Annotated in this window: 59 protein-coding genes and 3 tRNA genes (2 of these 62 cut by a window edge); 17 read left to right on the top strand and 45 right to left on the bottom strand. The window is 74.1% G+C overall.

Annotated features, from left to right (window positions below):
- The 19 genes from O2W53_RS03235 to O2W53_RS03145 all read right to left on the bottom strand — a co-directional run.
- Positions 1-1150 carry the 5' portion of a polysaccharide biosynthesis tyrosine autokinase gene (locus O2W53_RS03235; RefSeq protein WP_269161595.1) on the bottom strand. Its footprint begins 218 nt before the window's first position, so 1150 of the gene's 1368 nt are visible here — the first part of the coding sequence; it begins with the start codon at positions 1148-1150; its stop codon lies off the left edge, out of view.
- A gap of 268 nt (positions 1151-1418) precedes the next feature.
- The gene (locus tag O2W53_RS03230) at positions 1419-2789 is read right to left on the bottom strand and encodes a hypothetical protein (RefSeq protein WP_269161594.1); all 1371 of its coding nucleotides are present in this window, start codon (positions 2787-2789) and stop codon (positions 1419-1421) included.
- Between the two features lie 67 nt (positions 2790-2856).
- Positions 2857-3975 (bottom strand): glycosyltransferase, encoded by a 1119-nt coding sequence (locus O2W53_RS03225; protein WP_269161593.1) that lies wholly within the window; start codon positions 3973-3975, stop codon positions 2857-2859.
- 13 nt (positions 3976-3988) lie between these two features.
- Positions 3989-4831, bottom strand: a complete 843-nt coding sequence (locus tag O2W53_RS03220; protein ID WP_269161592.1) for a WecB/TagA/CpsF family glycosyltransferase — start codon at positions 4829-4831, stop codon at positions 3989-3991.
- Positions 4828-5373 (bottom strand): serine O-acetyltransferase, encoded by a 546-nt coding sequence (locus tag O2W53_RS03215; RefSeq protein ID WP_269161591.1) that lies wholly within the window; start codon positions 5371-5373, stop codon positions 4828-4830. Before O2W53_RS03215 ends, O2W53_RS03220 begins: the two co-directional genes overlap by 4 nt.
- Positions 5374-5702: 329 nt before the next feature.
- A complete protein-coding gene (locus O2W53_RS03210) occupies positions 5703-7739 on the bottom strand; it encodes a DUF7402 domain-containing protein (RefSeq protein WP_269161590.1) in 2037 nt (678 codons plus the stop codon).
- A gap of 127 nt (positions 7740-7866) precedes the next feature.
- Positions 7867-9342 carry a sugar transferase gene (locus O2W53_RS03205; RefSeq protein WP_269161589.1) on the bottom strand — a complete coding sequence of 492 codons (1476 nt, stop codon included), beginning with the start codon at positions 9340-9342 and terminating at the stop codon, positions 7867-7869.
- Positions 9343-9586: 244 nt separating this feature from the next.
- Positions 9587-10174, bottom strand: a complete 588-nt coding sequence (gene pth / locus O2W53_RS03200; RefSeq protein ID WP_269161588.1) for an aminoacyl-tRNA hydrolase — start codon at positions 10172-10174, stop codon at positions 9587-9589.
- An 89-nt stretch (positions 10175-10263) separates the two neighbouring features.
- The gene (locus O2W53_RS03195) at positions 10264-10959 is read right to left on the bottom strand and encodes a 50S ribosomal protein L25/general stress protein Ctc (protein WP_269161587.1); all 696 of its coding nucleotides are present in this window, start codon (positions 10957-10959) and stop codon (positions 10264-10266) included.
- Between the two features lie 400 nt (positions 10960-11359).
- The gene (locus O2W53_RS03190) at positions 11360-12340 is read right to left on the bottom strand and encodes a ribose-phosphate diphosphokinase (RefSeq protein WP_269161586.1); all 981 of its coding nucleotides are present in this window, start codon (positions 12338-12340) and stop codon (positions 11360-11362) included.
- On the bottom strand, positions 12337-13872 hold the full coding sequence (gene glmU / locus O2W53_RS03185) for a bifunctional UDP-N-acetylglucosamine diphosphorylase/glucosamine-1-phosphate N-acetyltransferase GlmU (protein WP_269161585.1): 1536 nt from the start codon (positions 13870-13872) through the stop codon (positions 12337-12339). The genes O2W53_RS03190 and glmU overlap by 4 nt, the downstream gene beginning before the upstream one ends.
- Before the next feature lie 51 nt (positions 13873-13923).
- Positions 13924-13999, bottom strand: a tRNA-Gln gene (locus O2W53_RS03180).
- Between the two features lie 127 nt (positions 14000-14126).
- Positions 14127-15095 (bottom strand): 4-(cytidine 5'-diphospho)-2-C-methyl-D-erythritol kinase, encoded by a 969-nt coding sequence (locus O2W53_RS03175; RefSeq protein ID WP_269161584.1) that lies wholly within the window; start codon positions 15093-15095, stop codon positions 14127-14129.
- A gap of 67 nt (positions 15096-15162) precedes the next feature.
- Positions 15163-16155 (bottom strand): 16S rRNA (adenine(1518)-N(6)/adenine(1519)-N(6))-dimethyltransferase RsmA, encoded by a 993-nt coding sequence (gene rsmA, locus O2W53_RS03170; RefSeq protein WP_269161583.1) that lies wholly within the window; start codon positions 16153-16155, stop codon positions 15163-15165.
- Positions 16046-17146: a resuscitation-promoting factor gene (locus O2W53_RS03165; RefSeq protein ID WP_269161582.1), complete on the bottom strand. Its 1101-nt coding sequence runs from the start codon at positions 17144-17146 to the stop codon at positions 16046-16048. The genes rsmA and O2W53_RS03165 overlap by 110 nt, the downstream gene beginning before the upstream one ends.
- A gap of 346 nt (positions 17147-17492) precedes the next feature.
- Complete coding sequence (locus tag O2W53_RS03160; protein ID WP_269161581.1) at positions 17493-18326, bottom strand: hypothetical protein; 834 nt, start codon at positions 18324-18326, stop codon at positions 17493-17495.
- 48 nt (positions 18327-18374) lie between these two features.
- On the bottom strand, positions 18375-19247 hold the full coding sequence (locus tag O2W53_RS03155; RefSeq protein WP_269161580.1) for a TatD family hydrolase: 873 nt from the start codon (positions 19245-19247) through the stop codon (positions 18375-18377).
- Between the two features lie 37 nt (positions 19248-19284).
- Positions 19285-21105 carry a methionine--tRNA ligase gene (metG, locus tag O2W53_RS03150; protein WP_269161579.1) on the bottom strand — a complete coding sequence of 607 codons (1821 nt, stop codon included), beginning with the start codon at positions 21103-21105 and terminating at the stop codon, positions 19285-19287.
- Between the two features lie 46 nt (positions 21106-21151).
- Entirely contained in the window at positions 21152-21808 is a 657-nt protein-coding gene (locus O2W53_RS03145) for a hypothetical protein (RefSeq protein ID WP_269161578.1), read from the bottom strand.
- Positions 21809-21962: 154 nt separating this feature from the next.
- Here O2W53_RS03145 and O2W53_RS03140 point away from each other — a divergent pair, with 154 nt between their 5' ends.
- A complete protein-coding gene (locus O2W53_RS03140) occupies positions 21963-23072 on the top strand; it encodes a magnesium and cobalt transport protein CorA (protein WP_269161577.1) in 1110 nt (369 codons plus the stop codon).
- Positions 23073-23199: 127 nt separating this feature from the next.
- Positions 23200-24072, top strand: a complete 873-nt coding sequence (locus tag O2W53_RS03135) for an endonuclease domain-containing protein (RefSeq protein WP_269161576.1) — start codon at positions 23200-23202, stop codon at positions 24070-24072.
- A gap of 52 nt (positions 24073-24124) precedes the next feature.
- On the opposite strand, the gene rsmI is transcribed toward O2W53_RS03135, so the two are convergent.
- Positions 24125-24964 (bottom strand): 16S rRNA (cytidine(1402)-2'-O)-methyltransferase, encoded by an 840-nt coding sequence (rsmI, locus tag O2W53_RS03130; RefSeq protein WP_269161575.1) that lies wholly within the window; start codon positions 24962-24964, stop codon positions 24125-24127.
- 54 nt (positions 24965-25018) lie between these two features.
- Here rsmI and O2W53_RS03125 point away from each other — a divergent pair, with 54 nt between their 5' ends.
- Positions 25019-26542 (top strand): dolichyl-phosphate-mannose--protein mannosyltransferase, encoded by a 1524-nt coding sequence (locus O2W53_RS03125; protein WP_269161574.1) that lies wholly within the window; start codon positions 25019-25021, stop codon positions 26540-26542.
- Between the two features lie 185 nt (positions 26543-26727).
- Here O2W53_RS03125 and O2W53_RS03120 read toward each other — a convergent pair.
- The 5 genes from O2W53_RS03120 to O2W53_RS03100 all read right to left on the bottom strand — a co-directional run bounded on the left by O2W53_RS03120 (position 26728) and on the right by O2W53_RS03100 (position 30901).
- Positions 26728-26801 (bottom strand) — tRNA-Ala (locus O2W53_RS03120).
- 65 nt (positions 26802-26866) lie between these two features.
- Positions 26867-27565 (bottom strand): divisome protein SepX/GlpR, encoded by a 699-nt coding sequence (gene sepX / locus O2W53_RS03115; protein ID WP_269161701.1) that lies wholly within the window; start codon positions 27563-27565, stop codon positions 26867-26869.
- A 177-nt stretch (positions 27566-27742) separates the two neighbouring features.
- A complete protein-coding gene (locus O2W53_RS03110) occupies positions 27743-28294 on the bottom strand; it encodes a GNAT family N-acetyltransferase (RefSeq protein WP_269161700.1) in 552 nt (183 codons plus the stop codon).
- 67 nt (positions 28295-28361) lie between these two features.
- The gene (gene glp, locus O2W53_RS03105) at positions 28362-29849 is read right to left on the bottom strand and encodes a molybdotransferase-like divisome protein Glp (RefSeq protein ID WP_269161573.1); all 1488 of its coding nucleotides are present in this window, start codon (positions 29847-29849) and stop codon (positions 28362-28364) included.
- A gap of 107 nt (positions 29850-29956) precedes the next feature.
- Complete coding sequence (locus tag O2W53_RS03100; protein ID WP_269161572.1) at positions 29957-30901, bottom strand: UTP--glucose-1-phosphate uridylyltransferase; 945 nt, start codon at positions 30899-30901, stop codon at positions 29957-29959.
- Positions 30902-30928: 27 nt separating this feature from the next.
- Here O2W53_RS03100 and O2W53_RS03095 point away from each other — a divergent pair, with 27 nt between their 5' ends.
- The 5 genes from O2W53_RS03095 to O2W53_RS03075 all read left to right on the top strand — a co-directional run bounded on the left by O2W53_RS03095 (position 30929) and on the right by O2W53_RS03075 (position 35883).
- Positions 30929-31504 (top strand): 5-formyltetrahydrofolate cyclo-ligase, encoded by a 576-nt coding sequence (locus O2W53_RS03095; protein ID WP_269161571.1) that lies wholly within the window; start codon positions 30929-30931, stop codon positions 31502-31504.
- Between the two features lie 67 nt (positions 31505-31571).
- Positions 31572-32813, top strand: a complete 1242-nt coding sequence (locus O2W53_RS03090) for a CaiB/BaiF CoA transferase family protein (protein ID WP_269161570.1) — start codon at positions 31572-31574, stop codon at positions 32811-32813.
- Positions 32810-34327, top strand: a complete 1518-nt coding sequence (locus O2W53_RS03085; RefSeq protein ID WP_269161569.1) for a carboxyl transferase domain-containing protein — start codon at positions 32810-32812, stop codon at positions 34325-34327. The genes O2W53_RS03090 and O2W53_RS03085 overlap by 4 nt, the downstream gene beginning before the upstream one ends.
- Before the next feature lie 133 nt (positions 34328-34460).
- Entirely contained in the window at positions 34461-35183 is a 723-nt protein-coding gene (locus O2W53_RS03080) for an AAA family ATPase (protein ID WP_269161568.1), read from the top strand.
- Positions 35184-35298: 115 nt separating this feature from the next.
- On the top strand, positions 35299-35883 hold the full coding sequence (locus O2W53_RS03075) for a hypothetical protein (protein ID WP_269161567.1): 585 nt from the start codon (positions 35299-35301) through the stop codon (positions 35881-35883).
- A 43-nt stretch (positions 35884-35926) separates the two neighbouring features.
- Here the strand turns inward: O2W53_RS03075 and O2W53_RS03070 are convergent, their stop codons facing one another.
- A complete protein-coding gene (locus O2W53_RS03070) occupies positions 35927-36955 on the bottom strand; it encodes an LLM class flavin-dependent oxidoreductase (RefSeq protein WP_269161566.1) in 1029 nt (342 codons plus the stop codon).
- 42 nt (positions 36956-36997) lie between these two features.
- Positions 36998-37480, bottom strand: coding sequence for a MarR family winged helix-turn-helix transcriptional regulator (locus tag O2W53_RS03065; RefSeq protein WP_269161565.1), 483 nt, complete (start codon positions 37478-37480; stop codon positions 36998-37000).
- Positions 37481-37657: 177 nt separating this feature from the next.
- Between O2W53_RS03065 and O2W53_RS03060 the strand changes: the two genes are divergently transcribed.
- From O2W53_RS03060 to mscL, 3 genes are all read left to right on the top strand, one after another.
- Positions 37658-38047, top strand: a complete 390-nt coding sequence (locus O2W53_RS03060) for an FmdB family zinc ribbon protein (protein WP_269161564.1) — start codon at positions 37658-37660, stop codon at positions 38045-38047.
- 110 nt (positions 38048-38157) lie between these two features.
- Positions 38158-38814, top strand: coding sequence for a Flp pilus assembly protein CpaB (gene cpaB / locus O2W53_RS03055; protein ID WP_269161563.1), 657 nt, complete (start codon positions 38158-38160; stop codon positions 38812-38814).
- A 46-nt stretch (positions 38815-38860) separates the two neighbouring features.
- Entirely contained in the window at positions 38861-39280 is a 420-nt protein-coding gene (mscL, locus tag O2W53_RS03050; protein WP_269161562.1) for a large conductance mechanosensitive channel protein MscL, read from the top strand.
- Positions 39281-39361: 81 nt separating this feature from the next.
- Here mscL and O2W53_RS03045 read toward each other — a convergent pair whose 3' ends face one another.
- Together O2W53_RS03045 and O2W53_RS03040 are read right to left on the bottom strand one after the other, a co-directional pair.
- Positions 39362-39511 carry a hypothetical protein gene (locus tag O2W53_RS03045; protein ID WP_269161561.1) on the bottom strand — a complete coding sequence of 50 codons (150 nt, stop codon included), beginning with the start codon at positions 39509-39511 and terminating at the stop codon, positions 39362-39364.
- A 20-nt stretch (positions 39512-39531) separates the two neighbouring features.
- Complete coding sequence (locus O2W53_RS03040; RefSeq protein ID WP_269161560.1) at positions 39532-40089, bottom strand: YbaK/EbsC family protein; 558 nt, start codon at positions 40087-40089, stop codon at positions 39532-39534.
- Between the two features lie 99 nt (positions 40090-40188).
- On the opposite strand from O2W53_RS03040, the gene O2W53_RS03035 reads away from it, so the two are divergent.
- The 3 genes from O2W53_RS03035 to O2W53_RS03025 are packed head-to-tail and all read left to right on the top strand — an operon-like array spanning position 40189 to position 41815.
- Complete coding sequence (locus O2W53_RS03035) at positions 40189-40548, top strand: VOC family protein (RefSeq protein ID WP_269161559.1); 360 nt, start codon at positions 40189-40191, stop codon at positions 40546-40548.
- On the top strand, positions 40545-40946 hold the full coding sequence (locus O2W53_RS03030; protein WP_269161558.1) for a PaaI family thioesterase: 402 nt from the start codon (positions 40545-40547) through the stop codon (positions 40944-40946). Before O2W53_RS03035 ends, O2W53_RS03030 begins: the two co-directional genes overlap by 4 nt.
- Complete coding sequence (locus O2W53_RS03025) at positions 40943-41815, top strand: phosphotransferase (RefSeq protein ID WP_269161557.1); 873 nt, start codon at positions 40943-40945, stop codon at positions 41813-41815. The genes O2W53_RS03030 and O2W53_RS03025 overlap by 4 nt, the downstream gene beginning before the upstream one ends.
- A 32-nt stretch (positions 41816-41847) precedes the next feature.
- On the opposite strand, the gene O2W53_RS03020 is transcribed toward O2W53_RS03025, so the two are convergent.
- From O2W53_RS03020 to O2W53_RS03010, 3 genes are all read right to left on the bottom strand, one after another.
- Positions 41848-42762: an MSMEG_6728 family protein gene (locus tag O2W53_RS03020; RefSeq protein WP_269161556.1), complete on the bottom strand. Its 915-nt coding sequence runs from the start codon at positions 42760-42762 to the stop codon at positions 41848-41850.
- Between the two features lie 77 nt (positions 42763-42839).
- Positions 42840-43139, bottom strand: coding sequence for a biopolymer transporter Tol (locus O2W53_RS03015; RefSeq protein WP_269161555.1), 300 nt, complete (start codon positions 43137-43139; stop codon positions 42840-42842).
- Positions 43136-43981 carry an NAD-dependent protein deacetylase gene (locus tag O2W53_RS03010; RefSeq protein ID WP_269161554.1) on the bottom strand — a complete coding sequence of 282 codons (846 nt, stop codon included), beginning with the start codon at positions 43979-43981 and terminating at the stop codon, positions 43136-43138. Before O2W53_RS03010 ends, O2W53_RS03015 begins: the two co-directional genes overlap by 4 nt.
- A gap of 178 nt (positions 43982-44159) precedes the next feature.
- Here O2W53_RS03010 and O2W53_RS03005 point away from each other — a divergent pair, with 178 nt between their 5' ends.
- Positions 44160-45164: an ion channel gene (locus O2W53_RS03005; protein WP_269161553.1), complete on the top strand. Its 1005-nt coding sequence runs from the start codon at positions 44160-44162 to the stop codon at positions 45162-45164.
- A 12-nt stretch (positions 45165-45176) separates the two neighbouring features.
- Here the strand turns inward: O2W53_RS03005 and O2W53_RS03000 are convergent, their stop codons facing one another.
- From O2W53_RS03000 to O2W53_RS02955, 10 genes are all read right to left on the bottom strand, one after another.
- Complete coding sequence (locus O2W53_RS03000) at positions 45177-45623, bottom strand: SRPBCC family protein (protein ID WP_036336227.1); 447 nt, start codon at positions 45621-45623, stop codon at positions 45177-45179.
- Between the two features lie 28 nt (positions 45624-45651).
- Entirely contained in the window at positions 45652-46026 is a 375-nt protein-coding gene (locus O2W53_RS02995) for a hypothetical protein (protein WP_269161552.1), read from the bottom strand.
- Between the two features lie 51 nt (positions 46027-46077).
- Positions 46078-46788 carry a response regulator transcription factor gene (locus O2W53_RS02990; RefSeq protein ID WP_269161551.1) on the bottom strand — a complete coding sequence of 237 codons (711 nt, stop codon included), beginning with the start codon at positions 46786-46788 and terminating at the stop codon, positions 46078-46080.
- A 110-nt stretch (positions 46789-46898) separates the two neighbouring features.
- A complete protein-coding gene (locus O2W53_RS02985) occupies positions 46899-47714 on the bottom strand; it encodes an ABC transporter ATP-binding protein (protein WP_269161550.1) in 816 nt (271 codons plus the stop codon).
- A complete protein-coding gene (locus tag O2W53_RS02980; RefSeq protein ID WP_269161549.1) occupies positions 47711-48778 on the bottom strand; it encodes a FecCD family ABC transporter permease in 1068 nt (355 codons plus the stop codon). The genes O2W53_RS02985 and O2W53_RS02980 overlap by 4 nt, the downstream gene beginning before the upstream one ends.
- Before the next feature lie 5 nt (positions 48779-48783).
- Positions 48784-49824 carry an ABC transporter substrate-binding protein gene (locus O2W53_RS02975; protein WP_269161548.1) on the bottom strand — a complete coding sequence of 347 codons (1041 nt, stop codon included), beginning with the start codon at positions 49822-49824 and terminating at the stop codon, positions 48784-48786.
- Positions 49825-49958: 134 nt separating this feature from the next.
- A complete protein-coding gene (locus O2W53_RS02970) occupies positions 49959-50432 on the bottom strand; it encodes an SRPBCC family protein (RefSeq protein WP_269161547.1) in 474 nt (157 codons plus the stop codon).
- Entirely contained in the window at positions 50429-50767 is a 339-nt protein-coding gene (locus O2W53_RS02965; protein WP_269161546.1) for an ArsR/SmtB family transcription factor, read from the bottom strand. Before O2W53_RS02965 ends, O2W53_RS02970 begins: the two co-directional genes overlap by 4 nt.
- 48 nt (positions 50768-50815) lie before the next feature.
- Positions 50816-51109 carry a hypothetical protein gene (locus tag O2W53_RS02960; RefSeq protein ID WP_269161545.1) on the bottom strand — a complete coding sequence of 98 codons (294 nt, stop codon included), beginning with the start codon at positions 51107-51109 and terminating at the stop codon, positions 50816-50818.
- Between the two features lie 29 nt (positions 51110-51138).
- Positions 51139-51582 (bottom strand): hypothetical protein, encoded by a 444-nt coding sequence (locus O2W53_RS02955; protein ID WP_269161544.1) that lies wholly within the window; start codon positions 51580-51582, stop codon positions 51139-51141.
- Between the two features lie 141 nt (positions 51583-51723).
- On the opposite strand from O2W53_RS02955, the gene O2W53_RS02950 reads away from it, so the two are divergent.
- Together O2W53_RS02950 and O2W53_RS02945 are read left to right on the top strand one after the other, a co-directional pair.
- Positions 51724-53094: a TrkH family potassium uptake protein gene (locus O2W53_RS02950; protein WP_269161543.1), complete on the top strand. Its 1371-nt coding sequence runs from the start codon at positions 51724-51726 to the stop codon at positions 53092-53094.
- Positions 53087-53749 carry a potassium channel family protein gene (locus tag O2W53_RS02945; protein ID WP_269161542.1) on the top strand — a complete coding sequence of 221 codons (663 nt, stop codon included), beginning with the start codon at positions 53087-53089 and terminating at the stop codon, positions 53747-53749. Before O2W53_RS02950 ends, O2W53_RS02945 begins: the two co-directional genes overlap by 8 nt.
- Positions 53750-53754: 5 nt before the next feature.
- Here the strand turns inward: O2W53_RS02945 and O2W53_RS02940 are convergent.
- The 3 genes from O2W53_RS02940 to O2W53_RS02930 all read right to left on the bottom strand — a co-directional run.
- A tRNA-Arg gene (locus O2W53_RS02940) sits at positions 53755-53830 on the bottom strand.
- Between the two features lie 151 nt (positions 53831-53981).
- Positions 53982-54908 carry a glycine betaine ABC transporter substrate-binding protein gene (locus O2W53_RS02935; protein WP_269161541.1) on the bottom strand — a complete coding sequence of 309 codons (927 nt, stop codon included), beginning with the start codon at positions 54906-54908 and terminating at the stop codon, positions 53982-53984.
- A 99-nt stretch (positions 54909-55007) separates the two neighbouring features.
- Positions 55008-55726 carry the 3' portion of an ABC transporter permease gene (locus tag O2W53_RS02930; RefSeq protein WP_269161540.1) on the bottom strand. It continues 280 nt past the right edge of the window, so 719 of the gene's 999 nt are visible here — the last part of the coding sequence; its start codon lies beyond the right edge, outside the window — the gene reads right to left on this strand; the stop codon is at positions 55008-55010.

The raw sequence follows: 55726 nt of genomic DNA, 5'->3' as shown, positions 1-55726 counted from the left end.
CTCCCAGCGTGGTGGCCCCGACGCCGCCCAGCGCCGCCACGGCCTCGCGCAGCTGGTCCTTGGTCGTGCTGCCGTGCCGGATCGACAGCAGCACGCCGTCCACGGATGCGGCCAGCGCTCGTGAGTCGGCGACGGGCAGCAGGGGGGCGGCATCCACCAGCACGTAGTCGTTGTCGCTGCGGAGCTTCGCCAGCAGCGCGGCCATCTGGCTCGACCCCAGCAGCCGGCTCGGGTTCGGCGGGGTCGGGCCGGCGGCGATGACGCGCAGCTGCCCCTCCCCGACCAGCTGGACGACGTCCTCCACGTCGGCCGTGCCGGTGAGCACGTTGGTGACACCCGCACCGCTCACCAGCCCCAGGTACTCGGTGACCTTCGGCCGCCGGAGGTCTGCCTCCACCACCGTCACCCGGTGGCCGGCCTCGGCCAGCGCGAGGGCCAGGTTGACCACCATCGTGGTCTTGCCCTCGCTGGGCACCGAGCTCGACACCATGATCACGGTGGGCGGTGCGTCCACGTTGAGGTACTGCAGGCTGGTCGCCAGCTGTCGGTACTGCTCGGCCGTCCGTGGGGCCACTCCGTCGAGAGTGTGGCCGGCGTGCAGCGCGTCGTCATGGAAGACGACCCCGGTGACCGGGGCACCGGCGATGTCCTCGGCGAGCTCCTGATCGGTGACCGTCCGGTCCAGCAGCACGCGGGCGATCGCCGCAGCACCACCCAGGACGAGGCCGAGGAGGACGCCGACCAGGGTGTTCTCCACGGCGAGCGGCGGGGATGGTTCGACCGCGACGTCCGGCCGGTCGGTGAGCTCGACGTTGACCGGCGCGTCGGCTTCATCGCCGCCGCTCTCCAGATCGGCCACCAGGGCCGGGAACGCCTGGCTCAGCGCGGCGGCGATCTCGTCGGCTCGTGCCGCCGAGGAGGAGGTCACCGTGACGTCGATCAGGACGGTCCCGGGGACGGTGGTCGCATCGATGCTCTCGGCCACCTCAGCGGCCGTGATGTCGGAGCCCAGTTCGCGGACGACCCGGGCGGCCAGCTCGTTGCCGGTCAGGAAGCCGGTGTAGGAGGCGACACGCTGCTGGGCGAACTGCCCGCCCTGGAAGGCGTCGGACGTCGTCCCGCTGCCCGCGGTGGAGACGAAGAACTGCATGCTGGTGGCGTAGCTCGGGCCCGCCAGAGCACTCAGCCCGAATCCCACGAGTCCGCCAAAAACCATTCCGGCCACAGTCCATCGCCAGCGAGTCCGCAATGCAGACCACACAGCCCTTGGTTCCACAGGGACCTCAATTCACACGAGTCAGGACCGCCCGAGAACGGGCGGGTACACCATTACGAATGGTGTCACGATCGGTACGGGAGAACTGTGTTCGTCCGACTGGTCCCCCTTCGAACGGGTGACGTCGTCACGAGGAGTCCGCTCAGCGCGGGGCGCCCTTCCGGGCACCGTCCACCTGGGGGTCGACCGGAAGCGTGCCGACTGCGGGCGTGATGCCTGCGGAAGCGACGCCAGCAGGGGTGACGCCTCCGGGGGTGACGCCTCCGGGGGTGACGCCTCCGGGGGTGACGCCTCCGGGGGTGACGCCGTCAGGAGCAACGACTGCCGGAGTGACCTCCCCGCGAAGCACGCGCCGCACGACGGGCAGCTGCACGAGGAGGGTGGAGAGCTGCGCCGACGCCACTGCGAGCGCGCCGCCCAGCGCGCCCAAGGCGTGCGGCAGCACGCTGACCCCGACGATGACCACCACCCCGCCCACGGCCGTGCCGCGGAGGATGAGCCGGGTCAGCCCCACCGGGGCCAGCACCGTGAAGTTGATCGACGAGGTCAGGGCGTAAAGGGCCAGGGCCAGTCCGAAGCAGCTGCTCACCCCGAACCCAATGCTGATCTCTCCGGCGAAGAGCACACCGTCCACCATCGGCAGGCCGACGGCGAAGGCGAGGCCGACGAGCGCCCCGCACCCGCCGGTCACCGCCACCGCCGTCCGCATCCGGGCGGCGAGGTCGGCTCTCGGCCCCTCGGACACCCAGCCCTGGAAGGCGTTGAACAGCGGCTGGATGCCGGACTGGGCCAGCCGCTGCACCCGGTCGCCACCGGCGAAGACGGGCAGCGCCGCGGGAGCAACGGCCGCCACGATGCTGGTCGGGAGGGCCAGGGTGAGGGCGAAGACGACGTCGGTGGCCGCAGCGGCGCGCTGCTGGCTCAGCACGGCCCGCACGTCCGACCGCGCCCGCCGGTCAAGTGACACGACACCCATCCGGTGGACCAGCCAGCTGATGGCGATGACCTGACCGACCAGGAAGATGATGGGGTACCAGAGCGGGTCCCAGGTGAGCAGCACGACCAGAGCGGCCAGCAGGAGGATGGCCAGCCGCGGGACCGTCTCGTACCGGGCTGCGTGCCCGGGACGGCCGGTGCCGACGAAGAACCACAGCGACGACATGCCGAAGGTGGACATCGCCACCGCGGTCAGCGCAGCCAGCAGCCGGTGCTCGTCGGGCGCCAGGAAGACGGCGGCGACTGCGACCAGCGGCACCAGGACGACGGCGATGACGAGCCGGGAGAGCACGCTCGTCCACAGCAGCCGGCCCCGCTCGTGCGCCGACAGCGGCACCAGCCGACTGGGGCCGACGAAGCCCCAGCCGTACTGCAGGACGGTGCTGGCCCCACCGCCCAGCGCCTGCCCCAGCGCGACAGCGGCCCAGCCCTGCGCGCCGCTCACCGAGGTGATGACCGGGATGAGCGCCACCGAGCCCAGCAGTGAGATCAGCGGGAGACCGGCGAACGAGGTCACCCGCCGCCACGGGACGGTGGGGGACGGCGCTCCGGGGACCCCGTCGGGGGACGTACCGGAGTCCTCGCTAGAGGACACAGCCGTGCTCAGCTGCCAGCTCGGACCAGGCGTCGGCGGTGGTCTCGATGGAGAAGCGGTCGATGTAGCGCTGCATGTCCGCCAGGGACGGCGTGCGGTCGAGTTCGGCGACCCGCTCCTTGAGCGCCAGGGCAAGCCCGTCGGCCTGACCGACCGGGAACAGACTGAGCATCTCCGGCCGGTGCCCGAGCACGTCAGAGATCTCGGTCGGGCCCATCGCCGCGGCGCTGAGCACCGGCACCCCCACGCCCATGGCCTCGAGCAGCACGAGACCGAGGGCCTCGGAGTGCGAGCCGTGCACGAGCAGGTCGGCGTGCCGGACCACCTCGTACGGCCGCGGCGTGCCGCCGTGCGCACGCACCGCGACCGGACCATCGGTGGGCAGCGAGTCCAGCCACCCCCGCAGCGGCCCCTCTCCCACGACGTGCCACTCGCATTCGACACCCGAGGCGAGCAGCCCCTCGTAGACGACGTCGAGCCCCTTGAGCGGCACCAGCGACCCCACCGTGGCCACGACCACCGGTCGGGTGCGGGACGGCGCGGTGGCGGTGTCGTCCTCGGCTGCGGCGCGCAACGCCGTGAGGTCGACGGCCGGGCTGATCACCCGCGGGCGGGTCGGCAGCCCGTAGGCCCGGACCATGGCGTCGGCGACGCGGTTGGTGTTGGCGACCACGACGTCCTTGCGCCGGAACACCCGCTTGACCAGCCGCTGCTTGAGGCGCCCGAGGGGGATGAACTGGGCGTGCTCGGAGGGGTCAAGGTCCTCGTAGTAGACGTAGGTGAAGTCGTCGTCGTCCCGCCGCTCGGCGAGCGCGCCGGCCAGGATGCTGGACCACAGGTGCAGCGCCACCATCGACTTCTCCCCGGTGCGGAACCGCGCGTCCAGCGTCCGCCGGAGCCGACGGGCGACCAGGGGCGTGAGCAGGTGGTCGTCCAGCCCCAACGACTCCACCGGGATGTCCGGGTGGAGCTCGGGGAGCAGGCCGCCGACGCGCTCGTGCAGCACCACGGCCGGGTGCGCCGAGCGCCGATGGAGGACGTTGGACAGCAGTACGGTCTGCCGCTCCGCACCCCCGAACCGGAGATGGGGTTGGACGCTGATCAGCAAGAGAGCTCCTCGTTCACGCGGCCGGCGCGTCGGCCGACGACGCTGCCGTGCCGGAGGTCGTCGCCGCCAGTGGCACGTGGCCACGGTGCACGACGTAGTCGGTCAGCCGGCGCCGGGCACGGAGCGCGCGGACGGCGTCGACGCTGTAGCGCCGCCATAGCCGCCTCGGCTCGCGGGCCAGCCGCACCAGCCAGTTGAGCTTGAGGGGATAGGCCCAGGCGGGGTAGTAGGTGCCGCCGGCGAACTGGTCGAGCCAGCCCCCGCAGGTCGCCACCAGCATGCGCGGGCTGCGCAGCGCCAGGGCGTACCGGTCCTGCAACGGCGCACCGAGACCGACGATGGCCACCTGGGCACGCGCGGCCAGCAGCTGCCGGCGGAGCTCCTCCGGCGCGGGCAGCCCGGTGTAGCCGTCCCGGACCAGGACGACGTTGTGCCCGTACTCGGCCTCGATCCTCGCGGCCACCTGGGCCAGCGTCCCCGGCGTGGAGCCGATGAGGGCGACCCGCAGCGGCGCGGCCGCTTCCAGCAGCAGCGGCAGCACGAGGTCGGCGCTCGTCCGCTCGGCGCCGGACCGGACCAGCCGGCAGAGCAGGATGCCGTCCAGCCCCAGGTAGTCGAACTCCTCGATGGGGGTGCCGGCCTGGAGCGACTGCAGCGCCGTGTAGTGGTTGAGCCACGTGACGACGCCCCCGGTGGGCAGGGCCAGGCTGGTCAGGAGCGTCTTCGCCAGCGCGGCCGCGGGCAGCTGCTCGGGCGCGATGACCGTGTCCAGAGCCGGCACGGAGACCAGCCGGTCGGCGGCACGGCCGATCGCGCCCGTCGGCGCTAGCGCGAAGTCGTCGGCCGCGGCGCTCACGCCAGCACCGGCGCATCTCCGACGACCCGCGCGGGCAGGCCGATGACCAGCTTCCCGGCCGGCACGTCCTTGACCACCAGCGAGCGGGCACCGAGGAAGGCGCCGTCCCCGATCGTGACCGGGCCCAGCACCGAGGCGTGCGCGCCGAGGTAGGCGCGGTTGCCCACCGTGGGTGCACCCGGCTTGGGGTAGGCCACCCCAAGCCCGGAGTAGGGCCCGAAGACGACGTCCTCACCCACCCGGGCGTTGCCGACGACGATGACCCCACGGCCGCCGTGGGCCAGGACGAGCCGCCGCCCGCAGGCCAGGGAGCCAGGTACCTCGCAGCTGAGCAGGAGCCTGGAGAACGCGACGAGCGGCAGGGACAGGAGTCGAACCACCGGGGCCACCGGGCCGCTCCCCCGCACGCCGAACTGGTTCACCCGGAAGATGGCGACCGCGATGACGCCGAGGACCCCTCCCCCACGACGGCGGTTCACCTCGGCGTCCTCGACGATCCACTCGACGAGTTCCCGCAGCCCCGCGGGATGGGTGGCAGCCATGTCACGTCCTCACTGAGCGCGCACTCGGCGACTCACTAATTCGACACTCGGGCCATTCCGCGATTGCGGAAGCCCCGGCGAGTCGAACCGACACTAAGTCGGGGAGCGCAATGCCATCGAGCGCTCGGTGCGGGACCCACTCGAACGAGTCACTAATTCGGCGAGATCCCCCCTTTCGGTTGACACCCACTCAGCGCACATTTCGGACCGTCACCAGGAATGCGAGGCCGGCTAGCGGGTGAGACGAGCACAGCCCCGGCGACACGTCGGTCGCCGGGGCCGTGGCACCGGGGTGTGGCGCCGCCGCTGATGGGCGGCACGCCGTGCGGTCAGTCGGTCGACGCGTCGACCGACTCCGCTGACCGGCCGCCCGACACGACCGGCGTCGGCTCGGCGGTCGGGTCCGCCATCCGCGGCTCCCGCGACGTCATCGTCGGCGCCGTCGTCATCGGCTCGGTCGGCGCCGTCGCCGTCGGCCCGGTCGGCGCCGCGGAGGGCTGCGGAGCGACCGGCACCTCCGGGGTCCCGCTGGGCGTGGACTCGGGCTCCGTCGTCACGACCGGCTCCGGCGTCGTGACGACCGGCTCGGTTCCCCACGTCTCGAGCTCGGCCAGGCCGACGTTCCCGGTCCAGTCGGAGACCGAGTCGACCGTCATCCGCACCGAGCTCGTGCTGCGCGCTGGGAAGGTCACCGTGGTGGCCGCCCCGTCGTTGGCCAACGACGGCACGCTCACCGTCGACCCGTCGGAGAAGGTCAGCGTCGCCCCCGTCACCTGGTCGTAGTCGTTCGGCCGGTCGTGCAGCACCACGGCGTTGAGCTCCACGGGGCCGGCCCACTCCAGCTGCAGCCACGCACCGGCACGCTCACCAGCGCTCGACCACTCCGCGGTGTGGTCACCGGGGTAGCCGTCCACCACACCGTCGACCGCCTTCACCGCGGTCTGCCCGTCCCAGACGTTCTCCGACGAGGCCGTCACCGTCGCCTGCCCGGCCACATTCGAACCGGCCGGCACCACTGGAGCCTCGGGCTCGGGGATGGCGCCCCACGCCTGCAGCTCGGCCAGGCCGACGTTGCGGGTCGTGCCGCTCACCGCGGTGACCGTGATCCGCACCGACGTGGTGCTGCGGGCGGGGAAGGTCACCGGGGTTGCGGCACCCGCGACGTCCAGCGTCGGAACCGTGACGGTGGACCCGTCGGAGAAGGTCAGCGTCGCCGCCGTCACCTGGTCGGACTGGTTCGGCCGGTCGTAGAGGACGACGCCGTTGAGCTCGACGGGGCCAACCCAGTCCAGCTGCAGCCACGCACCGGCACGCTCACCAGCGCTCGACCACTCCGCGGTGTGGTCACCGGGGTAGCCGTCCACCACACCGTCGACCGCCTTCACCGCGGTCTGCCCGTCCCAGACGTTCTCCGACGAGGCCGTCACCGTCGCCTGCCCGGCGAGGTTCTCCCCCGTGGGGACGCTCGGCTCCACCGGGAGGTCGACGTTGGTGTACTGCCGCACCAGCCAGTCACCCGAGCTCCCGTAAGCGCACTCCTCGGCGGTCTGGCACATCCCGGCGTCATAGGGGGCGTAGGCGAAGTAGGCCTGCTGCTTGGCGGCCAGATCATCACCGGAGACGTTCGCGGGCAGCGCCGTGCTGGTGTAGCCGAGGTAGCCGGCGAACGGAACACCGGGGGCGCCGGCAGCGCTGGCCTCCTCGACCAGCCGGCCGACGGCGTGGTGATCGCTGTGGTCTCCGTCGCCGTACTCCCCCTGCTCGTCCAGGGTGCGGATCGTGGTCGGCGAGGCCGAGGCGATGACGCCGGCCAGCGTGGCGACCAGCTCCGAGCGGGTGTAACGCTGCACCGGCCTGTCGAGGGTCTCCAAGGACCCGGCCACCCCCAGCTCCAGCTGCTCGAGGCTCTTGTAGCTCGAGCGCTCGCTGCCGGCGCCGTCGGCGTAGCCGTCGGGCAGCCGGAAGAAGTACAGCTGCACGGAGGGGCGCGCCGTGAGCGTCGTGCGGGTGACCGACTTGCCGGCGACGGTGACCCGGTCCGTCGTCCAGGCGTCTGCGACGCCGGCCATCCGGGCGTACGCGGCCCGGACGCCGACCTCGCGACCCTGGTAGTAGGTGTCCTCGCCACCGGCGTCACCGGACGTCACGTAGACCGTCGTGGAGCAGTCGCCGGAGGCGATGCCCTGGAGGACCGCGGGGTTCATGAAGAACAGGTCGTCGTCAGGGTGGGCGACGAGGTTGACCGAGGACGCGCTGCAGCCAGCAGCCTGGGCCGGGGAGGCGAGGAAGCCGGTCGCGGTCGCGGTCGCGGTCGCGACCAGCGCCACCAGCCCGGTGACCAGTGCCCGCGCTGCCGCACGACGCACGGGTCGCTCGGCGGACCTCGGGCGGGTTGAACTGCGGAGGAACCGTGCGCCGGTCACGAGCCAGCCTTCCTGGGTGTGCGGACGAGCAGTGCGGCGGGAGCGGGTGGCAGGGGCCGCCACCCCGGGGTCAGTACGCGCCACGGGAGGCCAGCACGGCGGACGCCGTCTTCCAGATGATCTTGAGGTCCATCGCCAGCGTCCAGTTCTCCACGTACCGCAGGTCCAGGCGCACGGCCTCCTCCCACGCCAGGTCGCTGCGCCCGGAGATCTGCCAGAGCCCGGTGAGGCCTGGCTTGACGAGCAGACGGCGGCTGACCGAAGAGTCGTACTGGGCGACCTCGGCGGGCAGCGGCGGCCGGGGGCCGACCAGCGCCATCGAACCGCCGAGCACGTTGAGCAGCTGCGGGAGCTCGTCCAGCGAGAGGCGGCGAAGCCAACGGCCCACCGGGGTGACCCGCGGGTCGACGCGCAACTTGAACAGCAGGCCATCGGACTGGTTCTGGCCGTGCAGCGCGGCACGACGCTCATCCGCGTCCACCACCATGCTGCGGAACTTGAGCATGGTGAAGCGGCTCCCGTTGACGCCCACCCGCTCCTGCCGGTAGAGCACCGGGCCCGGGCTGGTCAGGGCGACGGCCAGACCGATGGCCAGGAAGAGCGGGGCGGCGAGCACCAGGGCGACGAGTGCGGCCGAACGATCGACCACGCCCTTGACCACACGCCGCCACCCCTCGAACTTCGGCTGCTCGACCGAGAGGAGCGGGAGACCCTCGAAGGGGCGGATGTGCAGCCGGGGGCCGGCGACCTCGATCAGGCCGGGCGCGACGAGCAACTCCAGGTCAGTGCCCTCGAGCTGCCAGGACAGCTGGCGCAGGTACTCCGCCGCCGTCTCGCTGGCCGAGGTCACCGCCACCGTGTCGGCGCCGAGCCTGCGGGCCATCTCCAGGACGTCGTCGAGTCCGCCCACCGGCAACTCGGTCAGCTGGGCAACGCGGCTCCGGTCGGCGGCGGTGACGCAGGTGCCGACCACCTGCAGTCCGGCGAACCGTTCCCGGGTCAGCTGGTCGACCAACCCCAGCACGGCCCCACCCCGACCGACGACGATCACGCGCTTCAGGCAGCGGCCCCGGTCGCGCAGGGCGCGGAGCACACGCCGCGCCGCGGCGTGCGCCAGGACGCTGATCAGCGCCAGCATCGGGACGCCGAACACCACCAGTGCACGGCCCACGTAGAGCTGCGCCGCGTAGAAGGCGAACCCGGAGAAGGCCAGCAAGACGAGGGCCGCACGGGCGATGCGCAGGTACTCGTCGCTGCCGGTGCCGAGGAACCGTGCGGAGTAGGCGCCGGTCGCAGCGAGGAGCAGCGGCCACATCGGCACCAGCACCACGAAGGCCGGGAAGAGGATCGGGTCCGTGACCGTCGGTTGGAAGAACCCGACGACGAGCACGCCGGCCAGAACGGCGGCCAGGATGTCCAGCAGGACCAGCGTGGCGGCGTAGCGGGGCGGCCACGTCGACGGCCCGCGCAGCTGCGGGGCCTCCTGTACGGCGGGAGCGCTGGGACTCACGACGTTCAGCACTGCCGTCCCGGGCGTGCTGCTCATTTCTGCCGTCGTCCTCACTGCGTTCAACACAGCTGGCCCCCTTGACTCGCCGATGATCACCGTCCGTGGTCGGCAGAGGTCAGCTGTCACTCGCTGGGGTGTCCAGCTGGCAACGTCGTGACTCACTGCAACCGCGAGGATCACCATCACGGACCGTGATCGGCGACTCAAGCGCCTGCCGGCGGGTTCACCCGTTGGAACACGGGAGTCACCCGAATGCACGCACCGAGGGTGACCGGCGGGGTCAGCTGCGGGGGTGGACGACGTTCTGCGCAGCCTCCAGGCCGCGCTCGAGCAGCAGCTCGGTGGCGTCGGCGGCCTCGCCGATGAACAGCTCGAGCGTCTTGCGCTCGGTCGCCGAGAAGTCCTTGAGGACGTAGTCGGCGGGGTCCTGCCGACCGGGCGGCCGGCCGATCCCCGCTCGGACCCGCAGGTAGTCGCGGGTGCCGGTGGAGCGGGAGATGGAGCGCAGGCCGTTGTGCCCGCCCTCGCCGCCACCGCGCTTGAGCCGCACCACCTCGTAGTCGAGGTCGAGCTCGTCGTGCACCACGACCAGGTCGGTGGCGGGCAGGTGGTGGTAGTCGAGCAGCCCGCGGACCGGGCCGCCGGACTCGTTCATGTACGTGGAGGGCACCGCCAGCACCACCCGCCGGCCGGCGAGCCGGCCCTCACCGGACAGCGACCGGGCACGGGGCCCCTTGCCGGGTGACAACCGGACGCCGGCCCGGGCGGCCAGCTCGGCCAGCACCATCGCCCCGACGTTGTGCCGGTTGCCGGCGTAGCCGGGGCCGGGGTTGCCCAGCCCGACGACCAGGAACGGCCCCTCCGACACCGGGGGTGCGGGGGCGGGCGCGGGAGACGCCGCAGGGGCGCCGGCGGTGCCGGCGCCCCTGCGGGTCGTGCTCTCGGTCAGCGGACCGGTCAGGCGTCGCTGGACTTCTCGGCGGAGTCCATCGACTCGCCGCTGCCCTGGTCCTGCGGCTCCGGGACGACGTCGCCGTCGGCGTCGGACTCGTCGCGCTCGATGCCGGCCTCGGCCTCGGCCTCTTCCAGCTCGGCCTCCAGCTCGGCGGCGGTCGGGGCACCCAGGAAGCCGATGACCAGCGCCTCCGGGTCGGTGATCAGCGCCGCGCCGGCCGGCAGCGGCAGGTCGCCGGCGGTGATGCCGTTGCCCGCGGTGCGGCCGGTGATGTCGACCTCGATCGTCTCCGGCAGGTCGGTGGCGTCGGCCTCGACGAGGACGCTGTTCAGCTGGTGGTTGCTGATCGTGTCCGGGGCCGGCTCGCCGACGATCAGGACGCGGACCTCGACGGTGGTCTTCTCACCGCGGCGGACCAGCAGCAGGTCGACGTGCTCGTGGATGCGGGTGATCGGGTCCCGCTGGATCGCCTTGGTCAGCGCCAGCTGGTCCTTGCCGTCCATCTCGATGGTCAGCAGCACGTTGGTGCCGCCGTTGCGCAGGGCCGCGGCGAACTCGCGGGCCGGCAGCGACAGGTGGACGACGTCCTGGCCGTGCCCGTACAGGACGGCGGGGACGCGGCCCGCGCGGCGGGTCCGGCGGGCACTGCCCTTGCCGAACTCGGTGCGGGTCTCGGCGGCGAGGCGGAATTCAGCCACGGTGGTGTGCTCCTCAACAGGTGGATCGGGTCTGTGTGCTCAGCGCACGAGCGCGGCACACCCCTGGAGGGCAGACGCACGTCGATCACGGAGTCGGAGAACCGCTCCCTCGCCGGGCAACTCCACGAGCGTACCTGAGCGCAAGTGCCCCCCGAGACGGGGACGTACCAACGCCACCAGCGGACGATCCCAGCGCCACCAGCGGGCGGACCCCGGACCCATCGCCCGAAGGGCGTCTGCCGATCCCGGCGCGGGGCCGCAGGCTCCCGCCGGGATCGGCAGGTGGGTCCGTCCGCGACGCCGGCACGGGGCCCGGAGGGTCCCTGCCGACGCCGCGGGCAACGGCTCAACTCACGTCGGGAACGCCTCCTGGCCGCGTTGCGGCCCGGAGGGTCGCAAATTAACTCGCCCCACCGAACAAGCTCGTCACCGAGCCGTCCTCGAAGACCTCCTTGATCGCCCGGCCGAGCAGGGGGGCGATGGAGAGCACGGTCAGCTTGTCGAAGCGACGCTCGGGCTCGATGGGCAGCGTGTTGGTGATGATCACCTCGCTGACCCGGCTGTTCTTCAGGCGGTCGACCGCGGGGCCGGAGAGCACCCCGTGGGTGGCGGCGATGATGACGTCGGCGGCGCCGGCCTCGAACAGCGTCTCGGCGGCCTTGGCGATCGTGCCGCCGGTGTCGATCATGTCGTCGACCAGGATGCAGACGCGCCCTTCGACCTCACCGACGACCCGGTTGGCGACGACCTCGTTGGGCCGGGTGACGTCGCGGGTCTTGTGGATGAAGGCCAGCGGGGTGCCGCCGAGCTTGTCGCTCCACCGCTCGGAGACGCGGACCCGGCCGGAGTCCGGGGAGACGACGGTGAGGTCGCAGTGGCCCCACTTGCGCTTGACCTCCTCGATGAGGAGGTCCATGGCGAAGAGGTGGTCGACGGGCCCGTCGAAGAAGCCCTGGATCTGGGCGGTGTGCAGGTCGACGGTCATCAGCCGGTCGGCGCCGGCGGTCTTGTACATGTCGGCGACCAGGCGGGCGGAGATCGGTTCGCGGCCGCGGTGCTTCTTGTCCTGCCGGGCGTAGGGGAAGAACGGGGCGACGACGGTGATCCGCTTGGCCGAGGCGCGCTTCAACGCGTCGACCATGATCAGCTGCTCCATGAGCCAGGTGTTGATGGGTGCGGTGTGGCTCTGCACCACGAAGGCGTCGCAGCCGCGCACCGACTCCTCGAACCGCACGAACAGCTCACCGTTGGCGAACTCGTAGGACGAGGTGGGGGTGGGGGTGACGCCGAGGTGCCCGGCGATCTCCATCGTCAGCTCGGGGTATGCCCGGCCGGAGAAGAGCATCAGGCTCTTGTTGGTGGTCTGCCTGATCGCGCTCATGATCGCCCCTGCTGGTCGTCGTCCGTAGCGGCCGGGGGCCGGTCCGCGGACTCGGTGGTCCGTGTGTCGGTGGCTGCGGCGGCCGCTGCGTCGTCGGCCGCTGCTGCTGCCTCTGCGCCGGGGGTGCCCGGACGGCGCCGCGCGACCCAGCCTGCCACATTGCGCTGGCGGGCCCGGGCGACGGCCATGGCCCCGGGCGGGACGTCGGTGGTGATCACGGAACCGGCTGCGGTGTAGGCGCCGTCCCCCACGGTGACCGGCGCCACGAGCATGGTGTCCGACCCGATCCGCACGTGGTCGCCGACCGTGGTGCGGTGCTTGTCGACGCCGTCGTAGTTGACGAACACCGTCGCTGCACCGATGTTGCTGTGCTCCCCGATGGTCGCGTCGCCGACGTAGGACAGGTGCGGCACCTTGGAGCCCTCACCGAGCTCGACGTTCTTGGTCTCGACGTAGGCCCCCACCTTCGCCCCGCGGCCCAGCCGCGTGCCCGGGCGGAGGTAGCTGAACGGGCCGACGGTCGCCGCCGGGCCGATCTCGGCCAGCTGGACGTGCGACCGGACCACCGACGCCCCCTCCCCCACCTCGGTGTCGGTCAGCGTCGTGTCCGGCCCGACGACCGCGCCAGCAGCGATGGTGGTCGCGCCGAGCAGTTGCGTGCCGGGGTGCACGACGACCTCCGCCGCCACCTCGACGGTCACGTCGACCCAGGTGGTCTGCGGGTCCACCACGACCACCCCGGCCCGCATGAGGTCGTCGAGCACCCGGTCGTTCATCGTGCGGCGCCGGGCGGCCAGCTCACGCTGGTCGTTGCAGCCCAGGGTGTCGTCGGGGTCGGCCGCCCGGTGCCCGCCGACCGGGGCGCCGTCGGCCACCAGCAGACCGAGGACGTCGGTCAGGTACTGCTCGCCCTGGTCGTTGGCGGCCCCGACCCTGGTCAGCGCCTCCCGGACGGCGGCGGCATCGCCGATGTACACCCCGGCGTTGACCTCCCGGATCGCCCGCTGGGCGTCGTCGGCGTCCCGCTCCTCGACGATCGCCCGCACCGCGCCGCCGGAGTCCCGGACGATCCGCCCCAGGCCGGTCGGGTCGGCCACCTCGGCAGTGAGCACGGTGAGCACGTCGCCGGCCTGCTGGTGCGCCCGGACCAGTGCGGTCAGCGTCTCCTCGCGCAGCAGCGGCGCGTCCCCGTTGAGGATCAACACCGCACCGGTCACCTCCGTGAGCGCGTCCAGCGCGACCGCTGCGGCGTGCCCGGAGCCCAGCTGCTCCTCCTGCACGACCGGCAGCGCCCCCGGCGCGACCGCGCTGAGGTGCTCGGCCACCGCCTCCCGCCCGGATCCGACGACGACGACGGTCTGGGTGGCTCGCAGCGGGGCGGCCGCCGCCAGCACGTGCCCCAGCAGCGAGCGGCCGCCGATCGGGTGCAGCACCTTGGGCATGCGCGAGCGCATCCGCGTCCCCTGCCCGGCGGCGAGGACGACGACGGCGCCGACGGCGCCGTCCGTGGTGGGGGTGTCCTGCAGGGTCACGGAACGAACTCCTCGCGATGGCGACGGTTGGCGGCGCGCGTGGGCGCTGACTGGCTGGGGGACTCGGACTCGAACCGAGACTGCACGGCTCCAAAGGCCGGCGGGCTGCCGATTACCCCATCCCCCATCAACCGGGCCGCCGGGGCAGAACCACGGCGGCCCACCCTGAGCCTAGGGCCGAGGTCGGGAGCGGGCACCCAGGCCCGCCCCCCGGGACGTCGGACGGCGGCTGGACGGACCCGGTCGGGCGGGGATCAGCCCACCAGGCGGGCGCCGTGGACCGGGCCGTGCACGGCCCGCACGGTCCGGAACACCCCGGCACCGGAGAGCTCGTCGGCCAGCCGGACGGCGCCGTCCTCGTCCTCGGCCAGCGCGGCGACCGTCGGGCCGGAGCCGCTGACCAGAGCCGCCCGGGCCCCGGCCTCGGTCGCGACCCGCATCGCCCGGTCCAGCTCCGGGCGCAGCCGGAGCGCCGGCGCCTGGAGGTCGTTGTGCAGCGCGGCCGCCAGCGCCGACGCCGGACCGCTGTGCAGCGCGGCGAGCACCGGCCCGGTGGCGGCCATCAGCTCGCCGTCCGGCAGGGTGCCGGCTGCCCGCTGGGCGTCCAGCTCGCCGTACACGGTGGGGGTCGACAGCCCCTCCCCGGCGATGCCGAGCACCCAGTCCCAGCGCCGGCGGGCCAGCACCGGCGTCAGCCGCTCGCCGCGTCCGGTGCCCAGCGCGACCCCGCCGAGCAGGCTGAAGGGGACGTCGCTGCCCAGCACTGCGGCGAGGGCGGCCAGGTCGCCGCGGGTCGCCCGGGTCCCCCACAGTGCGTCGAGCGCCACCAGCGTGGCCGCGGCGTCGGCGCTGCCGCCGGCCAGCCCGGCCGCGGCCGGGATCGACTTGTCGACGGTCAGGTGCGCGTCGGCCGCCACCCCGGCGTGCCGGGCGAGCAGCTCGGCGGCCTGCCAGACCAAGTTGCGCCGGTCGGTGGGCACGCTCGCCGGGCCGGCGCTGCTCCCGGTGCCCTCGCCGCGGACGGTGAGCGAGAGCCCCTCGGCGCGGCGGACGGTGACCGTGTCGAACAGCGACACGGCGAGGAAGACCGTCTCCAGCTCGTGGAAGCCGTCGGCCCGCAGCGGCTTCACGCCGAGGTGCACGTTGACCTTCGCCGGCGCCCGCGCCGTGACGGCGCCGTTGCCGGCGAGCCGGCCGGGGCCACCTGCGGTCGCGTTGCTCACCGGGTCATCCTGCCCGCCGGTCCACCGTCGTCCACCGGTGCACCCTGCCTCCCGGCCGCGGCACGCGCTACCGCTCCTCCGCGGTGACCGGGTCGGTGGCCGCCAGCCGGGCGAAGTCGGTGACCGACAGCTGCTCCCCCCGCGTGGTCGGGTCGATGCCGGCGGCGCGCAGCCGGACCTCGGCGGCGGCCGGGCTGCCGGCCCAGCGGGCCAGCGCCGCGCGCAGGCCCTTGCGACGGGTGGCGAAGGCCGCGTCGATGACGGCGAAGGTGGCCGCCCGGTCGCCGTCCGGAGCCGGTCGGCGGGTCAGCGCGACCAGCCCGGAGTCGACGTTGGGCACCGGCCAGAAGACCGGCCGCGGGACGTTGCCGGCCCGCCGGACGTCGGCGTACCAGGCGGCCTTGACGCTGGGCACCCCGTAGGCGGGTGTGCCGGGCGCGGCGGCGAGCCGGTCGGCGACCTCGGCCTGCACCAGCACCAGCGAGGTGCGGATGGTGGGCACCAGCTCCAGCAGGTGCAGCAGCACCGGGACGGCGATGTTGTAGGGCAGGTTGGCCACCAGGGCCGTGGGCGGGGGGCCGGGCAGCTCCTGCACCCGGAGGGCGTCCGCGGTCACCACGGTGAGCCGCCCGGCCACGTCCGGGGCCCGCTGGGCGACGGTCACCGGCAGCTGGTCGGCCAGCCGGGGGTCGATCTCCACGGCGGTCACGTGCGCGCAGGCGGGCAGCAGCCCGAGGGTCAGCGACCCGAGGCCCGGCCCGACCTCGCAGACGACGTCGTCGTCCTGCAGGTCGGCCGTCCGGACGATCTTGCGGATCGTGTTGGCGTCGTGCAGGAAGTTCTGCCCGAGGGTCTTGGTCGGTCGCAGGTCCAGCTGCTGGGCCAGCTCGCGGATGGCCGCGGGGCCCAGCAGCGCGTCGGCCCGCTCCGGGGTGTCGCTCAGGTCCGGCTCACCCGAACAGGCGGGGGCCGCAGTGCGGCCACTGCCCCGCGCCGGAACGGGCGTACAGCATCTGCGCCCGCATGGTCTGCTCCTCGGCCGACGCGGCGGCCGGGTCACCGCTGCCCCCGACGGCGGCCCAGGTGCCCGTGGAGAACTGGTACATGCCGCGGTACTTGCCGGTGCCGCTCACCGCGGTGGGCCGGCCACCGGACTCGCAGGCGGCCAGCGCGCCCCAGTTCAGGCCGTCGGCGCTGACGACGGCGGCCGGTGCAGCCGGCTTCTCCTTGGTGCCGACGGCCACCTGCTGGTCGACCGCCGGCGTGCTGACCTCGACACCCAGCTGCTCGCGGCCGGTCTCGACCCCGTCGGTGGCGGTGACCCGCCAGGTGACCGTCTGCGCGCCCTCGACCCCCGGCTGGGTGACCGTGCGCTGCCCCTGGAAGGCGTTCGGGTCCGGCGTCTCGACGGTCGCGTAGTCCAGCGGCTGGACCTCGGTCACGTCGGTGACGACGACCCGGGTGACCCGCAGGACCATCGCGTCCAGCAGCGGCTGCTGCGGGTAGATCGAGGTGCGGTCGGTGGCCGACAGGGCGATGCCCTGCTCGGCCAGCAGGTCACCGGCGGTCGCCGCGGTGGTGGTGACCACGCGCTGCTGGCCGTCCGCGATCAGCGTGACGTCCTTGTTCGTGGTGATGGCGAGGTCCATGCCGTCCAGCGGCAGGCGCTGGCTGCGGCTGGCGGAGAGCACCAGCTCGTCGGTGCGGTACCCGAGCTCGGCGAGCGCGCCGTCGACCGAGAGGGCCGTCGTGTAGACGTCGGTGCGCACCCCGTCGACGGTCAGCGTCAGTGGCCGGGCGCGGTTGAGCACGATCGTGGCGCCGTCGCCGATCGCGTCGCCGGGGTCGGGCAGGACGACGTCCTGCGACGCGGGCTCCAGGCCCTCGTCGGCCAGCACCTCAGCGGCCGTGCCGGCATAGGTGCGCACCTCGCGCGACTGGCCGTCGACGGTCAGGGTCACCGTCTTCTGGGCAGCGAAGTAGGCAGCGGAACCGCCCACCAGGCCCAGCAGGACCAGGGTGAAGAGAATCGACTTCAGCGATCGGTGCACAACACATCCACGGGTCACGGGGCCCGGGCAGGGGAACGAGGGCGACAGCCGACGGACCTGACCCGGGGGGCGGCGCCCATCACCGTGCGGCCCGACGAGCTCCGGGACCGGGAACGGTCACCCGGGCAGGAACGAGCGCCCAGGTGTTCCCCACCCCGGCTTGTCGGTCACGGCACGATAACGAACGCCTGACGGAAGAGAACGGTGCGAGATCAAGAAACCACCATGTCGACTCAGCCCTCTGCAGGCGCGCCGACACGGTGAGTGAGAACGCGCCATGAGAGTGCGGAGTCGACACGATCGTGGCCGTGCGCAAGGCCACAGCCGGCCGTGCGCCCGAAGCGCCTCAGGCCAGCGCGGGCGAGGTCTGCCGCACCGGGCGCAACCAGGTCACCAGGAAGCCGGCCACCACCAGTCCGGCGATGACCGCGGAGAACCCGCCCGCGACGAGGGCCACCGGCAGCAGCCCGGCGCCGTCGGAGCTCACCTGGTCGCCGAGCTCGATCGCGGCGCGGAGCAGCAGCGCCCCCAGCGGCAGCAGGGCGAGCACGCTGGCCGCGGCGACCGACAGGTGCGCGGTCCAGGTGCGCTGCGCCTCGTCGACCGGCACGTCGGCACCCTCGGCGGGGAGCGGGCGCAGCCACACCCGCAGCAGGGCGGCCTCGGCGAGCAGCCAGCCGGCCAGCGGCACCGCCGTCGCGGTCGCGACGACCGGCGACGCCAGGTCCTCGACCTGCAGCAGGGCGGTGAGCACCACCCCCGCGACCGCGGCGCGCATGGTCCACAGCAGCCAGAGCGAGATCTGCTCCGACCGCCGCGGTCGGCGCGCCGGGCTGGCCGTCGCCCAGCGCGGCCGCGGCCGGGTCGCCTCGGCCAGCAGCACGCCGGCCAGCAGGCCCACGGCGAGGGCGGGCACCCAGAGGAAGACCGACGCCTCGGCGAACAGCACCACCGTGCTGACCACCAACGCCAGCCCGAGCAGCAGCCCGAGGAGCCGCACCCGGTGGGCGTGGGTGGCCTGACGGGCCAGTTGCGCGGTCGCCTCCGGCGTCACCGGGACGAACTCGACACCGGCGGAGGCGACGGCCCGGCGACCGGACGCGAGTGACCAGCCCCGGGCCAGCATGGCGGCCGGGACCATCAAGGCGATGAAGAGCACGACGGCGATGAGGCGGCCCACTCCCCCAGTGTGCCCCGGTTCAGCTGGCCGGGGGGCGGCCCACCCGCCTCAGTCGTCCCAGCGGCCGAAGACGCGCTCCGCGGTGGCGGTGAGGGCGCCGCACAGCTGGCCCAGCGGCACCCCGGTGACCTCGGCCAGCGCCCGGACCGTGTGCGGTACCAGCCGGGCGGAGTTCGGGCGCCCGCGCAGCGGGGCCGGGGTCAGGAACGGGGCGTCGGTCTCGACGAGCAGCTGGTCCAGCGGGGTCAGCGCCGCTGCCTCGCGCAGGGCGCCGGCGCTGGAGAAGGTGACCGTGCCGGCGAAGGACAGCACGTGGCCACGCTCGAGGCAGGCCCGGGCGAACCCGGCGTCGCCGGAGAAGCAGTGGAAGACGGTGTGCTCGGGCGCACCCTCGTCGTCCAGCACCCGGAGCACCTCGTCGTGGGCGTCGCGGTCGTGGATGACCAGGGCGATCCCGTGCCGCTTGGCGATGTCGATGTGCGCCCGGAAGGAGGCCTCCTGGGCGGCCCAGCCCTCGGGGCCGGTGCGGTAGCGGTCCAGGCCGGTCTCCCCCACCGCCCGCACCCGGGGCAGCGCGGCGAGCCGGTCGATCTCGGCCAGCGCCGTCTCGGTCGCCGCCCCGGCCCCCGCCTCGTTGGGGTGCAGCGCCACCGCCGCCAGCACGTTCGGGTGCCGGGCCGCGAGCGCGGCCGACCAGCGCGAGGACCCGACGTCCACCCCGACCTGCACCAACCGCGGGACGCCGACGGCCACGGCGGCCGCGATCGCCTCGTCGACCTCCGCGTCGGTGGGCTCCCGGTCCTCGCCGCCCACGGCGATGTCGAAGTGCGTGTGGCTGTCGACCGCCGGGGACGGCAGCGGCTCCGGGGACGGCGGCGGCTCACCCCGCCGGTTCGCCCGCGAGGACGCCGACCGGCTCACGCCTCCACCAAGATGGCCATCTTGGTGGTCTGGGAGGTCACGCCTCGCCGTCCGACCCGCTCTGGCCGCCCTCCTCCAGGCGACGCAGCTCCTCCTCCACGATCGAGGAGTCGAGCTTGGTGAACACCGGCTTGGGCGGGGCGAGCGGCGTGCCCGGCGGCGGCAGCGGCGTGGACGCCCAGACGGCCTGCCCCTGGTCGTAGGGCCCGGTGATGATCGGGTACGGCGAGCCGTCGTCCAGGTCCTCGGTCTCGACCACCTGCGGGGCGACCGACCACACGCCGGTGCCGCCCAGCAGCTCGTGCACCTGCTGCGAGGAGTGCGGCAGGAACGGCGTCAGCAGGGCGTTGCAGTCCTTGATCGCCTGCAGCGCGGTGTGCAGCACGGTGTCCCGGCGGGCCGGGTCCTCCTTGAGCTTCCACGGCGCCTGGTCCGACAGGTACTTGTTCGCCTCACCGACGACCCGCATCGCCTCGGTCGCCGCCGCCTTCTGCCGGTTGCGCGACAGCAGGTCGCCCACGGCGGTGAAGGCCCCGGAGGTGGTGGCCAGCAGCGCCCGGTCGGCGTCGGTCAGCTCACCCGGGGTCGGGACGGCGCCGACGTTCTTGGCGGCCATCGACACCGAGCGGTTGACCAGGTTGCCCCACCCGGCGACCAGCTCGTCGTTGTTGCGGCGCAGGAACTCCGCCCAGGTGAAGTCGGTGTCCTGGTTCTCCGGGCCGGCCACGGCGATGAAGTAGCGCAGCGCGTCGGCGTCGTAGCGGGCCAGGAAGTCGCGGACGTAGATGACCACGTTGCGCGAGGAGGAGAACTTCCGCCCCTCCATGGTCAGGAACTCACTCGACACCACCTCGGTGGGCAGGTTCAGCGCACCGTAGGAGCCCGGCGTCCCGCCCTTGTCGCCCGCTCCGTTGTACCCGAGCAGCTGGGCCGGCCAGATCTCGGAGTGGAAGACGATGTTGTCCTTGCCCATGAAGTAGTAGGCGTCGGAGTCCGGGGTCTGCCACCACTGCCGCCAGGCCTCGGGGTCACCGGAGCGGCGGGCCCACTCGATCGACGCCGACAGGTAGCCCACGACGGCGTCGAACCAGACGTAGATGCGCTTGTCCGGCCGGTCCCGCCAGCCGTCCAGCGGCACCGGAACGCCCCAGTCGATGTCCCGGGTGTAGCTGCGCGGCTTGAGGTCCTCGAGCAGGTTGACGCTGAAGTTCAGGACGTTGGGGCGCCAGTTCCCCCGGGTGCCCAGCCAGTCGCCCAGTGCCCGGGTGAACGCCGGCAGGTCCAGGAAGTAGTGCTCCTCCTCGACGAACTTCGGCGTCTCGCCGTTGATCCGGCTGACCGGGTTCACCAGGTCGATCGGGTCCAGCTGGTTGCCGCAGTTGTCGCACTGGTCGCCCCGGGCGCCGTCGTAGCCGCAGATCGGGCAGGTGCCCTCGATGTAGCGGTCGGGCAGCGTGCGGCCGGTCGACGGGCTGATCGCGCCCAGCGTGGTCTGCGGGAAGACGTAGCCGTTCTTCAGCAGCCCGAGGAAGATCTCCTGGCTCACCGCGCGGTGGTTGGCCGTCGTCGTCCGGGTGAACAGGTCGTAGCTGAGCCCGAGGCTGGCCAGGTCGTCGACGATGACCCGGTTGTTGCGGTCGGCGATCTGCCGCGGGGTGATGCCCTCGGCGTCCGCGGCGACCGTGATCGGCGTCCCGTGCTCGTCGGTGCCGCTCACCATCAGCACCTTGTCGCCGGACATCCGGTGGAACCGGCTGAAGACGTCGGAGGGGACGCCGAACCCGGAGACGTGTCCGATGTGCCGCGGGCCGTTGGCGTAGGGCCAGGCGACGGCGGTGAGGATGTGCCGATCTGTCACGGCCTGAGGGTAGTGACCGGCGTCGACCGGGTTGACCGGCGCGTCCTCAGGGGGCGTCGGTGACCGCGACGGTGCTCGGTGCGGAGAGGTCCTCGGCGGGGACGCCTACCAGCGCGACGGCGGCCAGCGCCAGCCCGATGCCGGCCAGGGTGACGCCCCGCAGCACGCGGTGCTCGACCACGGGTGCCCGGCGGGCCGGCCGGGGGCGCCCTCCGGCGGCGACCCAGGCGAGCGCGGACGGCGCGCTGGCCAGCAGCAGCTTCCCGGTGGGGACGGCGAGGCCCAGCAGCGCCAGCGCGGGCACCGGCAGGCCGCCGATCGGGCCGATCGCCACCAGCAGGACCCCGTTCGCACCGACCAGCCCCACCGCGCAGAGCACGACCAGCAGGGCGATCTCCCCCACGGCCACGGCGACTAGCAGCATCCGGCCGGCTCCGTCGACGAGGCCGGCCCCGCCGCCGGCGCACAGCACCACCCACGCGGCGAGCAGCAGCAGGGTGACGGCGACGAGCCAGCCAGAGGGGCGCACCCCGGAACCGAAGACGCCCTCCAGGCTGGTCAGCCCGAAGGCGAGCAGCGCCAGGGCCTCCAGCACGGAGAGCCCCCCGGCGGCGGCGACGGTCGCCGGCAGCCGCACCGGGCGCACGGTCGCCGGGGCGACGGCGGGGGTGGCGCGGGGGGCGTCGAGGACGGCGCTGGGCACGGGGGTCTCCTGACCGAGGAACGGGTGTCCCGGATCAGGTCGGGCGTTCCGGAGGCCGACCGCAGCGCCCGCGACGCACGTCTCACCCGCCGGGGTGAGACCCGCGGGTGGTGGGCCGGGGATGCTGGACCCCGACAGACCCGAGGGAGGACCGGTGACCGACACCGACAGCACGACCAGCAGGCGCACCCCCGGGACGCCTGCCGAGCTCCCGCAGACGCTGCGCCCCCGCCCGGCGGGCGCGCCCCGGGAGAAGCAACCCGAGCGGGACACCGACGACCCGGTCGTCGACTGCGCCGTCTACGTGCAGGGCGAGCGGCTGGACGTCGCGCCGTCCGAGGCGCTGCAGGTGGCCCGCGACCGGGGCGGATTCGTCTGGCTGGGGCTCTACGAGCCCTCCGAGGCCGAGCTCACCGCGATCGGGGAGCACTACGGGCTCCACCCGCTCGCCGTCGAGGACGCCGTCTACGCCCACCAGCGGCCAAAGCTGGAGCGCTACGACGAGGCGATGTTCATGGTGCTCAAGACGGCCAGCTACGTCGAGCACGACCAGCTGACCGCCACCAGCGAGGTGGTGATCACCGGGGAGATCATGGTCTTCATCGGCCGCGATCACGTGATCACCGTCCGGCACGGCACGCACGGGGAACTGGGGAAGCTGCGCACCCAGCTGGAGGAGCAGCCGGACCTGCTGTGCAACGGCCCCTCCGCCGTCCTCTACGCGATCGCCGACCACGTCGTCGACGACTTCCTGGAGGTCGCCGGCGAGGTGGAGGTGGACGTCGAGGAGGTGGAGACCTCGGTGTTCAGCCCGAGCCGCACCGACGACAGCGGCCGCATCTACCAGCTCAAGCGGGAGCTGATGCAGCTGCGCCGGGCGGTGCTGCCGCTGGAGCTGCCCCTGGCCACGCTGGTCGACCGGCCGAACGAGCTGGTGCCCGAGGCGATGCGCTCCTACTTCCGGGACGTCCAAGACCACGCGCTGCGGGTGCGTGACCAGGTGACCGGCCTGGACGAGCTGCTGACCTCGATCCTGCAGGCGTCGCTGGCCCGCACCTCGCTGGCCGACAACGAGGACATGCGGAAGATCTCGGCGTGGGCCGGCATCATCGCGCTGCCCACCGCCATCGCCGGCATCTACGGGATGAACTTCGACTACATGCCCGAGCTCGACGAGCCCTGGGCGTACCCGGCCGCGCTGCTGCTGATGCTCTTCGCCTGCCTCGCCCTGCACCGCGGCTTCAAGCGCACCGGCTGGCTCTAGCCCGCCTCCCGCCCGCCGTTGTGCGCTCGTCGTCGGTTCAGGCCCGCCCGACCGACGATGACTGCACAACGGCGGAGCCTGTGGACGACGGGCGCGGAGTGTGGGGCCGGGACGGCAGGGTGCGCGTGTGCTCGCCGTGCCCGACGACCTGCGCCACACGCCGTTCCGGGGGTCCGACGCCGTCCGGGACGGCGCGCTGACGACGGCCCAGCTGCGCAGGCACTGCTGGAGACGACTGTTCCCCGACGTCTACGTGCACCGCGAGGTCCCGGTCACGCACGAGCTGCGGGCGATGGCTGCGGGGCGTCTGCTGCTGCCGGACGACGTGGTCACCGGGGTGAGCGCGGCCGCGCTGTGGGGAGTCCCCCTCGCCTCGGCGGACGACGACGTGGAGGTCACCCGCTGGCCGGGCGGTCATCCCGTGCGGGTCCCCGGACTACGGGTCCGGCGCGCGGACATGGAGGCACGCGCCGTCGTCCGGCACCGGGGCGTGCACCTGACGACACCCGAGGCGACCGCGGTGCGGCTGGCCTCGGCGCTGCCCCTGGTCGAGGCCGTGGCCGCCGTCGATCAACTGGTGGTGCTCGCCGGCGCCGACCTCCAGGAGGTGCGCTGGCTGGCCGGCACCGCCCTCGGACCGGGCAGTCGGCGCGCCCGCCGTGCCGTGGCCTTGGCCGACGGACTCGCCGAGTCCCCGCAGGAGTCCCGGTTGCGCCTGCTGATCGGTGACAGCGGTCTCCCGGCACCGGTCGCCCAGTTCCGGGTGCTGGACGGCGGCCGGTTCGTCGCCCGGGTGGACCTCGGCTGGCCCGAACAGCAGCTGGCGCTGGAGTACGACGGGCTCTGGCACGCGGAGCCCGGCCAGTTCGCCCGCGACCGGCAACGGCTCAACCGGCTGACGGCGGCCGGCTGGCGCGTGCTCTTCGTGACGGCGGCTGACCTGCACCAGCCGGATCGACTGGTCGCACGGATCGCCGCCGCGCTCGGCGTTGTGCGCTGACCGCCGGTCGGTCGACCCACGACCGACGTCCAGTGCACAACGGCGACGGGGGTCAAGGGCTCTTTGCGGCTACCACTGCGTCGTAAACGGTCCTGCGTGGGAGGCCGGTTCTGGTCATGACGGTGCGGATCGCCTCCTTGCGGTCGGCGCCGGCGGCCTCCTCCGCCGCGACCTCGGCGGCCAGTTCGGCCGGCGTCAGGGTGGCCGGGCCGGCGACCGCGCCGGCGACCACCAGGGTTATCTCGCCGCGCACGCCCTCGGCGGCCCACTCGGCCAGCGAGGCCAGGGAACCGCGGCGGACCTCCTCGTGGGTCTTGGTCAGCTCCCGGCAGACCGCGGCGGGCCGGTCGGCGCCGAGCGCTCCGGCCGCGTCGGTCAGGGCGTCGGCCAGCCGGTGCGGCGACTCGTAGAACACCATCGTGCGCGGCTCGGCGGCCAGCGCCGTCAGTGCCGACCGCCGTTCCCCGCCCTTGCGCGGCAGGAACCCCTCGAAGGTGAACCGGTCACATGGCAGCCCCGAGACGGCCAGCGCCGTGACGACGGCCGACGGCCCGGGCACCGACGTCACCTCGATGCCCGCCTCGATCGCTGCCCGCACCAGCGTGTAGCCGGGGTCGGATACCGACGGCATGCCCGCGTCGGTGATCAGCAGCACGGTGCGGCCCTCGGTCATCGCCGCCACCAGCCCGGGCAGCCGCGACCGCTCCACGGTCTCGTGGAAGGTGACCACCTTGCCGGTGAGGGTCACCTCGAGGTCCTTGGCCAGCCGGTGCAGCCGCCGGGTGTCCTCGACCGCCAGGACGTCGGCGTCGGCCATCGCCTGCCGCAGCCGCGGGCCGACGTCGCCGGGCTGTCCCAGCGGTGCCCCGCCCAGCACGAGTCGTCCGGTCATGCGGCCGAGCCTGTCACGCCGGCTCGCCCAGCTCGGCCACATACCCTGGCCGGCATGGCGGTGCTGGTCCCGGAACGCACGGAGTCAGCTCCCGGGGCACCCGTCTCCCGCCGTTTCCCGCCGCTCCCCCGGCCCCGCCGGCAGGGCACCCCGCCGCTGCCGACCGACCGGGTGCTGGCCGCGGTGCTCACCGCCGTGCTCGGGCTGGTGACCCTGGTGGCCCGGCTCTGGGACATCGGCTACCCGACCGAACTCGTGTTCGACGAGGCGTACTACCCGCCCGAGGGCGCCGAGATGCTGGAGCTCGGCTACGAGTACAACCGCGGCTACACGTTCATCGTCCACCCGCCGCTGGGCAAGTGGCTGATCGCGGCGGGCGAGCAGCTGTTCGGGTACGGGCCGCTGGGCTGGCGGGTGCCGAGCGCGGTGGCCGGGACGGTGGCGGTCGTCGTCCTCACCCGGCTGGCGCGCCGGCTGACCGGCTCGACGCTGCTGGGCCTGCTCGCCGGCCTGCTCCTGGCGGTGGACGGCTTCTCCTTCACCCTCGGCCGGATCGGGCTGCTGGACGTCTTCCTCCAGGTCTTCGTGGTCAGCGCGGTCGCCTGCCTGGTGGTCGACCGGGACCGGGTGCGGCAACGGGTCCGGGACGGCGCCGACCGGGTGACCGCGACCGGGTTCCGGCTCGGCCCGCGGGGCTGGCGGATCGCCGCCGGGGTGCTGTTCGGCTGCGCCTGCGCGGTGAAGTGGAGCGGGGTCTGGTTCCTGGCCCTGTTCGCGGTGCTCTCGCTCTTCTGGGACCGGGCAGCCTGGCGGGAGGCGGGGGTCGCCCGGCCCACCCGGACGGCGCTGCGCCGGGGTCTGCCCGGGGCGACCTGGGCGCTCGCCGTCGTCCCGGTGCTGGCCTACCTGGCCTCCTTCGCCGGCTGGTTCCGCGGGGAGAACGCGCAGGGCCGGCACTGGGCCGCGGAGAACCCGGACACCGCGTTCGGCTTCGTGCCGGACGCACTGCGCTCGCTGTGGCACATGCACGGCGAGTGGCTGGACTTCCACAGCGGGCTGTCGAGCCCGCACCCGTGGGAGTCCAGCCCGTGGTCGTGGCTGGTCGACGGCCGGCCGATCCTGCTGTGGAACCCGCAGGGGCTCACCGACGCCGCGGGTGACCAGGTCGTCCGGTACATGATCATGCTGGGCACGCCGACGCTGTGGTGGCTCTTCACCCCGGCGCTGCTGTGGCTCGGGTGGCGGATCGTCGCTCGCCACGACCCGGCGGCGGTGGTCGCCGCGACCGGCATCGCCGCCGGCTGGGGCACCTGGTTCCTCAACCTCGACCGGACGATGTTCATCTTCTACATGGCCCCGGCCCTGCCGTTCTTCGTGCTGGCGGTCGTGTTCGTGCTGCAGGACGTGCTGGGCCCACCGGCCGCCTCCGCGCTGCGCCGCCAGGTGGGGCTGGCCGTCGTCTGCCTGTACGTGGCGGTGGTCGTGGTGACGTTCGCCTTCTTCCACCCGGTGCTCACCGGCCAGCCGCTGTCGAACGCGGAGTGGCTGCAGCGGATGTGGCTCCCCTCCTGGTTCTGAGCGGAGGACGTCAGCCCGTCGAGCCGGACGGCGCAGCTCCCGGAGCAGTCGAGCCGACGTCCGGTGGCCGGACCGGACGAGCCCGGCGGCGTCCGGTCACTGCTGGACGACGCCCCGAGGCCAGGGCGCTGAGAGTGCCGGGAAATGCGTCAGGCCGGGCCCTGGTGGGCCCGGCCTGACCGGGGTGGAGCTGAGGGGAATTGAACCCCTGACCCCCTCGATGCGAACGAGGTGCGCTACCGGACTGCGCCACAGCCCCTCGGACGGAGAGCTTACCGTCCGGTTCCTCCGGCGCTGCACGGGGGCAGCGCCGGAGGTCCTCCCTCAGCCGTTGACGACGCGCTTCGGGGCGTAGACGTCGATGTCGGCGAAGCCGATGTCCTCGTCGTCCAGGCCGACCACGGCGCTCTGCTGCCAGCCGGCCGGGGCCGGGGTACGAGCCGCGACCACCCGTCCGGGGCGCAGCGGGTGCACCGGGGCCAGCGGCAGGCTGGGGTGCACCTGACCGGCCTCGGCCGCCACCGGGGCCGGTGCGGGCGCCGGCTCCGGGCGAGCAGCGGCCGGACGCTGCTGCACGGGGCGGGCGCGCGGCGGACGCTGGGCGGCCCGGGCCGCACGGCGGGCGGCGGTCCGCCGCTCCCGCTTGGCCGCTGCCGCGGTCACCGTCAGGTAACCGACGACGGCGAGGTCCAGCAGCACCTGCGGCGCCCACAGCCACGACCGGTAGGCCAGCGCACCGACCAGCGCCAGCACGGCGAGGCCGACGAGCCCGGCCAGCGTGCGGCGACGCCGGGCGTGCACGTCGACCTGCAGCTCACCGCTGCTGCGCAGCTGTGCCCGGTCGATGCTCACCCGCTCGGTCTCGGCGTGGACCACCGGGTCCACGGGCCGCCGTCGTTGCAGGGTCCGTCCTGAGTTGGCTGCACCGTTCACCGTGTGCGTGTCGCCCCGGGTGACCACCATCGGCACCAGGACCACGAACCACAGCACGACGAGAGCGGCCAGCAGTACGCCCGATCCCATCTCGAACACCCCGATCCATCCCTGGCCCAGCGGAACGACCCCATCCCTGGGGCCACACGAGTCACATCCGTCACTCGGGAGTCAAGGTAAGGCCGCGGACTGCCGATACCCGGGACGTCTCCGGTGTGTCGGCGCGTCGCCGGCGCAACCGGTGTGTCGGCGTACTCGCCCGGCCGCTCAGCGTGGGACGCGGGTGCGCCACCGGGCCAGCACACCACCGGGGTTCTCCCCGGCCAGCAAGGCGTAGCCGAGGTGGTCCCGCCACGCCCCGTCGATGTCCAGGTAGTCGCGGAACAGCCCCTCCTGCCGGAAGCCCAGCCGCTCGACCAGTCGCCGGCTCGGCCCGTTCTCCGGCCGGATGTCGGCCTGCAGCCGGTGCAGCCCCACCGGCCCGAAGGCGTGGTCACAGACCAGCGCCACCGCCAGCGAGGCCGCGCCCCGTCCGGCCACGGCTTGGTCGACCCAGTAGCCCAGACTCCCGGAGCGCAACGCCCCCCGGACGACGTTGTCGACGGTCACCTGGCCGGCCAGCCGCCCCTCGTACCGCACGGCGAAGGGCAGCGACGTCCCGACCCGGGCGCGCCGGGACGCCGCCCGGCGCATCGCCCGGTAGGCCGCCGGCGTGTGCCGCTGGGACCAGGTCAGCCCGGTGGAGGGCTCCCAGGGCAGCAACCACGCCTCGTTGGCGGTGCGCAGCCGAGCCCACTCGCGGGCGTCGTCGCGGCGCAGCGGGTGCAGTTCGACCGGCCCCCAGGCCAGCCGGGCCGGCCAGCCCGGGTGCAGGGACGGGTCCAGCTCAGCCCCCGAGCAGCATCGGCATGACGGTCACGAGTCCCCCGGCGGACACCTCGGTGACGTCCTCGTCCACCACGATCAGGCAGTTGGCGCGGGCCATCCGGGCGAGCATGGCCTGGTCGCCGTCCCCGATCGGCTCGACGACGTAACCACCGTCGGGGTGGCGCATGACCTGGCCGTGCAGGTACTGCCGGTACCCCAGCGGCGAGAGCAGCTGCTGGGCGGAGACGGCCTGCACGGTGCGCCGGAACAGCTGGCGCTTGCCGAGCATCAGCCGGATCGCCGGGCGGACGAAGACCTCGAAGGCGACCAGGGCGGCGACCGGCTCACCGGGCACGCAGATCACCGGGACCGCGTCGGGCCCGAGCTTGCCGAAGGCGTGCACCGGGCCGGGGTGCATGGCCACCTGGGTGAAGGTGACCCCACCGAGTTCGTCCAGCGCCTCCTGGAGCAGGTCGTGACCGCCGTTGGCGAAGGTACCGGCGACCAGGACGATGTCGCTGCGGAGCATCTGACCCTCCAGCAGCTCGACCATCCGCCGCCGGTCGTTGGGCATGATCCCCGCCCGGTAGGCCGCGGCGCCGGCGTCCCGCGCCGCGGCGGCCAGCGCGTAGCTGTTCACGTCCACCTGCTGGCCAGGGCCGGCGACCGCGCCGACGTCGACGAGCTCGTTCCCGGCACACAGCACCGTGATCCGCGGACGCGGCCGCACCGCGACCCGCTCGCGCCCGACGGCGGCCAGCAGGCTGATCTGGGCCGGCCCGATGGGGGTGCCGATCTCCACCGCGGTGTCACCGGTGGCGACGTCGTCCCCGACCCGGCGGACGTAGCTGCCCGGCGCGAGCGCGGCGAAGACCTGGACCCGGGCGGCGCCCTGGTCGGTCCAGGCGGCCGGGACGACGACGTCGGCACCGGCCGGCAGCATCGCGCCGACGGCGACCTTCTGCGCGAGGCCGGCGCTGATCGAGGTCGGCTCCCCGTCCCCGGCGGCGGTCTCACCGACGACGGCGAGGTCGACGGGCTGCTCGACGGCCGCGGTGGCGATGTCGGCCGCGCGGACGGCGTACCCGTCGAGCCCGGCCTGGTCGAAGGCGGGCAGCGAGCGCTGGCTGGTGACCAGCTCGGCGCAGAGCAGCCCCTGGGCGTCGAGCACCGCGAGCTCGATCGGGTCGGGCTGGGGGACGGCGCCGAGGATCTCGTCCAGGTGGTGCTCGACGGCGCGCAGCCGGACCCCGGACACGTCGACCGAGCCGGTGTCGGCCATCGGGTCCGGTGACCGGTCGCCGGTGGCGATCGCCGGCGAGGGCACCCGGTCGGAGGAGAACACCGACCGGTCGACCTGCACGGTGTCGTGGGTGACCACCGGCGCCGGGCCGGAGACCAGCCGGTTGTCCCGTGGCGACGGGACCAGCCCGCCGCTGTTCAGGTCCAGCTGGGTCGTGTCCCGGCCTCCGCCGGAGATCCACCCGCGTGTGCTGTCGTCGCTCATCCCCACCACCGTCGTCCCTCCGTCATCGGGCCAGCCCCGCGCCCGGATCGACCGGTCACGGCGCCGATGACGGACCTGCGCCCGATGGTGCCCTCTGGAGGGGCCGCTCAGGCGGGCGACGCGCCCTCGGCGGGGAGGTCGGCGACGAAGTTGCGCAGCCACGGGCCGAAGGCGGGGCCCAGGTCGTCACGCTCGACCGCCAGCTGGACGACCGCCTTGAGGTAGTCGAGCTTGTCGCCGGTGTCGTACCGGCGGCCGGAGAAGACCACGCCGTGCACGGGCATGCCGTCCTCGACCAGCTTGAGCAGCGCGTCGGTCAGCTGGATCTCGCCGCCGCGGCCGGGCGGGGTGTCCCGGATCGCCGGGAAGACCTCCGGGGGCAGCACGTAGCGGCCGATGATCGCCAGCGTGCTGGGCGCCTCGTCGGCCGGGGGCTTCTCGACCATGCCGGTGACCCGGAAGACCTGGTCGCCGGCGGCGTCCCCGGAGACGTGGGCGTCCTCGACGGCGACGGCGCCGTACTTGGAGATGTTGTCGGCCCCGACGTCCAGCAGCGCGATCACCGCGCCGCCGTGCTCGGCCTGCACGGCGAGCATCTGCTCGAGCAGGTGGTCGCGGGCGTCGATGATGTCGTCGCCGAGGAGCACCGCGAACGGCTCGTCGCCGACGAAGGGCGCGGCCTGCAGGACGGCGTGGCCCAGGCCCTTCGCGTCGCCCTGGCGCACGAAGAAGACCTGCGCGACGTCGGTGGACTCGTGCACCGCGTCGAGCCGGCTCTGGTCGCCCTTGGCCTCCAGTGCGGTCTCCAGCTCCGGCGTCCGGTCGAAGTAGTCCTCGATGCTGCCCTTGTTGCGCCCGGTCACCATGAGCACCTCGCCGACGCCGGCCCGGGCGGCCTCCTCGACGATGTACTGCAGGGCCGGCCGGTCGACGACCGGCAGCAGCTCCTTGGGGACGGCCTTGGTGGCCGGGAGGAAGCGGGTTCCCATGCCGGCGACCGGGATGACGGACTTCGTGGCCGGGCGCGGGCTCGGGGCGGACTCACTCGACATGCCGGGCAGCGTAGCTAGCCTGCCGCCATGGCGGACTCCCCCGAGGTGGTGAGCGCGAAGGCCGCGCTGCGGGAGTCCCTGCTGGCCGGACGCGCAGCCCGGTCGCCGGCCGCCCGTACCGCGGCGGCCGATGCGCTCGCCAATGCGCTCGCCGAGCGGCTCGGCGGGAGCTCCGTGGTCGCCGCGTACGTGCCCGCCGCCGAGGAGCCCGGCGCCGGCCGGCTGCCCGACGCACTGCCCGGCCGGCTCCTCCTCCCGGTGGTGCCGGCGCGCGGGCGGGAGCTCTCCTGGGCCGAGCACGACGGCCGGCTGGCTCCCGGCCGCTTCGGGCTGCTCGAGCCGACCGGCCCCCGCCTGCCGCCGGGTGCGCTGGCCGCGGCCGACGTGGTCGTCGTCCCGGCGCTGGCCGTGGCCGCCGACGGCACCCGGCTGGGTCGCGGCGGCGGCTTCTACGACCGCGCGCTGGCGCACGCCCGCCCCGGCGCGACGGTGGTGGCCGTGGTGTTCGACGAGGAGCTGGTGGCCGAGCTGCCGGCCGGTCCGCACGACCGCCGGGTGACCGCCGTCGTCACCCCGTCTGCCGGCTGGTGGCAGCTCGACTGACGCGCGCGGCGGACCGGTGAGAGGGTGACCGACGTCTCCGTCGTCTCGTTGGAAGGACTCCACCCTCGTGAGTGGCCCCCTGGACGGCGTCCTCGTCGTCGACCTGACCCGCGCCCTGGCCGGACCGCACGCCGGGATGATGCTCGGCGACCTCGGCGCCCGGGTGATCAAGGTGGAGAGCCCGGGCAGCGGTGACGACAGCCGCGGCTGGGGCCCGCCGTTCGTCCAGCCCGAGGGCGCCGGCCGGGAGTCGACGTACTTCTTCTCCGCCAACCGCAACAAGGAGTCGATCACCCTCGACCTCAAGGACGACGCGGACAAGCAGGTGCTGACCGAGCTGGTGCGCCGCGCCGACGTGCTGCTGGAGAACTTCCGGCCCGGCACGCTGGCCCGCCTCGGCTTCAGCACCGACGTGCTCGCCGAGCTCAACCCCCGGCTGGTGCAGCTGTCGATCAGCGGCTTCGGCCACGACGGCCCCGAGGGCCAGCGGGCCGGCTACGACCAGATCGCCCAGGGCGAGGCCGGGCTGATGTCGCTCACCGGCTCCGGCCCGGAGGACCCGCAGAAGGTCGGCGTGCCGATCGGTGACCTGCTGGCCGGCATGTACGGCGCCTACGGCGTGCTCGCGGCGCTGTACGAGCGGGAGCACACCGGGGTCGGCCAGGTGGTGCGCACCTCGCTGCTGGCCGCCGTCGTCGGCGTGCACGCCTTCCAGGGGACGGCGTACACCGTCGCCGGCCAGGTCAACCGCGGGCAGGGCAACCACCACCCCTCGATCGCCCCCTACGGCCTGTTCCGCTGCGCGGGCGGGAGCGTGCAGCTGTCCTGCGGCAGCGAGGGCCTGTGGCGCCGGCTGTGCACCGAGTTCGGCTTCGACCCCGACGCCGAGGGCCTGGCCACCAACGGCGAGCGGGTGGGCAACCGCGACCGGGTGATCGAGCTGCTGGAGACCGCCTTCGCCGAGATCCCGGCCGAGGAACTGCTGGCCCGGCTGGCCGCGTCCGGCGTGCCGGCCGGCAAGGTGCGCACCCTGGACGAGGTCTACGCCTGGGAGCAGACCCTCTCCCAGGGACTGGCGATCTCCGTCGACCACCCGACCGCCGGGCCGCTCACCCTGCCCGGCCCGCCGCTGCGCTTCTTCGCCCCCGGCACCGACGGCGAGACCGAGACGACCCGTCGCGACCACACCCCGCCGCCGGTGCTGGGCGCCGACGGCGAGGCGATCCGGAGGTGGCTGTCCGGGCCGACCGAGGGCGTACCGCAGCCCGACGGCGAGGGCGCCGACGTCGAGGACGGGCACGCCACGTGAGTCCACGGCTGGACGCCCGGGCGCTGCGGGACATCGTGCTCGACCCGGGGTCCTGGCGGTCCTGGGACTCCAGCGTGCCCCCGCGCGAGGTCGAGGACGGCTACGCCGCGGAGCTGGCCCGCGCGGCGGAGAAGAGCGGCCAGGACGAGGCGGTCGTCACCGGCGAGGGCACGCTGCGCGGCCGGCGGGTCGCCGTCGTGGCCGGGGAGTTCGGCTTCCTCGCCGGGTCGATCGGCGTCGCCACCGCGGAGCGGCTGATGGCGGCGGTGGACCGGGCCACCGACGAGGGGCTGCCGCTGCTGGCCGCGCCGGTCTCCGGGGGGACCCGGATGCAGGAGGGCACGGTCGCGTTCCTGCAGATGATCGGCATCACCGCGGCGATCGCCCGGCACAAGGAGGCGGGGCTGCCCTACCTGGTCTACCTGCGCGGCCCGACGTTCGGCGGGGTGCTGGCCTCCTGGGGCTCGCTGGGGCACGTGACGATCGCCGAGCCGGGCGCGGCGATCGGCTTCCTCGGCCCCCGGGTGTACGAGGCGCTGTACGGGGAGCCGTTCCCCCCGGGGGTGCAGACGTCGGAGAACATGGCCTCGCGCGGGCTGATCGACGGCGTCGTCCCGGTCGACGAGCTGGCCGACGTCGCCGACCGGGCGCTGCGGGTGCTCGCCGCCCGGGAGACCTGGCACCGCACCGCCTCGGTCGAGGGCCCGGTCGACGGCGACGGCACGGACGCCGACGACCCGGAGGACGGCCGCAGCGCCTGGGAGGTGGTCACCGCCTCCAGGCGGACGGCACGCCCGGGGGCCCGCCAGCTGCTGCGGACGGCGGCGACCGACGTCGTCACCCTCAACGGCACCGGCGCCGGCGAGTCCGACCCCGGGCTGCTGCTCGCGCTGGCCCGCTTCGGCGGTGCCCCCTGCGTCGTGCTGGGCCAGGACCGGCGCGGCCAGTCGCTGTCGGCGCCGCTGGGCCCGGGTGCGCTGCGCGAGGCCCGGCGCGGCATGCGGCTGGCCGCGGAGCTGCGGCTGCCGCTGCTCACGCTGATCGACACCCCAGGTGCGGCGCTGTCGGTCGCCGCCGAGGAGGGCGGGCTGGCCGGGGAGATCGCGCGCTGCCTGCAGGACATGGTGACGCTCCGGGCGCCGACCCTCGCCGTGCTGCTCGGCCAGGGCACCGGCGGCGGCGCGCTGGCCCTCGTGCCGGCGGACCGGGTGCTGGCCGCGGCCAACGGCTGGCTGGGCCCGCTGCCCCCGGAGGGCGCGTCGGCGATCGTGCACCGCACCGTCGACCGGGCCGACGAGCTCGCCGCCTCGCAGGGTGTGCGGGCCACCGACCTGTGGCGGGCGGGGATCGTCGACCGGGTGGTGCCCGAGCGGCCCGACGCCGCCGACGAGCCGGTGGAGTTCTGCCAGCGGCTGGGCCGGGTGCTGGCCGAGGAGCTGGCCGGTCTGCTCGGCCGGGACGACGTGGAGCGGATGCGCGCCCGCACCCGCCGCTGGCGGCACCTGGGCCGCTGACGCCTGGCGACCGGGACCGGCCGTCGGGCTCGCGGCGCAGTCGCCGGGCTCGCGCTGCAGGGCGAGCCCGGCGGTGGGGGCGCGAGCCCGGCACACCGCCGTCCCGTCACACCCGCCCGCCAGGATGGCCGGCGTGGACAGCCGACCGATCCGCCGCTTCCGACCCGATCCCGGCCGGCCCGCCCCGACCGGCGAGGAGCGCGCGCAGTGGCCGCTGACCGTGCCGGCGGTCGCCCAGCTGCTCGACACCGGCCTGGAGCTGCCGCACGGCGCGCTGGTGCTGGTCGGTGAGAACGGGTCGGGCAAGTCGACGGTGATGGAGCTGCTCGCCGTCACCCTGGGCCTCAACCCGGAGGGCGGCACGGTGCACACCCGGTTCAGCACCCGGCCCAGCGAGCCGGAGTCGCTCGGGCTGGTCGTCGAGCGCAGCCCCGGCGCGTCCCGGTGGGGCTGCTTCCTCCGCGACGAGACGCTGCACACCCTGTACAGCCACCTGGAGGGGATCGGCAGCCCCGACCCGAGCTACCACGAGCTCTCCCACGGAGAGGCGTTCCTCGAGGTCCTCACCCGGCGGTCCGGCGGCGGGGGCGGCACCTACCTGCTGGACGAGCCCGATGCGGCGCTCTCCTTCGGCGGCAGCCTGGCGCTGGTCACGGTGCTGCTGGACCTGGTGGCGTCCGGTGCGCAGGTCGTCGTCGCCACCCACTCCCCCGTCGTCGCCGCCCTGCCGGGAGCCCAGCTGGTGGAGGTCGGTGACTGGGGGATGCGGCCCGCGCAGTGGGACGAGCTGGAGCTCACCGTCAACTGGCGGCAGTTCCTCAGCGACCCGGCTGCCTACCTCCGTCACCTGCGGTGAACTCGGTCGCCGACGACGGGGTTGCCGACCTCCGCAGCGGGCACGGCTCTCAGGGAGCCGGTCAGACCTCCCGGCTCCCCGCCTCGGCCGCCGGCCGGGCACACGAGGAGACCCCATGTCGAACGACCAGCACACCGTCCTCCGCTCCATGCACGACCTCGGCCTGGCCGCCTGGTTCGGCGGCAACCTGATGGGCGCCGTCGGCCTGAACAAGGCCGCGGCCGCCGCCCGCGACAGCACCGAACGGACGCGGCTGTCCTCGATCGGCTGGGCGGCCTGGGCGCCGGTGCAGGGTGCCGCGATCGCCGCGCACCTGATCGGCTCGGTGGGCATGCTGCGCGCCGACCGTGGCCGGGTGGGCACCGGGCCGGGAGCGATGGCGAACACCGTGGTCAAGAGCGCGCTGACCGTCGCCGCGATCGGGACGTCGATCGCCAGCGGGGCACTGGGCGCCAAGATCGGGGCCAAGTCGCCGGTGCCCAGCGCGACCGCGACCGACCCGGCGCCGAACACACCGTCGGACGTCGCCACCGCGCAGAAGGGGCAGAAGCCGCTGCAGTGGGTCAACCCCGCGCTGACCGGCGTGCTCATCGTGCTGGCCGCTCAGCAGGGCGAGCAGCAGCGGACGAGCTCCACCGTGCGCGGGGCCCTGGGCGCTGGCCTGACCAGCGTGAAGGCCGCGGTCCTCCGCTCCGCCTGAGGCGGGCCGGCCTGAGGCAGCGGCCGGCATCCCAGCCGGCGCCTCAGGCCGCGGTGGCCTGCCCGGCCGGGGTGAGCCCCCAGGCCGCGGCGAGCAGCTCCAGGCTGCGCACCCGCTCGGCCACGCCGTGGGTGGAGGCGGTGACCATCAGCTCGTCGGCGCCGGTGTCGGCGGCCAACTGCCGCAGCTCGGTGACCGCCCGCTCCGGGCCGCCGACGATCGCGTTGCTCGGCATCCCCTCGGCGGCGGCCCGCTCCGGGTCGGTGGCCGCCTCCGCGAGGCTGGGCACCGGGCGCAGCCGGTTGGTGCGGATGGACAGCCGCATCAGCTGACCGGGCAGCGCCAGCCGGCGGGCCTCCTCGTCGGAGTCGGCGACCAGCGTGCTCGCGGTGACGACGGCGTACGGCCGGGGCAGTGCGTCCGAGGGCCGGAAGGACTCCCGGTAGAGCTCCAGCGCGGCGACGGCGTGCGGGCTGCCGAAGTGGTGGGCGAAGGTGAACGGCAGCCCGAGCTGCCCGGCCAGCTGCGCGGAGTAGCTGCTGGAGCCCAGCAGGACCACCCGGGGCGCGGAGACGGCGGCCGGCGTGGCGGTGAACCGCTCGGCCAGCCCGCCCTCGACCCGCTGGTCACCGAAGAGCCCCAGCAGGTCCAGCAGGTCCTGCGGGAACTGCTCGGCCGACAGCAGCTTCGGGTCGCGGCGCAGCGCCAGCGCGGTGTGCTGGTCGGTGCCCGGGGCCCGGCCGATGCCCAGGTCGATCCGCCCCGGGTGCAGCGCCTCGAGCAGGGCGAACTGCTCGGCCACCACCAGGGGCGCGTGGTTGGGCAGCATGACCCCGCCGGAGCCGACGGCGATCCGGTCGGTCACCGCGGCCAGGTGGGCGATGAGCACCGGCGGGTTGGTGCTGGCCACCGCCGGCATGTTGTGGTGCTCGGCCACCCACAGCCGCCGGTAGCCGAGCCGGTCGGCGGCCTGCGCGACGGCGACGGTGTGCGCCAGGGCGTCGGCGGTGGTCTGCCCGGACCCGACGGTGGCCAGCTCGAGCACGGACAGGGGCAGCGGGGTCTCGGACATCACTGCGGCCAACACCGCCCCGGCGGGCGGGCTTCCCGCTGCTCAGCCGGGCTCGTGCGCCCGCAGCGTGGCGTCGGGGTCCAGCCGGTCGAGGACGGCGGCGAGCGCCTCCTCCAGCGCCTGCGTCTGCGCGGGGGTCAGCGCGGCGAACACCCCTTCCCGGACGGCGGCCACGTGCCCGGGCGCGGCCCGTTCCACGACGTCCCGGCCGGCGTCGGTGAGCACGGCGACGTTGCCCCGGCGGTCCTCGGCGGCCTTCTCGCGGCGCACCCACCCCCGCTCCTCCAGCCGGGCCACGGTGTGCGAGAGCCGGCTCTGCGACTGGTTCGCGGTGCGCGCCAGGTCGCTCATCCGCAGGTTCCCGCCCGGCGCCTCGGACAGCATCGCGAGCACCACGTAGGCCGCGTGGGTGAGGCCGGCGTCCCGCTGGAGCTGGGCGTCGAGCGTGCGCGGCAGCAGCTCGGCGACGGCCAGCCAGGCCCGCCAGGTGCGCTGCTGCTGCTCGTCGAGCCACGGGGAGGACACGCCCGGCCACGCTACCGGCCGGGCCGGCGCCGTCCGGCCGCAGCGGGAGACGCTCGTCACCCGGCGGGCCGACACCGGCCGACCGGCGTGGACGCCGGGCAGGCCGACGGCGCATCATTGGCAGTCGCCGGGCCCGAGTGCCAGCCCGGCTCGGATCGGACGAGGAGCTCCCACACCGTGCCCACCTACCAGTACGTCTGCACCAACCCCGAGGTCAAGCACGAGTTCGAGGTCGTGCAGTCGTTCACCGACCCCGCCGTGGCCACCTGCCCCGAGTGCGAGGCGCCGGTGCGCAAGGTCTACGGCTCGGTCGGCGTGGTCTTCAAGGGGTCGGGCTTCTACCGGACCGACAGCCGCAAGGGCGAGGGCGCCTCGACCGGCTCCAGCTCGGCGAAGGAGTCCTCCGGCGGGAGCAAGGACTCCGGCGGCGGCAAGGAGTCCGGCGGCAAGGAGTCCGGCAGCAAGGACGCCGGCAGCAAGACCAGCAGCACGACGTCGAACGGTACCGCGTCCACGTCGTCGAGCAGCTCCTCGTCCAGCAGCAGCGGGGGCAAGGCCGCGAACTGACCGGCGCACGGACGACGGCGGCGCGCTGCCGCCGGTCCACAGCCGGGCCCGCGGTCCACAGCCTCGCGCTGCACCGGGACGGGCACCGCCGCTGCTCCTAGCGTCGCCGTGTGCCCCGTCTCCGTCGTCCGCGCTCCCCCGTGCACCTGCTCCGGCAGGTGGCTGCGGCTGCGCTCGTGTGCCTGGCCCTGGTCCTCGCGCTGCGCCCACCGCCGTCGGCTCCGGTCGTGCGCGGGCAGCCGACCGTCCCGGTGGTCGTCGCCGCGACCGACCTCCCGGCCGGCACGGTGCTCACCGCCGGCGATCTCGCGGCGGCCGAGCTGCCCACCGGCCTGCTCCCGTCCGGGGCCACGGCCGACGCCGGCGGGTTGACCGGTCAGCTGCTGGCCGCGCCGGTGCGCTCCGGTGAGCCGGTCACCGACGTCCGGCTGGTCGGGCCGGGGCTGTGGTCGGCGGTCCCCGCCGGGCAGGTCGCCGCCCCCGTGCGGCTGGCCGACCTCGCGGTGGCGACGCTGCTGCGCGCCGGTGACCGGGTCGACGTGCTGGCCGCCGGTGCGCCCGGCGCGACCGCGGCCCCGGTCGTCGAGGTGGTCGCCAGCGGCGCCCGCGTGCTCACCGCCCCGGCGCCGGAGCTCACCGACGGCCCGACGGTGGGCACCCCGGCCGGCGGCGGGCTGCTGGTGCTGGCGGTCTCCCCGGACACCGCGGCGCGGCTGGCCGCTGCCGCGGCGACCGGGACGCTCACCGTTACGCTCGGCCGGCCGTGATCATGGGGCTCCGCAGCGAGGTCCCCGCGACCGAGAGGTGCCGTTCGTGCTCAAGGGCTTCAAGGACTTCCTGCTCCGCGGGAACGTCATCGACCTCGCGGTGGCGGTGGTCATCGGGGCTGCGTTCACCGCCGTGGTCAGCTCGTTCACCGAGGCGTTCCTGCGTCCGCTGATCGGCCTGGTCGGGGGCGGTGGCGTGCAGGGCGGGACGTTCGAGGTCAACGGGCAGACCTTCGCCTGGGGCGACTTCGTCAACCAGCTGATCACCTTCGTGCTGACCGCGGCGGTCATCTACTTCGTGGTCGTGCTGCCGATGAAGGCGCTGTTCGAGCGCCGGGAGCGCGGTGAGCAGACCGGGCCGGTGCTGCCCACCCAGACCGAGCTCCTGGTCCAGATCCGCGATCTGCTCCAGGCCCAGCACGGCCAGCCGCCGGCGTCCGGCCCGGAAGCCCGACACCGCGCCTGACCCGCACTGAGACGGGCTCGAACGGCCCCGCTGCAGGGCCCCGCGGCGAGCTCGCGAGGCGTGGGGGGCAGTGGGGTCCTTCTAGTCGCTGCCCCAGTGCGGCGGGCGGTCCTCCAGGTAGCGGAGGTCGTCGTCGTCGGAGTCGGTCAGCCGGTCCCCCCAGCCGACGTCGCTGTCGTCGGGTGCCCGCTCGGGGCGCGGCGGTGCGGGTTCCTGATCGCGCTCTGACACGCCCCCGAGGGTAGGCACGGTCAGCCGATCGGCTGGCCCAGCCCCTCGAGCACCTCCGCGCCCGGCAGCCCGGCCAGCACGGCGCCGGAGACGGCGAGCTTGCTGCCCCGGGTGCCCGAACCGATCACCACGAGCTCGCTGGCGGCCACCGCGGCGTCGACCAGCACCGGCCAGGACGCCGGCAGCCCGACCGGGGTGATCCCGCCGTAGGCCATCCGGCTCTCCGCGACCGCGACGTCCTGCGGCGCGAACGACGCCTTGCGCGCCCCCAGGTGCCGCCGGACCAGCCCGTTCACGTCGGCGCGGGTGGTGGCCAACACCAGGCAGGCGGCCAGGGTCGTCTCCCCCGACCGGCGCGCGGCGACCACCACGCAGTTGGCCGAGGCGGCGGCCGGGACCTCGTAGACGTCGGTGAAGGCCGCGGTGTCGGCGGCCTCGTCGTCGATGGACGCCACCCAGGCCAGCCCGATCAGCGACGGCAGTGCCGCGGCGACGGGCTCGCCGAGCAGCTCCAGGTGGTCGGCGGCCGGGAGCCAGGTCAACGTGCCGAGCTGCGGGGCGGAGTCGGGTGCGGCCATGCCCTGATCGTGCGACACGCTCCGCGCTGACCAGCGCGCGGGGTCGCCGGCCGGACACCTGGTGGTGGGCCCGGGCAGGGCCGGGAGAGGATGGCCGCCATGATCGGTCAGCTGCACTCCGTGGTCATCGACGCCCCCGACGCGCACGCCCTGGCGACGTTCTACGCCGGCCTGCTCGGCATGGAGGTGCAGGGCGAGCCCGGCGACGACTGGGTGGTGGTCACCGGCGCCGGGTACCGCATCGCCTTCCAGCAGGCTCCGGACCTCCAGCCGCCGGACTGGCCGGACCCGGCCCGGCCGCAGCAGTTCCACCTCGACATCCGGGTCGCGGACGTCGACGTCGCCGAGCCGCAGGTGCTGGAGCTGGGCGCCAGCCGGCTGCCCGGTGGCGGTGGGGACTTCCGGGTCTACGCCGACCCGGTCGGGCACCCGTTCTGCCTGGTCTGGGACGCCGCGTGACGCCGGACCTGACGGCCGCCAGCGCGTTCGTCGCGGCCACCGGGTTCGAACTGGCCGAGGTCACCGGCACCCGGGTCACCGGGCACGTCGACGTCGGGCCGGAGCACCACACGCCGTGGGGCGTCGTGCACGGCGGCGTCTACTGCACGATCGTGGAGGGCGCCGCCAGCGTGGGAGCGAGCGCCGCGGTCGCCGAGCGCGGCCAGTTCGCGGTGGGCGTGAACAACAGCACCGACTTCCTGCGCCCGATGACCGCCGGCCGGCTCGACGTCCTCGCCGAGCCGGTGCAGCAGGGGAAGACGCTGCAGCTGTGGCTGGTCACCCTCACCCGCGAGGACGGCAAGATCGCGGCCCGCGGGCAGGTGCGACTGCAGAACGTGCCGCTGCCCGGGTCGTGACGGCGTCGGTCGAGCAGGCCGTCGCCGCGGCTGTCGCCGTCGCGCGGCAGCACGGCCTGCCCGTCGAGGTCCCGGCGCTGCTGTCCTGGGGCGTCAACGCGGTGGTGCACCTGCGCCCGGCGCCGGTGGTGGCCCGGGTGGCCGTCTACACGCCGCTGCTCCGTCCGGAGATCCGCCGGCCGTTCACCCGGGAGCTGGCGCTGGCCGCAGCGCTGACCGCGGCCGGGGCGGCGGTCGTGCCACCGTCGGACCTGCTGCCGCCGGGACCGCACGAGCACGACGGGCTCACGGTGTCGTTCTGGCGACATGTCGACGTGTCGCCGGATCGACCGACCGCGGAGCAGGCCGGCCGGTCACTGGCCGAGCTGCACGAGGTGCTCGGCACGCTGCCGCCGCTGTGGACCGGCTCGCCGCTGGACCGGCCGCTGGAGGACCTGGCCGTCTTCCGCGACACCGGCACCGAGCTGGGGGCCGACCCGGCCGTGCTCCGCGAGGTCGGCGAGCTGGTGACCGCGCTGCGGCCACGGCTGGTCGGCGCGGAGATGACGCTGCACGGCGACACCCACCCCGGCAACCTGCTGGTCACCGGCGAGGGGCTGCGCTGGACCGACCTGGAGGACACCTCCCGCGGCCCGCGCGCCTGGGACCTGGCCAGCCTCCGCTGCTCGGCCCGCCTCGACGGCCGGGCGGCGCTGGACGCGATGCCCGACCCGGTGAGCGAGGCAGAGCTCGCGCCGTTCGTCTGGCTCCGGCGCCTCTACGCCGGCGCCTGGTGGTTCGTGCACGCCGCCCGGGAACCGGCCGACCTGCCCGAGGCGCGGCGGCGGCTGGCCGCGGCGGTCTCGGAGGTCGGCGCAGGCCTGCGGTGAGCGACCTCCGACCGCCCCGGCGGTCGAGGAGGTCAGCGCAGCCCGGCCGGGACGGCGTCGGGGTCCAGGACGACCCGGAACAGCGCCCGCGGGTCCTGCAGGGTGGCCGGCGGCCGCGCCGCCGACCGCGGCACCACGGACGCGAACCGGGCCGGACGGCGGTGCGGCAGCAGCTCCCGGCCGGCGAAGGCGTAATCACCCACGACCTCACCGAGCAGCAGCCCGGCGCCGTGCTCGACCGGCAGCCCGACCAGGTCCCCGGGCGCCACCTCGTCCAGGAACGCCGACAGCTGGCGCAGGTCCTTGGCCGGGCGACGACCGGAGAGCTCCTTGGACAGCGCCCGGAGCTCGGCCGCCGACTGACCGGTCGCGTCGACGTCGATGCCGGACTGGGTGCCCAACCCGACCACGCCGGTGGCCAGCGCCGCGCCGAGCTCGGGGTGCGCCCGGGGCCGCACCACCCAGACCGGGACCCCCTCGGGCGCAGCTGCGGGCGGGACGTCGTCGGCGCCGGGCCACAGGTAGGGCAGGTCGTCGGGGTCGCCGGGGAACCGGGACCGGTAGAACCCCGGGTCCTTGGCCACCAGGTTGGACCGGTGCGAGCGGTGCAGCTCCTCCTGGCCCACCCAGCTGGGCAGCAGGCCGGCGGCGGCGGCCTCGGCCTGGGTCATCCGCGCGGCGTCCGGGGCGAACTCGGCGATCAGCGTCTCGGTGCTGTCGGCGAAGCCGCGTTCGCGCCAGACCCGCACCATGGCCAGTGAGTAGACGACCAGCCCAGCGGTGTGCCCGCGCCACATGGTGACGACCGGGTGGTTGGCCCAGCCGTAGTCGGGGAGCTCGAGGGCGCGCAGCACCTGCAGGCACTCGACCCGCTGCTTGCCCAACCGGGGGTTGTCCAGGAGCCGGGCGGACTCGGTGAAGTCGGCGACCGGCAGGAACGTCTGCATCGCCGCCCTTCCTGCCCGAGCCGGCCGGCGGCCAACCTCCCAGCCGATCGAGGGGCCAAAGTCGCGATTTTGGCCCCTCAGGGGTCGAGCTGTGCCAGTGCGGTCTCCCAGCGGGTCCGGCGCTCGGCGTCGTCCTGCTCCCACCAGGCAGTGCCGCGCTCGCCGAGCCCGGTCTTGGCCAGCTGCACCCGGGCGCGGGCCGCGGCCACCGCGTCGTCGTCGCCCCGGTGGGTGCGCACCGCCGAGCGGGCCACCCCGAGGTGGTGCAGCAGCCGGGCCCGGACGTCGTCCGGCAGCGCGGGGTCCGCGGTCCGCCACCGCCGGCCGTCGACGACGATCCAGCGGCCGTCCTCGGTGTGCTCGACCTCGCGGGTCATGCCAGCCGGCGGACCAGCTCGGGCAGCACCACACCCAGCGGCGCGTCGACCTTGAGCGACGCCTTCGCGTCCCCGCGGGTGGACCCGGAGTTGACGATGGCGACCGGGATGCCGCGCTTGGCGGCGGCGATGACGAACCGGTAGCCGCTCATCACGGTCAACGACGAGCCGAGGACCAGCAGCGACCGGGCATCGTCGACCAGGGCGAAGCAGGCGTCGACGCGGTCGCGGGGCACGGTCTCGCCGAAGAAGACCACGTCGGGCTTGAGCGGCCCCCCGCCACAGGCCAGGCAGTCGACCATCACGAACCCGTCGAGCGCCTCCTCGGGCAGCTCGACGTCGCCGTCGGGGTTGACCTCGTCGGTCGGCTCGGGCCGGAACCCGGGGTTGACCGCCCGCAGCCGGACGTCGAGGTCGGCACGGGAGGCCATGTCACCGCAGGCCAGGCAGACGGTGCGGTCCAGCCCGCCGTGCAGCTCGAGCACGGCGCGGGCACCACCGGCCTGGTGCAGCCCGTCGACGTTCTGGGTGATCACCTCGCCGACCGCCCCGGCCTGCTGCAGCGCTGCGACCGCGCGGTGTCCGGCGTTGGGGCGGGCCCGCTCGATCTGCCGCCAGCCGACGTAGCTGCGCGCCCAGTAGCGGTGCCGGCCGCCGGGGTCACGGGTGAAGGTGTGGTAGGTCATCGGCGTGTGCCGGCGCAGGGAGCCGGTGGCGCCGCGGTAGTCGGGGATGCCGGAGTCGGTGGACAGCCCGGCGCCGGAGAGGACGACGGCGCCCCCGTCGGCGAGCAGGTCGGCGAGCTCGGAGAGGCCCTCGACGGTGGGGGTCGCTGCGGTCACTCCCCCATCGTCCCTGCCCGGCGGCGGATGCGCCGCGACCGGCGTGTGTAGCCGACCGCCTGCCCGGTCACTCTCGTCCAGAGTTCCCGTCCGCCCGGCCTCCGTGGGCCCGACCGAGGAGGCCGACCGTCTTCGCGCCCCAGCCTGACCGCACCACCGACCACCGGCCCGGTTCCCGATGACCGGGTGGTGGTGGGACGTCATCGGCGTGGCCATCGTGGCGTTCGCCGTGGTCGACGAGGTGCGCACCACGCTGGCGGTGGCCAGCGGCCCCGGGCCACTGACCCAGCTGCTCACCCGCGTCGGGTGGCGGCTGACCCGGCGGCCTTCCGTGTCGGACTCGGCCCTGGTGCGCTTCGTGGGCGGCCCCGGGGTGGTCCTGATCGGGGCGACCCTGGCTTCCTGGTTCACCCTGCTCTGGATCGGCTGGTCGCTGGTCTTCCTCGGCGGCGACGAGGCGGTGGTCGGCTCCTCGACCGGCGCGCCGGCCTCGGTGTGGGAGCGGTTCTACTTCGCCGGCTACAACGTCGCGACCCTGGGCAACGGCGGCTACCAGCCGGCCGGGGCGGGCTTCCAGCTGGCCACCATGGTTTCCGCGCTCAGCGGGATGCTGCTGATCACACTGGCGGTCTCGTACCTGACCGCGGTGATCTCCGCAGTCGTCGGCAAGCGGAGCTTCGCCTCCCAGGTCACCGGATTCGGCAGCACCGGCGCAGAGATGGCGGCCGGCCTGGCCTCGTCCGGGACGGCGTTCCCGGCCGTGGTGTCCCTGTCGTCGCTGTCCTCGACGCTCACGACGGTGGGGCAGCAGCACCGGGCCTATCCCCTGCTGCACGCCTACCGCCCGCGGTCGCCCGAGCTGGGCACCGCACCGGCGGTCGCGGTGCTGCTCGACGCGGTGCTGGTGCTGACCGCTGCGGCCGACCCGGCCGACCGACCGCCGCCCGGCGTCCGCCGGTCGGTGCTGTCCGCCGTGCAGCAGTACGTCACCCACGCCCCCACGGCCGGCGGTGGGCAGGCTCCCCCGGCGCCGGCACTGGACGCCGCGGAGGCCGGCCGGCAGGGCCTGGCGGTGGACGGGGCCCGGCTCGCCGAGCAGACCGCGGACTGCGCCGAGCTGCGCGACGAGCTGTCGCGGCGGATCACGGCGGCCAGTTACGACTGGCCCGGCACCTCGTCCTGAGCGCCCCGCGCGTCAGCGGGTGGCGAGCTCCTGGTCCAGCCGCGTCAGCATGGCGCCCTGGATGCGGGCCAGCCCCTTGGGCGCGAAGGTGCGCTCGAAGAAGCCGCCGATGCCACTCGCCCCGGTCCAGGTGGTGCGGGCGCGCACGGTGCTCGACCCGGCGTCGGCCGGGTGCACGGTCCAGGTGGTGACCATGCTGGAGTTCGCGTCGCTCTCCACCAGGGCACCGTCGGCGCCCGCGGTGACGACGACGTCCTGCTCGCGCACCCGCTTGGAGGTGGCCTGCAGGCGCCAGTGCACCTTCGTGCCCGCACCCTGGCCACCGGCGTCGACCCGGTACTCGCTGTACTGCTCGGGCAGCACCTTCGGCCGGGTGACCTCGTAGTCGGCGAGCGCCGCGCGGACGACGTCCGCCGGTGCGTGGACGAGCTGTTCTGCGGTGGCGACGACCTGACCCATGGCCCCATCCTCCGCCTCGGCCGTCCGGCTACTCCGGCTGCCCCTCCTCGGTGTTGAGGTAGCGGGCGCGGAACCGGGCGTTGGCCATCGCCTCGGTGAAGCGGGCCTCCCACAACGGGTCGTGCGCCGGGAAGCTGTCGAAGACGCGCTCCTCCAGCACGTCGGGCCGCCCGTCCAGGCCGATGCAGGTGCGCTGCAGGAGCACGCGGGTGACGCCGTCGACCTCGTCGTGGCCGACCGTCCAGCGGGCCGCGGCGAGGGCCAACTGCTGGCGGGCCCGCTCGCGCGGGGGCAGCCGCCAGCCCGCCGCACCGGTCACCGAGGTCTGCGGCACCGACATCGCCCAGGCCACGAGTCCGGCCAGCACGAGGACCAGGAGTGCAGCCGCCAGGATGCCGACCATGCTCGGAACGGTAGTCCTGGATCTGCCCGCCGGCCGGGGTGATGCCTGCGGTCAGACGTCGGCCGGGGCCTCGGTGAGCCGGTGGGCGCCGCAGCTGCAGCCGGGGTTGCGTGCCGAGAGCACCAGGGAGACGGCGTGTGCCCGGTCGCGGGCGCCGAGCTTGCGCAGGATGGCCTTGACGTGGGACTTCACGGTGTCCTCGGAGATGAACAGGTTCTTGCCGATCGCCCGGTTCGACTGTCCCTGGAGCAGCTCGTCGAGCACGTCGGACTCCCGGCGGGTCAGCGGCACCTCCGGGGTCAGCTCCCGCGACACCGGCTCCGCCGAGCCCTCCCCGCGACGGATCTGCGGGTCGACCACGGTGCGCCCGGCCCGCGCGGCCAGCACGGCCCAGCCCAGCAGGGTCGGTGAGGTGTTCATCAGCAGGTAGCTGCGCACGCCGGCGGCCAGCGCCTCGTTCACCACACCCGGGTCCTCCGACGTCGCCAGCGCCACCACGGCCAGCTGCGGGAACCGGCGACGCAGGTCCCGCACGGCGTTCAGCGTGGCCGCCCGGCCGGTGCCCAGCTCCACCACCACTGCGTCCGGCCGAGCGGACTCGGCCAGGGTCAGCGCGCGACGCGGCTCCCCCGGGGTGCCCACCGCCTGCATGCCGGCGGTCTCGTTGATCATGCCGACCAGCCCACGGCGCAGGACCGGGGCGTCGGCGAGGATCAGAACGCGGGTGACGCCGCGGGGGGTGCTGGCCATGGGGGTGGACACGTTCGGACTCCGCTCACTGAGGGTCATCGACTGACAACCAGTAGATCGACCGGGTGAACGGACTGCTTGAGCACTTTCATGTGGACGATCTTCTGGCCGGTGACGCCGGGTCACCAGGCAGGTGGTGCGTCCTCCGGGGTCAGCTCGTCCGAGGACTCGAGCGGGCCGGGCTCGAACAGCACGGTGAGCCGTCCCCGCTCGTCCACGCCCACCCGGGCCCGCACGCCGTAGACCCGCGCGATGAGCTCCGCGGTGAGCACCTCCCTCGGCGGCCCAGCGGCCACCGCCCGACCGCGCTCCAGGATGATCACCTCGTCGCAGAAGGTCGCCGCGAGGTTGAGGTCGTGCAGGGCGATGACGCTGGTGACCGGCAGCCGCGAGACCAGCGACAGCAGCTCCAGCTGGTGGCGGATGTCCAGGTGGTTGGTCGGCTCGTCCAGCAGCAGCTCGCGCGGTTCCTGGGCCAGCGCGCGGGCGATGTGGGCGCGCTGCCGCTCTCCGCCGGAGAGGGTGTGCCAGCGCTGGTCGGCCTTGTCGGTCAGCCCGGTGTGCCGCAGCGCCTCGGCGACAGCCTCCTCGTCGCGGGTCGCCGAGGCGGTGCCGAAGGAGCCGCGGTGCGGGATCCGGCCGAGCCGCACGACGTCCCGGACGCGGATGTCGACGTCGGTGTCGGCGTGCTGGCTCACCACGGCCACGGCCCGGGCGATGTCGCGCCGGGCGAGGGAGCTGAGCTCGGCGCCGTCGAGGGTGACGACCCCGGACTCGGGCCTGGCGGTGCCGTTGAGCAGTCGGAGCAGGGAGGACTTGCCCGAGCCGTTCGGCCCCAGCAGCCCGATCGTCGTCCCGGGAGCCGGGCGCAGGGTGACCTCGTCGACGACGAGCCTGCCGCCGCGGTGCCAGACGACCCGGTCCGCCTGGAGGGTCACTGGCCCCGCCGCTTCCGCACCAGGATCAGCACGAAGGCCGGCACGCCCACCAGCGCCGTCCCGACCCCGACCGGCAACGGCGTGGGCTGGAACGCCACCCGGGAGACGGCGTCGACCCACACCATGAAGACGGCGCCGATCAGTGCGGTGGCCGGGATCAACCCGGCGTGCCGGGGCCCGAAGAGGAACCGCGCTGCGTGCGGGAGCACCAGGCCGACGAAGCCGATGGCGCCGGTGACGCTCACCAGCGTCGCGGTGATGAGCGCGGTGAGCACCAGCAGGCCGAGCCGCACGCGGGCCACCGCGATGCCCAGCGAGGCCGCGATCTCGTCGCCGAAGGAGAAGGCGTCCAGCGCGTGGGAGTAGGCCAGGCACAGCGCGATGCCCACGGCGACGACGACGGCGCACAGCACGACGTCGTCCCAGCGGACACCCTCCAGCGACCCCAGCAGCCAGAACATCACGCCGCGGGTCTCGTCGGCGTCGGCGAAGGCGAAGATGACGAAGGAGGTCAGCGCGGAGAACAGCTGCGTGCTGGCCACGCCGGCCAGGATCACCCGGTCGGTGCCGCCGCCGGCCAGCCGGGCCAGCAGCATGACCAGGGCGAAGGCCAGCAGGGCACCGATGAAGGCCCCGCCGGACAGGCCGATCACGGACCCGCCGACCCCGAGGACGCCGATCACCACCGCACCGGTGGAGGCGCCCGAGGAGATCCCCAGCAGGAAGGGGTCGGCCAGCGGGTTGCGCAGCAGCGACTGCATCACCGCACCGCAGATCCCCAGGCCGGCGCCGGCCGCCGCCGCGGTGAGCGCGCGGGGCAGCCGCTCCTCCCAGACGATCGCGTCCTTGACCACCCGGACCGGGATGTCGGCGAGCCCGAGGTGGTTGAGCAGCACGTCGCGGACGTTCACCAGCGAGACGTCCGCCGGCCCGAGCGTGATCGCGGCACCCACCGACAGGGCCACCGCGACGACCCCGCCGACCAGCAGCAGCACCACCCGCAGTGTGCTCCCGGGGGACGTCCCGGACCCGCTCCCGACCCCGTCCGTGACGGGGGTGGTCACGGCGGTCAGGGTGCCTGCCCGATCTCGTCCAGGCCGTCGGCCAGCTTCTCCAGCGCGTCGACGAAGCGGATGGAGGGGTTCATCTCGGCACCGTGCAGCGCGATGTAGTCCTCCTCCTGGACGGCCTGCATCGTGCTGGTCAGCGGATCGGAGGCCAGGAACTCCTTCTTGTCCGCCAGCCGGTCACCGGGGAACCGGTCGCGCTGCAGGTCGCCCAGGACCAGCACGTCCGGGTCCCGCTCGACCACGGTCTCCCACCCGACCGCGGTCCAGTCGTCGTCCAGGTCCGCGAAGACGTTCTCCGCACCCACGGCGGTGGCCAGCAGGTTCGCCCCGCCGAGGCCTCCGGCCACGTAGGGGGACTTGGTGTCGGCGAACCAGAAGGCGATCGTGCGGTCGCTGGCCTCGATCCGGTCGGTCGCGGCGCCCGCGCGCTCCTGCAGGTCGGCGATGAGCTCGTCCCCGCGGGACGAGACGTCGAAGATCTCCGCCAGCTCACGGATCTCCTGGTACACGGAATCGATCTCCAGCGGCCGGGTGCGGGTGCCGCCCCCGTTGATGAGCAGCTCGCCCTCGCAGTCGGCCGGCGACAGGTAGGCGTCGACGCCGGTCTCCGCCAGCCGCTCCCGCTCGACCACGCCGCCGGTGCGGTAGTGCCGGGCGAAGGAGGCGGTCACCAAGTCGGGATCGGCGTCGAGCAGCACCTCGTAGCTGGGCGCGTTGTCGGCCAGCCGCGGCACCGAGGCGTTGGCCTCGGCGAGCTCGGGCAGGACCGGGTCGGTCCAGGACGCGGTGCCGACCACCCGGTCGCCCAGGCCGAGCGCGAGGAGGATCTCCGTCGAGCCCTGGTCGAGCGAGACGACCCGCTGCGGCGCGGCCTCGAACGTCATCGACTCGCCGCAGTTGTCGACCACCAGCGGGTAGTCGGTGGCGTTCTCGCCCCCGCTCGCGACCTCGGCCTCCGGGACCACCTCGGAGGCGCCACAGGCGGTGAGCGCGAGAACGGCGGCGATGGCGAGGCCCGCCCGGCTGGAGGACGTGCGCATGATCGTGGGTCCCTGTCGATGGTCCGGGTGCGCGGCCTGACCTGCTGTCAGGAGGACGCACACACACCGGAGGCGTGCTGAGGCTTGCCTAAGCTACCTGCGGCCGGCCGGTGACAGGGAACCGGCCGTCCGCCTCAGCGGAGCAGGTCGGCGTACCGGGACAGGTACAGCGGCCAGCCGGCGTCGTCGGCCACCCCGTCCCGGACGGCCTGCCAGCCATCGCCGTGCCGGTCGAGGTGGCGGTGCTCCAGCTCCACCCGGGTCAGCTGAGGACCTTCGGCGATGAACCGGACCTCGACCTCACTGGTGTGCTCGGGGTCCGTCTCTACCTGCCACTGCGGGCTGATGTCCCAGCTGAAGACGACGCGGTCCGGCGGGTCGAAGGCCAGCACGCGCGCCCAGCGGCACTCGCTGCCGTCGACGCCCCGATCGGTGATGTGGCCGCCGACCTCCGGGTCGAAGACGGTCTCGGCGATCGGCACCCCGAGCAGGTTGTGCTCCGGCGGCTTGAAGTCGCCGAACCGCTCGGTGAACGTCGCGAAGGCCCGGTCGATCGGGGCGTGGACGACGATCTGCCGGCGGACCACGAGTGCGGCTGTCTCGGTCATGGCTGCTCCTGTGTCGGTCGTGCGGTGACGTCCGGCTCGGCGACGTCCTGGTAGCCGTCGAGGGCCCGCTGCCAGAACGTGTCGAGCTGGTCCCGGAGGGCACCGAGGCCCTCGGGGCTGAGCCGGTAGACCCGGCGGGTGCCGACTGCGCGGTCGGTGACGAGCCCGGCGTCCTTCAGCACCCTGAGGTGCTGGGACACGGCCGGCCGACTGATCGGCAGCACGTCGGCGAGCTCGCCGACGGCCTGCGGCCGCTCGGCGAGCGAGGCCACGATCGCGCGCCGGGTGGGATCACCCAACGCCTCCCAGCCGTCACGCGTTTGGTAAGCAGGCACGAACGTAAGCTACGGCTTACGGAGGACGGGGTCAAGGCCCCGCGACCGTCAGGGGCGGGGATTGCTCCGCGTCCAGCCGCGGTCGTCCCGGCGGGCGCCCTGGGCCGCGCGGCAGCGCCGGCAGACGGCCTGCACGCCCTCCGCGTGCCGGCCGGACTCCGGCTGTACGTCGGCCCAGCTGACGTGCGGGAACCGGGCGAGCCGGGACCTGCTCAGCGACAACCCGCAGGCCGTCTCGTTGCGCCCCGGCAGCCAGGCGTGCACCTCACCGGCGGGGTACCTGATCCCGTCATCGGGGTCGGTCCACTGGTCGGCGGCCGCGACCGCGGCGCTGCGTGCCATGGGCGCCCCGGTACCCGCGGGAGCTGCCCTCAGCCGGGCTGGCCCCGGCGGAACCGGGCGGGCCGTCGCACGGTGTCCTCGCGCGCCCACCGGGTGGGGCCCCAGGTGACCTGGTCCGGAGAGGGCAGTGGGAGCGGGTCGCCGTGGGAGGTGACGTCCAGCCGGCTCAGCCGGCCGTCCTCGACGAAGAGGAGCACCCCGCCCACCGGCGACCCGTCGGCACCGACGACGGTGCCCTCGACCGGCGCCGGACCGCTGGCCGGCGCGGCCGGCACGTCGTCGGGCACCTGCAGGTCGAGGGTCCCGCACCCGCAGCGGCAGCCCGGCGTCGAGGTCGCCCGCCCGACCTGGGCTCGCAGCTCGGCGACGCCGAGGAAGTCGTGGGCGAGGAGGGCGTCGAGCAGTTCGCGCGCCTCGTCGGTCAGGGGGCGAGGGCTCTGGTCGGCCCGCGGCCCGGCATCAGCAGCGGTCATGTCCCCCAGTGTCGCCCGCGCCCCGGCGAGCGACACGACCGGCGGGTGGCGTGGCTCGGCCTTCCACAGCCGGAGAGCCGGGGCGGTGTGGCACCGTGTCGCCGTGCTCGCCCGCCGCTGTGCCCGCCCGACGGGCCTGCGGTGACGCAGGGCATCCGCAGCCCCGCCGGCCGCCCGACCCCCGCGCGCGGCTTCCACCACCCGGGCCGGGTCATCGCCGGCGCCTTCGCCGTGGCCGTCGCCGTCGGCACCGCGCTGCTGTCGCTGCCCATCGCCGTCGCCGGCCCCGGTCGTGCCGACTTCCTCACCGCGCTGTTCCACGCCACGTCCGCGGTGTGCGTCACCGGGCTGGTCACCGTCGACACCGGCACCTACTGGTCGGGCTTCGGCCAGGCGGTGATCCTGCTGCTCATCCAGGCCGGCGGCCTCGGGATCATGACGCTGGCCACCCTGCTCGCGGTGGTGCTGTCCCGCCGACTGGGGCTCCGGGCCCGGCTGATCGCCCAGGCGGAGACCAAGGCGCTGTCCGCCGCGGACGTCCGCCGGGTCATCCGCCGGGTGGTGCTTTTCAGCCTCGGCGTCGAGGCCGTGGTCGCCGTCGTGCTCGGGATCCGGTTCGCCACCGGCTACGACCAGCCGCTGTCGTCGGCGGCCTACTCGGGTGTGTTCCACGCCGTCTCGGCGTTCAACAACGCCGGCTTCGGGCTCAACGCCGACAGCCTCGTGCAGTACGTGGCCGACCCGTGGATCAGCCTGACCATCTGCGTGGCGATCATCATCGGCGGCCTGGGCTTCCCGGTGGTCTTCGAGCTGGTCCGCGAGTGGCGGTCGCCGAAGAGCTGGTCGGTGCTCACCCGGATCACCGTCATCGTCACCGTCGTCCTGCTCGTCGGCGGGACCCTGCTGTTCCTGATCGCCGAGGGCGACAACCCCGGGACCCTCGGCCCACTGGGCGCCGGCGCGACGTTGCTGGCCGCGTTCACCGCGGCGGTGATGCCGCGCACCGCCGGGTTCAACAACCTCGACATCGCCGCCTACCAGCCCGAGACGCTGCTGCTCACCGACGCGCTCATGTTCATCGGCGGCGGCAGCGCCGGGACCGCCGGCGGCATCAAGGTCACCACCTTCGGCCTGCTGGCCTACGTCCTGTGGGCGGAGATGCGCGGCGACCCCGACGTCGAGGTCGGCCGTCGCCGGGTGCCGAGCACCAACCAGCGCCAGGCGCTGGCGATCGCCCTGCTCGGCATCGGCGTGGTCGCCGTCTCCACGTTCGTCATGGAGGCCCTCACCGACTTCAGCTTCGACGTGGTGCTCTTCGAGGTCGTCTCGGCCTTCTCCACCGTCGGCCTGTCCACCGGCATCACCGCCGACATCCCGCCGGCCGGGCAGGTGCTGCTCGTGCTGCTCATGTACATCGGCCGGATCGGGCCGCTCACCCTGGCGTCGGGGCTCGCGCTCCGCGACCGCGCCCGCCGGCACCAGCTCCCCGAGGAGAGGACCATCGTTGGCTAACCACAAGGACCCCGTCGCCGTGCTCGGCCTGGGTCGGTTCGGCACTGCACTCGCCCTCGAACTGGCCCGCGGCGGAACCGAGGTGCTCGCCGTGGACAACCGGCCCGACATCGTGCAGCGGCTGTCCGGGCAGCTGGGTCAGGTGGTCATCGCCGACACCACCGACGCGGACGCACTGAGCGAGATCGGCATCGCCGACTTCAGCCGCGTCGTCGTGGCCATCGGCGGCCACCTCGAGGCCAGCATCCTCACCACCGCGCTGCTGTCCGAGCTCGAGATCCCCACCATCTGGGCCAAGGCCGTGACCCGGCAGCAGGCGACCATCCTGAGCCGCATCGGCGCCCACCACGTCGTCTTCCCCGAGCAGGAGATGGGCGAGCGGATCGCGCACCTGGTCGCCGGCCGGCTGCTGGACTGGGTGGAGCTGGACCCGCAGTGGGTGTTCGCCAAGACCAAGCCGCCGAGGGAGATCGTCGGCGTCCCGCTCGGCCAGACCGGCCTGCGGAAGAAGCATTACGTCACCGTGGTGTCGGTGAAACCGGAGAACACGGCGAGCTACACCCACGCCGACTACGACACCGTGCTCACCTACGGCGCCGAGATCGTCATCGCCGGCCGGCCGACCGACGTGGAGCGCTTCGTCGAACTGCAGTGACCAGCTGGTGCCCCCGGCAGGATTCGAACCTGCGGCACACGGTTTAGGAAACCGATGCTCTATCCCCTGAGCTACGGGGGCTGCGGCGGTGCGGCTGCACCACCACCGGGCCGCTGCGCGCAGCCCGGTTGCCGACGAGAGGGTATCGGACGACCGAGGGGCCCGACGGCACGCGCCGTCGGGCCCCTCGGGTGTGTGCTCCGGTCGCTCAACGAGCGCCGATGCGCACCGATCAGGCCTGCAGGGACTCCATGAAGTCCGGGTTCTCCTCGAGCCAGGCGTCGACGGCCTCGTCGTACCGGCCCTCGCCGTACTCGTTGACGACCATGTTCTCCAGCGAGCCGTACTGCTCGTCGGTGAGGGTCGCGTTCTCCATCATCGACGCCACGTCGGCGCAGTCGGCCGCGAAGCCCTCACGGGCCAGCGTGTGCAGGCCCTCGGAGTCGCCCAGGGCGCCTTCCGGGTCGGCGAGGTCCTTGACCGGGAACTCGCTGTTGGCCCAGAACGGACGCCACAGGGTGACGACGATGTCCTCGTTGGCGTCGGTCGCCGCCTGCAGCTCGGCCAGCATCGCGGTGGTGGAGGACTCGACGAGCGTGTAGTCCTCCTCCAGCCCGTAGGTCGGCATGACGCTGTCCTTGGTGGTGGCGGTGAGGCCGGCACCGGGCTCGATGCCGACGATCCGGCCGTCGAACATCTCGGCGTTGCCGGTCAGGTCGGCGATCGACTCGATGTCGGTGTACTCCGGGACGGCGAAGGTCAGCTTGGCGCCCTCGTACCAGGCACCGAGGTCCTCGAGCTGGTCGCCGTACTCCTCCATGTAGGCCGAGTGGGTGACCTCGGACCAGGCGGACGGGTAGACGTCGACGTCGCCCCCGGCCAGGCCGGCGTACAGCGGAGCCGCCTCGGAGATCTCGGTCATCTCGACCTCGATGCCCTGCTCGCCGAGGACGCCGTCCCACAGGTGGGCCATGCTCAGGCCGTCGGTCCAGGAGGGGATGAAGCCCAGGTTGACGGTCTCGCAGTCACCGCCGGCCGACGCTCCGCCGGCGGCGGTGGTGTCCTCCTCGGCGTCCCCACCGCAGGCGGTGGCGGTGAGTGCGACGGCGGCGAGGCCGGCGGCCAGACGTGCGCCTCGGGTGGTCAGGTGCTTGTTCATGCGGTCGTTCCTCTCCTACATCTGGCGGCGGTCGACTGCCCCGCGCACCGTTGGTGCTCCGGCTCCGCGGCGACGGCCCGGGAGGGCCGCGCCGGTCGGCTACCGGGCAGGTCGGTTCGGTGAGTTCTGGTCGGCGCCGACGGGCATGACCGCATCGGCGGACCGGCTGCTGGCGCCCAGGCCGGCCTTGCCGACCGTGCCGCCGCGGCTGAGGAAGGACGGGATGCCGGACAGTCGCCCCCGCCGCTGACCGAAGGCGCTGGTCAGCCGGTCGAGGTAGATGGCGAGGATGACGACCGACAGGCCGCCCTCGAAGCCCAGCCCGACGTCGAGCCGGGAGATGCTGGTGACGACGACGCCGCCGAGGCCGGCCGCGCCGATCAGCCCGGCGATGACCGCCATGGACAGCGCCAGCATGATCACCTGGTTGACCCCGGCCATGATCGTCGGCAGGGCCAGCGGCAACTGGATGCCGCGGAGGATCCGGCCGGGCGGGCTGCCGAAGGCGTGCCCGGCCTCCACCAGCTCCGGGTCGACCTGCCGGATGCCCAGCTCGGTCAGCCGGACCCCCGGCGGCATGGCGAAGATGATCGTGGTGACGACGCCCGGGACGAGGCCGATGCCGAAGAACGTCACCGCGGGCACGAGGTAGACGAAGGCCGGCATCGTCTGCATGAAGTCGAGCACCGGCCGCAGCGCCGCGCTGACCCGGTCGCTCTTCGCAGCCGCGATCCCGATCGGGATCCCGATCGCCACCGCGATGACCGCGGACACCAGGACCAGGGCCAGGGTGGCCATGGCCGGCTCCCACATCCGCA

Source organism: Modestobacter sp. VKM Ac-2978 (assembly GCF_026968025.1).
GTDB lineage: Bacteria > Actinomycetota > Actinomycetes > Mycobacteriales > Geodermatophilaceae > Modestobacter.
The sequence above is the reverse complement of the archived record's forward strand: the minus strand, read 5'-3'. Positions and strand labels throughout refer to the sequence as shown.

What these genes read in the sequence shown, in the direction of transcription:
- O2W53_RS03215 (WP_269161591.1), bottom strand. Translation starts at nt 5,373, where the DNA reads ATGGCTGCCACCCATCCCGCGGGGCTGCGGGAACTCGTCGAGTGGATC.
- O2W53_RS03205 (WP_269161589.1), bottom strand. Translation starts at nt 9,342, where the DNA reads ATGAGCAGCACGCCCGGGACGGCAGTGCTGAACGTCGTGAGTCCCAGC.
- O2W53_RS03190 (WP_269161586.1), bottom strand. Translation starts at nt 12,340, where the DNA reads ATGAGCGCGATCAGGCAGACCACCAACAAGAGCCTGATGCTCTTCTCC.
- rsmI (WP_269161575.1), bottom strand. Translation starts at nt 24,964, where the DNA reads ATGACCGGACGACTCGTGCTGGGCGGGGCACCGCTGGGACAGCCCGGC.
- O2W53_RS03125 (WP_269161574.1), top strand. Translation starts at nt 25,019, where the DNA reads ATGGCGGTGCTGGTCCCGGAACGCACGGAGTCAGCTCCCGGGGCACCC.
- sepX (WP_269161701.1), bottom strand. Translation starts at nt 27,565, where the DNA reads ATGGGATCGGGCGTACTGCTGGCCGCTCTCGTCGTGCTGTGGTTCGTG.
- glp (WP_269161573.1), bottom strand. Translation starts at nt 29,849, where the DNA reads ATGAGCGACGACAGCACACGCGGGTGGATCTCCGGCGGAGGCCGGGAC.
- O2W53_RS03100 (WP_269161572.1), bottom strand. Translation starts at nt 30,901, where the DNA reads ATGTCGAGTGAGTCCGCCCCGAGCCCGCGCCCGGCCACGAAGTCCGTC.
- O2W53_RS03095 (WP_269161571.1), top strand. Translation starts at nt 30,929, where the DNA reads ATGGCGGACTCCCCCGAGGTGGTGAGCGCGAAGGCCGCGCTGCGGGAG.
- O2W53_RS03075 (WP_269161567.1), top strand. Translation starts at nt 35,299, where the DNA reads ATGTCGAACGACCAGCACACCGTCCTCCGCTCCATGCACGACCTCGGC.
- O2W53_RS03070 (WP_269161566.1), bottom strand. Translation starts at nt 36,955, where the DNA reads ATGTCCGAGACCCCGCTGCCCCTGTCCGTGCTCGAGCTGGCCACCGTC.
- O2W53_RS03040 (WP_269161560.1), bottom strand. Translation starts at nt 40,089, where the DNA reads ATGGCCGCACCCGACTCCGCCCCGCAGCTCGGCACGTTGACCTGGCTC.
- O2W53_RS03035 (WP_269161559.1), top strand. Translation starts at nt 40,189, where the DNA reads ATGATCGGTCAGCTGCACTCCGTGGTCATCGACGCCCCCGACGCGCAC.
- O2W53_RS03020 (WP_269161556.1), bottom strand. Translation starts at nt 42,762, where the DNA reads ATGCAGACGTTCCTGCCGGTCGCCGACTTCACCGAGTCCGCCCGGCTC.
- O2W53_RS03015 (WP_269161555.1), bottom strand. Translation starts at nt 43,139, where the DNA reads ATGACCCGCGAGGTCGAGCACACCGAGGACGGCCGCTGGATCGTCGTC.
- O2W53_RS03005 (WP_269161553.1), top strand. Translation starts at nt 44,160, where the DNA reads ATGACCGGGTGGTGGTGGGACGTCATCGGCGTGGCCATCGTGGCGTTC.
- O2W53_RS03000 (WP_036336227.1), bottom strand. Translation starts at nt 45,623, where the DNA reads ATGGGTCAGGTCGTCGCCACCGCAGAACAGCTCGTCCACGCACCGGCG.
- O2W53_RS02995 (WP_269161552.1), bottom strand. Translation starts at nt 46,026, where the DNA reads ATGGTCGGCATCCTGGCGGCTGCACTCCTGGTCCTCGTGCTGGCCGGA.
- O2W53_RS02975 (WP_269161548.1), bottom strand. Translation starts at nt 49,824, where the DNA reads ATGCGCACGTCCTCCAGCCGGGCGGGCCTCGCCATCGCCGCCGTTCTC.
- O2W53_RS02970 (WP_269161547.1), bottom strand. Translation starts at nt 50,432, where the DNA reads ATGACCGAGACAGCCGCACTCGTGGTCCGCCGGCAGATCGTCGTCCAC.
- O2W53_RS02960 (WP_269161545.1), bottom strand. Translation starts at nt 51,109, where the DNA reads ATGGCACGCAGCGCCGCGGTCGCGGCCGCCGACCAGTGGACCGACCCC.
- O2W53_RS02955 (WP_269161544.1), bottom strand. Translation starts at nt 51,582, where the DNA reads ATGACCGCTGCTGATGCCGGGCCGCGGGCCGACCAGAGCCCTCGCCCC.
- O2W53_RS02935 (WP_269161541.1), bottom strand. Translation starts at nt 54,908, where the DNA reads ATGAACAAGCACCTGACCACCCGAGGCGCACGTCTGGCCGCCGGCCTC.